The organism is Acidiphilium sp. JA12-A1 (assembly GCF_000724705.2).
Classification (GTDB): Bacteria; Pseudomonadota; Alphaproteobacteria; order Acetobacterales; family Acetobacteraceae; genus Acidiphilium; species Acidiphilium multivorum.
This window is the reverse complement of record NZ_JFHO01000042.1, coordinates 1-56253: the sequence shown is the minus strand read 5'-3', so window position 1 is coordinate 56253 and position 56253 is coordinate 1. Positions and strand designations below refer to the sequence as shown.

Below are 56253 nucleotides of genomic sequence, written 5' to 3'. Positions count from 1 at the left end.
CGCGCCACTTCGGCACGGATGGCGGCGTGCGGGTCGTCGCCGGAGACGGTCTCTGGATGATCGGCGGGGCCGGCAGACGGACGGGTCAAATGCTTCCTCCACGGTGGGCTATGCAGCGGGCTGCACCATGGACCATGGTATCCCGATCTGAAAATAGCTAAGTCTGCCGCCATTTCCATCCTAACGTCCGCCGGTGCCAACGTGATTCCTCGCCCCTCCTGCCGCTTCCGCCCTGCTCCCGGATCCCGCGCGTGAGCCCGGGGGGGATCGTGCATCCGCTGGTGGCCGGGCTCGACATGACCGGCACGCTGGTCTTCGCGATGAGCGGGGCGGCGCGCGGCGTGCAGGAGCGGATGGACGTGTTCGGCGTTCTGGTGCTCGCCTATGTCACCGCGGTTTCCGGCGGCATCCTGCGCGACGTCATGATCGGCGCGGTGCCGCCGGAATCGGTGGCGAGCTGGCACAATCTTGCCCTGGCGCTGGCCGGCGGGCTGTTCGTGTTCGCCTGTTTCGGCCTGTTCAGGCGGCTTTCGCATCCGGTGCTGTTCTTCGATGCGATCGGGCTCGGCGTGTTCGCGGTGGCCGGAACGCAAAAGGCACTGGACTACGGAATCAACTGGCCGATGGCGGCGATTCTCGGCATGGTCAGCGCGATCGGCGGCGGCATGGTGCGCGACGTGCTGACCATGCGGGTGCCGACCGTGCTGCACGCCGATATCTACGCCGTCGCCGCCCTGGCCGGCGCGCTGGTGGTGGTGGCCGGCGCTGCCCTTGGCATCGCCCAGCCGCTTGCCGCCTGGAGCGGGCTCGCGCTCTGCGTGTTTCTGCGGATGATGGCGATCTATCGGGGCTGGCGGCTGCCGGCGGCGCGCTGACGCCAGGCTCAGGATGCCGGGCGCTGCAATGTCTTGCGATAGGCTTCCGCCTCCCAGCCGAGCAGCGCGGCCTCCTCGTCGGCGCTCAGCACGCTCAACGCCGCACCTGCCGGCACGAGGCGGGCGACATCGGCGATGCAGCGGGCCATTGCCCGGGCGGAGGCCGAGGCATCGCGCCGCAGCAGCGCGCCCGCGCCGGGCACGAGCACGAGCGGTGCGCCGGATTCGACCCGCTCCGGCACGCCTGGGCCGAGGAAGATGACATGGTCGGGGTAGAGCGAGCCGGCGCGGGCGACGGCGAGACTTGCCGGGTCGGCGCCGAGCGTGGCGATCTCGGGCGGCGCGGCTTCGTAGCCGGAGCCTGCCGCGGCGCGCGCGAGGGCGGCGTCATCGGCGGGCGCGAGCGGGCGCGCCACAGCGGCGAGCCGGGCGCGCACGGTCTCGATCAACGCCACGGCACCCTCCACCGTTTCCGCACCGACGGTCAGCCCATGATTGCCGAATACATAGATGGCATGGCCGGGCCGCGCCATCACGCCATCGGCCAGCGGCTGGCCAGGGCGGACATAGGGGACGAAGCCCCAGTCGAGCCCCGCGAGCGCGCCGGCGAGCCGGGCTTCGGCATCGGCGCGCACGGCCGCCGCGATGGTCGCAACGCAATGGACGTGCAGAACCACCCGGTGCGGCATCATCGCGTGCATCGCCGTCTCGATCGAGGGGCGCAACACACCGCCGCCGATCAGGAAGCGTTTCGCATTCTCGACATCGCCACCCTCGCCATAGGCTGCGCGCAGCGCAACGAAATCGACCGGCACCATCACGTCCTGCCGAGCGGCATCCGCCAGCCACTGGCCGGAAGCCTTGATCCACATCGCCCCGCCGAGCTTGATCGAGGTGTTGCCGCCGGCGGCCTGCACCAGCAGCGGATCGGCGCCGATCCGCGCCGAGGCGGCGACGAGTTCGGCAAGCGCCGGATCGTCCCGGCCGGGCGCCGCGCTCATGCCGCCACCCAGGCGGCGAAGGCCTCGCGCTCGGCGGTGGTCATGTGCAGACCGTGCTTGGTGCGGCGATCCAGATAGTCGTCCGCATCGCGCGCCCATTCGGCGCGGCGCAGATAATCGGCCTCGCATTCGTAGAACAGCCCGCCGAAATGCCGGCCGAGGCCGGCAAGATCACCCGCAGCACCGATCACGTCGGCGGCGCGGGTGCCGTAGAGCCGCGCGTAGTGATGGGCGAGGGTTTCGGGCAGGAAGGGCTTGGCGCGCCGGAACTCCGCAAGGAACCGGTCGAAATCGGCGCCCTCCATGTCGCCGCCCGGCAGCGGTGCCGCGCCGGTCCAGGGGGCCCGCATCGCGGGGAGGAATTTCTGCAGCCGCTCCAGCGCGTGCTCGGCGAGCTTGCGATAGGTCGTGATCTTGCCACCGAACACCGACAGCAAAGGCGCCTCGCCCGGTTGCTCGTCGATATCGAAGACATAGTCGCGCGTCACCGCCGAGGGGTTCGCCGCCTTGTCGTCATATAGCGGGCGGATGCCGGAGAATTCGGCCACGATATCGTCTTCGGTGAGCGGCCGCTTCATGTAGCGGTTGACGGCGCGCAGCAGATAGGCGCGCTCCGCCGCATCGATCGCGACATCTTCGGCGGCGCCGTCATAGGGAATGTCGGTCGTGCCGATCAGGCAGAGATCGTCCTCATAGGGATTGACGAAGATCACCCGCTTGTCGTCGTTCTGCAGGAGATAGGCCTGCGGACCGTCCCAGAACTTGCGGACGACGATGTGGCTGCCCTTGACCAGGCGCACCTTCGCCGGCGTGTTCAGCCCGATCACGCCCTGCATGACTCCGGCAACCCACGGACCAGCGGCGTTGACCAGGACGCGGGACGTCACCGCTTCCGTCGCGCCATCGGCGGCGCGCAGGGTCACGTGCCAGACCCCGCCCTCGCGCCGGGCCGAGGCGGCCGCGGTGCGCGGGCGCACGGCGGCGCCGTGTTCCGCGGCATCGAGCGCGTTCAGGACGACCAGCCGCGCGTCATCGACCCAGCAATCGGAATATTCGAAGGCCCTGGCGTAGTCCGCGCGGATCGGCGCGCCCTCGGGCGCGCGGCGCAGGTCGAGAGCTCGGGTGCCGGGCAGCTTCTCGCGCCCGCCGAGATGATCGTAGAGAAACAGGCCGAGGCGGATCATCCAGGCCGGGCGCTGCTCCGGGCTGTGCGGCAGCACGAAGCGCATCGGCCAGACGATGTGCGGCGCGGCGCGCAGCAGCACCTCGCGCTCGATCAGCGCCTCGCGCACCAGGCGGAACTCGTAGTATTCGAGATAGCGCAACCCGCCATGCACGAGCTTGCCCGAGCGCGACGACGTGCCCTCGGCGAAATCGCCCTTCTCGCAGAGCAGGGTTTTCAGGCCGCGGCCGGCGGCATCGCGGGCGATGCCCGCGCCGTTGATGCCGCCGCCGATGACCAGGAGATCGTAGTCCGCATTCATGCGGCATCGGCTCCGGCGTCATCCTGCAGGCCGTAGCCGGAGAACTGGGCCAGCGTTGCGTCGATGTCGGCGGCGCTGAGGATGTGCGGCTTGCCGAGCACGAGCGCGTGGTAATACTGCCGCGAAATGGTTTCGAGCTCGACCGCGCGCCACATCGCCTTGTCGAGATTTTCGCCGAGCACGATCATGCCGTGATTGGCGAGCAGGCAGCCCATGCGTCCTTCCAGCGCCTTCAGCGCATGCACCGAAAGCTCCTTGGTGCCGAACGTGGCATAGGGCGCGCAACGCACATCGACCCCGCCAAAGGCCGCGACCATGTAGTGGCAGGCCTCGATGTCCCGCCGGGCGATGGCGAGCGTGGTCGCGAAGGTGGGGTGGCTGTGGACGATCGCGTTCACTTCAGGCCGGGCGCGCATGATGTCGAGATGGAAGCGCCATTCGGTCGAAGGTTTCAGCTTGCCCGTCCAGGCGCCGTATTCGCCCTCGATCGGCATGGCGGCGATCATGTCGGGCTCGATCAGGTGATAGGGCGTGGCGGAGGGCGAGATCAGCATCGTGTCGCCGTGGCGGACGCTGATGTTGCCGGACGTGCCCTGGTTGATGCCCAGCGCGTTCATCTGCTGGCAGGCGGAGATCAGGGCCTTGCGAAGGTCGAGGTCGCTCATGTCGGGGGAGCCTTTCAGTCTTTGTCTGTTAACGGGACGTCAGCAGGGATTGAGCGGCGGCTCGCCGGCGAGAAAGCGGCGCAGTTCCTCGGCGGCGGCCTCGGCGGCGATCGTTACGGTCTTCACCGAGGCGCCGGCGATGTGCGGCGTCAGGGTCACATTCGGCAGGTCGAGCAGGCCCCAGTCGGCCGGGACCGGTTCGATGCCGAATGTGTCGAGCGCCGCGCCCGCGAGATGGCCGCGCCGCAGCGCGTCCTCGAGCGCCGCATAGTCGAGCAGCGGGCCGCGCGCGGTGTTGACCAGATAGGCGCCTGGCTTCATGACCGCGAGGCGGGCGGCGTTCATCATCCCGGTCGTCTCCGCCGTCACCCGCGGATGCAGGGTGACGACATCCGATTCGGCCAGCAGCGTTTCCAGCGAGGCCGGCGCGACACCATCGGCAAGATCCGCCGCAGCGAGCCCGACATAGGGATCATGCACCAGGATGCGGCAGCCGAAGGGCTTGAGCAGGCGGACGACGCGGGTGCCGATCTGACCATAGCCGATGATGCCGACGGTCATTTCCGACAGCTCGCGGCCGGTGAGGTCGGCGCGGTAGAGATCGCCGCGCCAGTCGCGCCGGCGCAGCGAATCGTGCCCCGCGCCGATCAGCCGGGTCTGCGCGAGGATGGCGCCGATGGTGAATTCGGCAACGGCGCTGGCGTTGCGGCCCGGCGTGTTGACGACGCGGATCTGGCGCAACCGGGCTGCTTCCATGTCGATATTGACCGGCCCGCCGCGCGATACCGCGATAAGCCGCAGATGCGTCATCCGCTCCAGCATCTGCGCGGAAACCGGGGCGAGATGGGTGACGAGGATTTCCGCATCGCCCACGAAGGCGGCGATCTCGTCCGGATCACCCTGGTATTCCTTCAGCCCGTCCATGCCCGGCTTCGCATAGCCATGCTCCATCGGCTCATCCGGCCAGGGCAGCGTCATCGAGCGAAGCGCGAGCGCATCGCCGCAGCGCGCCGCGATGGCGCGCGCGAACATCTCGGGACGCATGAAATTGTCACCGATCACGGCGCAGTCGCGTTTCTCAGCCGCCATGGAATTTCTCTCCGAACGAAGCAAACCGGTGCCAGAAGGGCGCGTTGGCGAGCCTGGCCTCCTGATAGATGGGGAGTAGCCCCTCGTAGCGCGCCATCAGCGCCGGGTCGGGCAATTCGGGTTCGCCGAGCAACGGCGCAATCCAGGCGCGCGCGCAGGTCGCAAGGTCGGGCATGATGCCGAGCGAGACGGAGGCGATCATCGCCGCCCCCAGCGCCCCGCTGCCGTGTTCCTTGACGATTCGCACCTTGCGGCCGAGCATCGCGGCGAAGATCTGCCGCATCGCCGCCGAGCGCGACGCGCCGCCGGTCAGGCTGATGATCTCGGGCGCGCCGCCGATCGCCGCATAACAGTCCGCCGCCGCGAGGGCGAGGCCTTCATAGATGCCGCGCATCATGCCGGGCAGGTCGAGCCCGCGGCCTATGCCGGCGAGGCTCGCCCTCGCCCGCGCATCGGTGAACGGGCCGCGCTCGCCGCCGGCCGAGATGTAGGGGTGCCAGACCGCAACCGCCGGTGGGGCCGCAGGCACCGCGGCATCGAGGGCTGCGAGGAGGGCGGCGGAATCCGGCTCGTGCCCGGCCAGACGCAGGGCCTGCCCGGCAATGCCGACCAGCCAGTCGATATTCAGCGTCGCCGCCAGGGTGGATTGCAGCAGCGCCGTCTTGCCCGGCACCGGGAAGACCATGCGGTAGCCGCTCAGCGGCGCATCGGCCGGGCGTTCGAAATCATCGTCGGCGAGGCGGATGTTCATGCCCGTGCTGCCGATGATCGAGGTGCCGGAATCGGCGTCGATCCCGTAGAGACCGGCACCAAGGGCGCTGCACAGCACGTCGACATAGCCGAGCACGACCGGCGTGCCGGCCGGGATGCCGAGCCGGGCCGCGGCATCGGCGGATAGCGGGTGATGCGTCGTCACCCCATCGACGATCGGGGGCAGCTTGCCGGCCTCGGGACGCAGGCCGAATGCATCGATCACCGTGTCGGAATAGGCGCGGCTTCGCCACGAGCCGAAGGTGAAGCAGCCTTCGGAGGGATCGGTCGCGCGGGTGCCGGTAAGGCGGAAATAGAGCCAGTCCTTGCAGTGCAGGGCGGTGGCGGCGCGGGCGAGCTGTCCGGGCCGGTTCGCGCGCAGCCACAGAAGCTGGCCGGATTGCTGGCAGGCGGCGGGACCGGTGCCGGATTCGGCGAAGATCGCGCGCCCGCGGGCATCGGCGCGAATATCCTCGATGATCGCGCCCGCCCGCGCATCCAGCCAGAGCAGCGCGGGGCCGACCGGCGCGCCGGCGGCGTCGATCAGCCAGGTGCCGTCACCCTGCCCGGTGACCGCGAGGCCGACCACCTCGGCGCCTTCGAGCCTGGCGACGAGGCCGGCGATCACCGCCGCGGCGGCGTCCCAGGTCGCCTCCATGTCCTGCTCGACACCGCCACGCCCGTCCTCGACATAGTGGTTCTGCCTTGATTCGAGGGCCACCGGCCGGCCCTCGATGTCGAAGGCAACGGCCTTGAGCACCGAGGTTCCGGCATCGAGCGCGACAATCACCTGCTTTGTCATGACACGGCTCCATGCGCGAGCGCGATACCGCTCGCCTTGTCGAACACATGCAGATCGGCGGGATCGAAACCGAAGGGCACGGTGCTGCCGAGGCGCGCGCCGAAACGCTCGGGATGAATGCCGATCAGCATCCGCCCCGCCGCCTCGATCGCGACATGCGCCTGATCACCGAGCCACTGGTTCGAGACGACCTCGCCCTGGAACGCCCCGGTGCCGAGATGCAGCCGGTGGGGCCTGAGGCCCAGCACCACGTCACGGCCCGGCTCGATCCCCGGAGGCAGTGGCGCGAGAATCCGCAGCGCCACCGCGCCGGCTTCATCGAGCGCCTCGAACCCCTGCGCGGTCGCGCGGCCCGGCAGCGTGTTCATCGGCGGCTCACCGAAAAAGGTGCCGACGAAGAGATTGGCGGGCCGCTCGCGCAGATCCGCCGGCGAGCCGAACTGCTGCAACACGCCGGCTTCCATCACCGCGATCCGGTCCGCCATCGCGTTCGCCTCGCCCTGGTCGTGGGTGACGAGAACGGCGGTGTAGCCGCGCTCCTTGATGCGCGCCTTCACCCGGCCGCGCAGCACGGCGCGCAACTGCGGCTCCAGCTGGCCCATCGGCTCGTCGAGCAGGTGCAGGTCGGCGCGGCGGATCAGCGCCCGGGCAAGCGAAGCGCGTTGCTGCTGGCCGCCGGACAGCCCGTTTGGCTTGCGGCCGAGGATCGGGCCGATTTCGAGCAGGTCGGCCACCTCGCGCACTTCCTGTTCCACCGCCGCCTTGTCCCGCCGTTCGCCGCGAAGGGCAAAGCCGATATTCTCGGCGATGGTCAGCGGCGGATAGAGCGCGTAGCCCTCGAACGCCATGGCCACGCCGCGGCGGGCGGGGGGCAGCGTGTCGATCCGCCTGCCGGCCAGATTGATCGTGCCGTGGCTGACCGTTTCGAACCCGGCAACCATGCGCAGCGTCGAGGTCTTGCCGCAGCCGGATGAGCCGAGCAGCGCGATGATCTCGCCGTCCGCGATGTCGAGATTCATGGTGCGGACGGCGTGGACGGGATGGCGCGAACCCTCGCCGTAGATCTTGTCGACGTTTTCGAGAACGAGACTCATGCGCTCACCTCCTCGGCGACCGGGGATGTCGCGACCGCGAGGCCGCTCGCCGCGTCGAACAGCGTGCCCGCCCCGGGGGCGATGCCTACATGAAGTTCCGTCGCGGCGGGTGCGGCGGCCTCGCTCGCCACCAGTTCGGTGCCGTCCGCCAGGCGCAACAGGACGATCTGCCGCTCGTTCATCGGCGTCACCGCGAGCACACGGGCCGGCACGCGGCCAGGGCTGCCGACGTCGTGCAGCGTGACCGCCTCGGGGCGGACTCCGAAAACCGGCTCGGCCGGGGATGCCGCGGCAAAACCGAAAGCGAGACCCGCGACGTTCACCCGGCAGCCGCCGCCGGCAGCCACCCCGCGCGCGGGGATCAGGTTCATCGGCGGATCGCCGAACAGCCGCGCGACCGCGATCGTCGCCGGATTGTCATAGACCTCCGCCGCGGGCGCGCACTGCACGATTGTGCCATCGAGCAGCACGGCGACGCGCTCGCCCATCGCCATCGCCTCGCGGAAATCCTGCGTCACATAAACCGAAGCCGTTTCGCGCGCGGCAAGCAGGCGCGGCAGCTCGATCCGCATCTCGTAGCGCAGCTTGGCATCGACGTTGCGGAGCGGATCATCGAACAGGATCAGCCGCGGCTCGCCGACCAGCGCGCGGGCCAGCGCCGTGCGCTGTTTCTGCCCGTTGGAAAGCGCGCGCGGCGCATGGTCGAGCACATGGCCGATGCGCAGCAATTCCGCCACCGCGTCGACGCGGCGCGCGATCTCCGCCGCATCGCGTTTCTGCGCCCGCAGCGGACTCGCGATGTTCTCGCGCGCCGACATGTGCGGATAGAGCGCGAAGTTCTGGAAGGCGACGCCGATATGCCGCGCTTCCGGTGCGGCATCGGAAACATCCCGCCCCTGTAGCAGCACACGGCCGCGCGCATTCGGCTCAAGCCCGGCGATCGCGCGGAGCATCACCGTCTTGCCGACGCCGGACGGACCGAACAGAACGACCCGCTCGGACGGCGCGACATCGAGCGCGACATCGCGGAGCACCTCGTGCGTGCCGAACCGGACCGACAATCCTGAAACCGAGAGCGCGCTCATCCCTTCACCGCCCCGAGGCTCAGCCCCTCGACCAGCCAGCGCTGCGCGTAAAGCGCGATCGCGAAGGTCGGAATGATCGACAGCACGACAGCCGCCGCTATCTGACCGTATTGAATGCCCGACGCGGTGACGAAGGCGAGCGCCCCGACCGTGACCGGCTGCTTCGAGCCTGACGCCAGCACCAGCGCGAAGATGAAGTTGTTCCAGGCGAAGATGAAGGAGAGCAGGCCCGCCGCCGCGATGCCCGGCCCCGCCAGCGGGATCGCGATCTTCACGAAGCCGCGGAACCATGAATGGCCGTCCACCCGGTAGGCATTCTCGATGTCCGGACTGACATCCTCGAAATAGCCGCGCACGATCCAGAGGATCAGCGGCAGGGTGATGAGCTGGTAGATCCAGATCAGCCCGGCATAGGTATTGTCGAGGCCGATCTGCTGGAACTCGAGCGAGAGCGGCAGAAGCACGAGCAGCGGCGGCGCGAATTTCAGCGAGAGCAGCGTGAAGGCCATGTCCTCCCCGAGGCGGAACTTGAAGCGCGCGAAGGCATAGGCGGCGGGAACGCCGAGGATGAGCGCGAGCACCACCGAACAGGACGACAGCAGGAACGAGTTGAACAGGTTGTGCATGAAGGCGATGTTCAACTGGCCGACGGAGGTGCTGAGCCGGCCGGTGATCAGCGCGATGTAGTTCGAGAGCGTCGGGCTGAAGACCAGCTTCGGCGGCAGCGAGAGAATCTGCGAATTCGTCTGCAACGACATGACCGCGATCCAGAAGATCGGAAACATGAAGAACAGGACGATGAGCGTGAGAGCGGCGCCACGAAGCAGCCGCAGGGAGCGGTCATGCACCGGCATGGTTCCTTTCCCGCATCTTGTGCCATTGATTGACGAAGAGCTTGGAGAGCACGAAGGTAATGGCCCACAGCACCATCAGGATCGCAGCCGAACGGCCGACATTCGTGTTCTGGTAGAAATCGACATAGGCGCGCACCTGGAACACCATCAGCGCATTGCCAGGCCCACCCTGCGTCATGCCGTAAACGATCGAGAATTCCTGGATGGCCGACAGCAGGCGGAAGAGCGTCGCCGTGATGATGTAGGGCATCAGCATCGGCAGCGTGATCCGGAAGAAGACGAAGCGCGCGGGCACGCCATCGAGCCGGGCGGCCTCGAAAGGCTGGGTCGGCAGCGAACGCAGCCCGGCGAGCAACAGGATCATGATGAACGGGGTGTTCACCCAGATGTCGATCAGCACGACGCTGAACATGGCCGTGCTCGGGTCGGAGGCCCAGCGGAAGCCGGTGAACCCAAGTCCGTTGACGATCCAGGCATAGACCCCGAAATTCGGATTGGTCATCAACTTCCAGATCAGCGAGGCGATGACCGGCGCCACCATCAGCGGCAGCAGCAGCGCGACCGAGATGATATTGTTGATGCGTGTGCGCTCGCGCAGCAGCATCGCGATTCCGAGGCCGAGCAGAAGTTCGAGAATGACGCTGGCGCCCATGTAGATCATGGAAACCGCGATCGTGTGGAGAAAGTCGGAACTTGTGAAGAGATCTATGTAGTTGCCGATCCCCACGAAATGCCGGCCGGCCGGAAACGCCATGTTATAGGCTTCCAGGCTGTAATACGCCGCCGTGAAAAACGGGACGAGAATGCCGATGCAGACGAGCAGCGCCGGCAGGCTGAGCAGATAGGGCAGCACCGTGCCGCGCCGGGTGACGCGGGCAGGATGCGTTTGCCCATCAATGACGGTCTCGGACATCGAGCTCTGTTCCGCTGGAGGATAGGGAGTGGCGCGGCACGACGGGAGCCGTGATCATGCCGCGCCGGCGCCTTCAGATTCCGGCGCTCTTCATTTCGTGATCGATATGCGCGGCGAGCTTGTCGAGGCCCTCATCAACGCTGACCTCCTTGGCGACCATGCGCTGCAGCGCCGCCGCCCACTCGGTGGTGACATTGAAGAAGAGCGGCTGCGGGGTGAAGTAGATCTTGGCGTCGGGCAGCGATTTTTCGAATGCGCTGTAGAAGCCTGGATAATTCTTGTCGAGCCGCGCCTTGAAGGCGGGATCCTTCCAGGTGGTTTCACGCACGGGATCGACAAGCTGCTTCTTGACGCCGCCAAAGATCCCGAAATTCTTGCCGCTCGCCCACTGGATGAAATACCAGGCGGCATCCTTCTGGTGCGAGAAGCTGCTCATCGCCAGCGACCATATCCAGACATTGGAGGTGGAGTGGTCCATCTTCGGATTCGGCACGAAGGGCGCGTAACCGATATGGCCGGATTCCTTGTTGCCGGGACCGTTCTCGAAGAAGCCGATGATATTGGCATCGTAGATCATGCCGCAGCGGCCGGCACCGAGATCCTGCGCGACTTCGTACCACGTATAGGTCGCCCAGTTCTTTGGACCGCATTTCTGGATCATCTCGACCCAGAGCTTGTTCATCTCCTTGCTCTGCGCGGAATTGACGACCGATTTCATGCCCTTCGCGGAAACGTCGAAATCCTTCGCGCCGTAATTGGTGTAGGCCGAGAGATAACCAGGATGGATCGTTGCCCAGGACCGGCTGCCACGCACGGAGACACCGTAGGCACCGCCGGCATCCTTGGTGATCTTCGTGCCGATCTCGATCATGTCCGGCAGGTTCTTCGGCGGCTCCAGCTTGAGCTTGTCGAAGATACGCTTGTTGTAGCTGATGTTGTAGAGCTCGAACCCGAGCGGTATCGCCCATTGCTTGGCGTTCTTGCTGCCCAGGGCCTCACCCGGCTTGCCGGACCACGCATCGGACTTGCGGAGATTTTCGATGATGCCGTTGAAGTCGTAATTCGGCGCGGTCTTCGACGAATCCTTGAGGTATTCGTTCATGTCGACAAGCCATCGCGCCGGGCCATATTGCCAGGTCTGGTAAGCGCCGGTCATCAGCACGTCGTAACGGTTCGAATGCGAGGAGAGTGCCGCCGTCACCTTGTCGAAATACACGTCTTCCGGAAAGATGTCGTACTCCACATCGATCCCGGTCATCGCCTTGAAATGCGCGAGGTCGGCGATCATCGCGTCGGCATAGGGATGCTTATTGAGAAGCAGGCGCAGCTTCTTGCCCTTGTGAGCCTGCCAGTTGAAGTCCGCGGCCATCGCCTGCGTGACTGCCCCGCCCAGGGCGAAATTCACGGCAGCGGCACCGACGCCGAGCGCGCCCGCACGCCGCGCGAAATCGCGGCGAGAGATGTTGCCGTTCACGAAATCGGCGGCCAGATCCTTGATCTTGTCAGTCATTGGTCCTCCCATTCTCTGGTCTGGTCCTCGGAGGTGTCCGGCGACGACATGTCGTCGGCAAGCGCCGAGGCAGTTTCTTCATCGGTAATGAATGCCGTAACGATGCCGCTCTTCAGTGCGGCATCGATCGCGCGGCGCTTGGCAGTTCCACCCGCCATCGCGATCACTTCGCGGCCGCGCATCACCTCGGGATCGATGGCGATGACACGATCCTGCAATTCGGTTTCGACGCGCTGGCCCGCAGCATCGAAAAAGGTGCCGAGTAGTTCGGCCACGGCGCCATCCCGCCGCGCAGCGGCGAATTCAGCTTCGAGCACCATGCCGCTCATCCCGAGAAAGGCCGATGGCTTGACCTCGCCGATGCCTAGCAGAAACAGCCCCGCATCCGCCGCGAGACGGAACGCGTCGGCGACGCCGCGCTGACGAAACAGCACGGCGCGGTCCTCCGGCGTGTTGGCATAGAACGGAACGGGCGGCAGATAGGCGGCAGCGCCCGTCTTCTGTGCAAGGGCATGAACCACGTCGAACGGGTTGGTGCCGACGCGGCGCGGCACATCACCAAGCACTGAGACCACGGTCAGTTCGGGAAACGGCACGGCTTCGAGATGATCGACCGCCGCGGCAACCGTTCGTCCGTGGCCAACACCGAATACGGTGTGGCGGCGGGTTTCGAATACTTCGGCGAGATAGTCGGCGCCGGCACGCCCGAGTGCGGAAAAAAGCCCCTCGGGGTCGGGCGGCGTCGGCACGACCCGGCAGAAATCGAGCCCGTAGCGTTCGGTAAGCCGCCGCTCGAGCGTCACACAGGACGCAACCGCACCGCCGATCGAGATACGGACAATGCCGCTCGCCATCGCCCGCGCGATCAATCGCTGGACGCGCGTCTGCGGCATACCCAGCGCGGCACCGATTTCCGACTGGGTCATCGAGCACTCGTAGTAGAGCCACGCCACCCGTGTGGCGAGTTCCATATCGTCGTTGCCCAATCGTCGGCTGGACCGTGCCACCGCGCTTCCTCTCCTGAATAATTTTGTATCGACACGGAGAAATATTCGGTTTACAGACGTTGTCAACGGAAATCGTCGCTGCGACGCAGCAAGAAATTGTGTATACGCGTGCAATGCCGGATATATCCTGAGAAAAATGCTGAAATATTCAATGTTGAATATTCAAAATGACAATTAGGCAGAGATTCGGAGGGAACGGCAAAATGGATGAGGTGCCGGACGCGGGGCGGCTCGTGGTCGGGGTCGATCTCGGGACCTCGGGCGTGCGCGCCATCGCGATCGATGACAGCGGCACGATCGTCGCCGAGGGTCGTGCCGCGATCTCCGCCACACGTCGCCGCGATCCTGCCTCGATCTGGTCCGCCGTCACCTCCGCGCTCGACATGCTCTGCGCGGCGCTGGACCCGCGCCGCATCGCGGCCATCGCGGTCGATGGCACCTCCGGCACGATCATTCCTACCGACATGTCAGGCGCGCCGATCGGCCTGGCCACGCTGTATAATGACAAGGCCGAAGCCGCTTCCGTCGCGCGCGTCAGCGCTGCCGCACCGGAAGACAGCCCGGCGCGCGGACAATCCTCCCCCCTCGCGCGTATGCTCGACCGCGCTTCCCTTCCGGGCCTCGCCGGCTTCCTGCACGAGGCGGACTGGATCGCCCACCGTCTCGGCGCGCCCCATGGCGTTTCGGATGCCAACAACGCGCTGAAATCGGGATACGATCCGCGCGCCGGCCGCTGGCCCGGGTGGATTGCGGCCACTGGCCTCGACCTCGCGTTGCTGCCCAGCGTCGTCGAGCCAGGCACCCCGGTGGGCCATGTCGGCGCGGATATCGCCGCCCGCTTCGGCTTTTCACCTGAGGCCCGCCTGGTCGCCGGCACGACCGATGGCTGTGCATCCTTCCTCGCCACCGGCGCCGACACGGCGGGCGACGGCGTTTCCGCCCTGGGTTCGACGCTGACGGTCAAGCTGCTGTCGGAACGTCCGGTCTCCGCGCCCGCCTTCGGCGTCTACAGCCACCGCCTGCTCGGGTGCTTCCTGCCGGGCGGTGCATCGAATGCCGGCGCCGCCGTACTCGCCCGTTTCTTCACGCCCGACCAACTCGCGGCACTCTCGACGCGCATTGATCCGGCGCGGGATTCGGGACTCGACTACTATCCCCTGCCGAGCCCCGGCGAGCGCTTTCCGGTGAGCGATCCGGCGCTGCCGCCCCAGCTCGAACCGCGGCCGGACGACGATGCCCGCTTCCTCCACGGGCTGCTCGAAGGCCTCGCGCGGATCGAGGCGGAGGCCTATCGGCGTCTGGCCGAACTCGGCGCGCCGCCGGTTCGCCGGATTTTCAGCGTCGGCGGCGGGGCTGCCAATCCGGTCTGGACCGCACTGCGCGCCCGGATCATCGGAGTCGAGGTGACCGCCGCAACCCACACGGAAGCAGCCTATGGCGCGGCCCGCCTCGCGCGACACGGAGTCGCCACATGACGATCCGCGCCATCTCCGGGCTCGCCGCTCTCGCGGATGCGGCGGATGCCTTCCTGATCGACCAGTTCGGCACGATCCACGATGGCGAAACGCCCTATCCCGGCGCGATCGAAACGCTGCGGACGCTGCGCGCGGCGGGCAAGCGCGTCATCCTGCTGTCCAATTCAGGCCGCCGCGCGTCGAACAACATCCACCGTCTCGCCGCGATGGGCATCACCGCTGACTGCTTCGATGCGTCACTATGCTCCGGCGAGGTCGCCTGGCAGGTCCTGCGCGCGGCGCCGCCGGCATATCTCCGCCGCCGCTGCCGGGTACTGCTCTTCGCCCGCGATCCGGCGCTCGACATTCTGGAGGGCTTCGACATCGCGCCGGTCGAAACGGCCGAAGAAGCCGACCTGGTGATGATCGCCGGATCGGAAGCCGACCGCCATGGCTACGATGCGCTTTGGTCACGCATGGCGCCGGCGGCCGCGCGCGGGGTGCCGGCGATCTGCACCAATCCCGACCGCCTCATGCTCGCGGGCGGCCGGCTGCATCCGGGCGCCGGCGCCCTGGCGGAGGCCTACCAAGCTGCGGGAGGAACAGTGCGCTGGTTCGGCAAGCCTCATGCCGACGTCTACGACGCCGCCCTCGCTCTGTTACCCGGCGTTCCCCACGCACGCATCTTCGGCGTGGGCGACAGCCTCGAACACGACATCGCCGGCGCCGTCGCGGCGGGTTGCCGGGGGCTTCTGGTCCGCACCGGGATCATCGACGGGCTCGACGACGCGGCCCTGCGCGTCGAAATGCGACGGTTTTCGACCCTGCCGGACGCCGTCGCCCCGCGCTTCGCATTCTGAGGCTGCTCTACGTGCCGAGCCGCGCCTCCAGCGCCTCGATCCGGCCGCGCTGGGCCGCGAGTTCGCGATGCTGATGGAGCAGGAGTTCGAGCAGGGCGGCGATCAGATCGGTATTCACCGGCTCGGAATGCGGCCGGCGGCCAAGTTGCGGCGGCACGCCGCCCCGGCGCGGCGCGAAGCCACAGAGCGGGATCAGGGCCTCGTTCCGCGCGTCGTATTCGCCGGCGATCGCGGCGGCGGCATCATCCGTCAAGTCGATCAGGCACGGATCGACCGGATGGAAATCCCTCTGGTAGACGCCCGCTCTGGCAAGCAGTTCGATCAGGTCGCCGGCAAGGTGCGGCTCGTCGTGCTGGTCGCCGATCAGTTTGGTCAGCACATGCGCCGTATACCCGGGCGTCGGGTGCGCGCGGTCGCCCACCAGCATCCCCTCGATGCCGGCAACGGACGCGAAATCCGCCACGGCGTCGATGCCCGGTTCATAGGGCCGGACGATCACCTCGGCGGGTGAGGCCGCCTGCCGCCAGCGGGTGACAAGGGCGGGATAATCCAGAAGGGCGGCCGATTCGGCGCGATAGCGCTCGAAGTCGATCACCCGGCCCGGCGTCAGCTTGTCCTTCACGCACCATTGCAGATAGGCCGAGACCAGCCAGTCGAGCTGGTGGCGAAGATAGAGCACGATGCGGGCGCAGCCACCGGCAGTGGCGAAGTCCGCCGCAAAGGCGCCAACGGCGTCCCAGGCCGAAACCAGCGCCTCATTGCTCCAGATGATTTCGTTACTCAGCGTCAACATCTCGTTGCCGGCATCGAAAATCCGCCCGAGTCGTGCCGCGAAACCCGGCGGATCAACGCCGAGCAAGTGGGCGAACTCGTCCGCGCCGGCGAATCCGCTGCCGCCCATCGTCCCGGAGAGCAGCCAGTGGTCGCAGCAGAACACACCGCGGCCGCGCAGCGCCGGGGCCGCGGCACGCAGTGCGTTCTGGATCGCTGTCGTCCCCGTCTTGCCCATGCCGACATGCAGGGTCAGCGTCCGCATCAGGCGTCCCGGCGACGCGGGTGATGATCGCGCCAAAGCTTGCGTGCATACCAGGCGGCAAAGATCAGGATGGCCAGCCCGGTGAGCAGGGTGAAGCCGTGCATGAACGACTGCAGGCGCGGTGAGTTGTCCCAGGCGCGCCCAAGCCTGAGTCCGGCATAGGCGAGGCCCAGGCACCAGGGCAGCGAGCCGACGAAAGTGTAGAGCTGGAACGTCCAGAAATTCATCCGTGCGATGCCGGCCGGCAGGGCGATATAGGTGCGCACGATGGGCAGCACGCGGCTGACCAGCACCGTGACCGCGCCGAATCGCGCGAAAAACCGCTCGACCAGCACGAGTTCACCCTGATCGAGCAGGATGTACCGCCCCCAGCGCTCGACCAGCGGCCGCCCGCCCACATAGCCGACCGCCCAGGCGACCGTGGACCCGAGATTGCAGCCGATCGCCCCGGCGAGGGCGACCATCCAGAGATCGAACCGCCCGGTCGAGACCAGGTAGCCGGAAAACGGCAGGATGATCTCGGAAGGCAGTGGAATGCAGGCCGATTCCAGGGCCATCAACCCCGCGACCCCGGCATAGCCGAGGGCAGAGATGACGCTGGTGATGAAATGTGCGAGCGCGGCGATCAATCGGCGAGGCCGGCGAACAGGGCGGTGGAGAGATAGCGCTCGCCATAGGAGGGGATGATCGCGACGATCAGCTTGCCCTCGGTCTCGGGACGCCTCGCCACCTCGATCGCCGCATGCAGTGCGGCGCCGGAGGAAATGCCGACCATCAGCCCCTCCTCGCGTGCGGCGCGACGGGCCATCTCAAGCGCCTGGTCGTTGGTCACGCGCACAACCTCGTCATAGACGCTGGTATCAAGAATATCGGGCACGAAGCCGGCGCCGATCCCCTGGATCATGTGCGGCCCCTTCTCCCCGCCGGAGAGGATCGCCGAAGCGTCCGGCTCGACCGCGACACAGCGGAACGAGGGCTTGCGCTGCTTCAGCACCTGACCCGCCCCTGTGATGGTGCCGCCGGTGCCGATGCCGGCAACCAGAATGTCCGCCGTGCCATCGGTATCGCGCCAGATTTCCTCGGCGGTAGTGCGACGATGGATTTCCGGATTGGCCGGATTCTCGAACTGCTGCGGGATGAAGAAATTGGGGCCGGACGCCGCGATGGCCTTCGCCTTCGCGATTGCCCCGCCCATGCCCTCGGCACCCGGAGTCAGCACCACCTCGGCGCCGTAGCCGCGCAGCACCGCGCGGCGCTCCTTGCTCATCGTCTCCGGCATGGTGAGGATGCAGCGATAGCCCTTCGCCGCGCAGACCATGGCGAGCGCGATGCCGGTATTGCCCGAGGTCGGCTCGACAATCACGCTGTCCGCGTTCAGCAACCCGTCGCGCTCCGCCGCCTCGATCATGGCAACGCCGATGCGGTCCTTCACCGAATTGGCCGGATTGAAAAATTCGAGCTTGGCGAGGACTGTGCCGGGCAGACCGGCGGCGAGGCGGTTGATCCGCACCAGCGGGGTGTTGCCAACCAGTTCGGTGGCGTCCTTGGCGATCTTCATGTGCTGCCTCCCTCGAAACGAACGATCCCCGGTCCGCAAGCGCGGCCGGGGATCGTTGTAATGAAGAAGCGCGCGGCGCGAAAGCCGCGCGGCTCTTCGCGCGCGATCAGTTGCGGGTCTTGTCGACCAGCGCGCCCTTCTTGATCCAGGGCATCATGGCGCGCAGCTTCTCGCCGACCTCCTCGATCGGGTGCGCGGCGTTGGCGCGGCGCATCGCCTTGAAGTTGGTCTGGTTCACCTTGTTCTCGAGCATCCAGTCGCGGGTGAAGCGGCCCTTCTGGATATCGTCGAGAACGCGCTTCATCTCGGCCTTGGTCTCCGGCGTGATCATCCGCGGACCGGTGACGTATTCGCCATATTCGGCGGTGTTCGAGATCGAGTAGTTCATGTTGGCGATGCCGCCCTCATAGATGAGGTCGACGATCAGCTTCACCTCGTGAAGGCACTCGAAATAGGCCATTTCCGGGGCATAGCCGGCTTCGACCAGCGTTTCGAACCCGGCCTTGATGAGCTCGACAAGACCGCCGCAGAGCACGGTCTGCTCGCCGAACAGGTCGGTCTCGCACTCTTCCTTGAAGGTGGTCTCGATGATGCCGGCGCGGCCGCCGCCGATCGCCGAGGCGTAGGACAGCGCGATGTCGAGCGCGTTGCCGGAGGGGTTCTGCGCGACCGCGACAAGGCAGGGCACGCCGCCGCCGCGCTGGTATTCGCTGCGCACCGTGTGGCCGGGGCCTTTCGGCGCGATCATGAACACGTCGATATCCGCGCGCGGCTCGATCAGGTTGAAATGGATGTTGAGGCCGTGCGCGAAGGCGATCGCGGCGCCCGGCTTCAGGTTCGCGGCGAGGCTGTCGCGGTAGAGGTCGCCCTGGCCTTCGTCCGGCGTCAGGATCATCACCACATCGGCCCAGGCGGCGGCCTCTTCCGGCGTCATCACCCGAAGGCCGGCGGCCTCGGCCTTGGCCACCGCGGCCGAGCCCTTGCGGAGTGCTACGACAAGCTCCTTCACCCCGGATTCCTTGAGGTTCAGGGCATGGGCATGGCCCTGGCTGCCGTAACCGACCACGGCGACCTTCTTCGCCTTGATCAGATTCACATCGGCATCACTGTCGTAATAAACGCGCATTGCAAGCCTCCCTCGGGCGCTGGGTAACCGATCCGGCGGATCGAATGGGGGAAAACACGCCGCTTGGCAACCACCCCGGCGCAACATGGCTGCCGTGAAACCGGGTGCTGCCGCAATTTTCGGCGTCCTGCGTGAGCCCCGCCCGCACGAAATCGGACCGGGTCGGCGCCGCGTCAGCCGAAAAGATGCGCGATATCGTGCCAGGTGACGAAGATGATCAGGCAGACCAGGAGTGCGGCGCCGAATTGCAGCGCGATTTCCTGAACCCGGCGCGGCAGCGCGCGGCCCGCGGCGGCCTCCGCCGCATAGAACAGCAGATGGCCGCCATCGAGCACCGGGATCGGCACGAGGTTGATCAACCCGAGATTGACCGAGAGCAGCGCCATGAAACTGACGAGATCGGCGAGGCCATGCGCCACCGCCTGGCCCGAGATCTGCGCGATCCGGACCGGGCCGCCGAGCTGGTTCAGCCCCTTGTGCTGGTCAATCAGCTGCCAGAGACCGTGCAGCGTCGCCGCCGTCGCCTGCCAGGTCACGGCAACGCCGCGAACGATCGCCTGCGGCGGCGACAGCCGGCGCATTTCCACATCGGCCCCCTCGATGCCGAGCCGGCCAATTGTCTTGCCATCGATCTTCGCGGTGCCGAGGGTGAGATTCAGGCTGTGGGTCTCGCCGCTTCGCGTATAGCTCAGCGCGATCCTGCCATCTGGGTGCGCCGCGACCACCGCGCTCAGCTGATCAAAGGTGCCGATCGGCTGGCCATTCATGCTCACGACCCGGTCGCCCTTCGCAAGCCCCGCAGCGGCTGCCGGCGAGCCGGCCATCACCTTGCTGATGACGGGCAATACGGTCGGCACGCCGGCCGTGGCGAAGACGCCGCTGAACAGCACGATCGCCAGCAGGAAATTCGCCGCCGGGCCCGCCGCCACTACCGCGGCACGGGCCGAAAGCCGCTTCGAGCCGAAACTGCCGGGGTCGGCCGCACCGGCCTGTTCTGCGCCGAATTCGGCCCAGCCTTTCATCCGCACATAGCCGCCAAGCGGGATGGCGGAGATTTTCCAGACCGTGCCGTGCCGGTCCGTGCGGGAAAAGAGCGCCGGACCGAAACCCAGCGAGAACGCCTCGACCGTCACGCCGCGCCAGCGCGCGACGAGATAATGCCCGAGCTCATGAACGGTCACCAGCACGCCGAGCACGACGATGAAGCCGAGAGCGGAACGGAGGAAATCGATCATGGAACCTTCGTGTCGTCAGCCGTGGGAGTGGCCTTGGAGATATGGGATTGCGGCCACCGGGCGACAGGGGTCACGCCGCGCGCGGGTCGGACTTCGCGCGCAATTCCGCCTCCGCCATGGCGCGCGCTTCGGCATCGAGGGCAAGCACGGCCGCGAGATCGCCGATCGGGGGCGCGCCGAGGCGCTGCATGACCCGTTCGACCACCGCCGTGATGTCGAGAAAGCCGATCCGCCGGCGCAGGAACGCCTCAACCGCGATCTCATTCGCGGCGTTGAGCACCGTCGAGGCGCCATGGCCGGCTTCCAGTGCCTCGCGCGCAAGACGGAGCGCCGGGAAGCGCACCGGATCGGGGGCAAGGAAGTCGAGCCGCGCCGCGGCGGCGAGGTCGAGCCGGGGCGAGGAGGTCGCGAGGCGCGCCGGCCAGGCCAGGGTGTGGGCGATCGGGATGCGCATGTCCGGCGCGCCCATCTGGGCCAGCACCGATCCGTCGCGATAGCAGACCATGCCATGCACGATCGACTGCGGATGCACCAGCACCTCGATCTCATGCGGCGCGAGGCCGAAGATGCGCGCGGCCTCGATCACCTCCAGCCCCTTGTTGAAGAGGGTGGCGGAATCGATCGAGATCTTCGCACCCATCGACCAGACGGGATGCTTCAGCGCGGTCTCCGGCGTCGCGTCCTTCATCTCGTCGAGGCTTGCTTCCCGGAACGGGCCGCCCGAAGCGGTGAGGATGATCTTTTCCAGAGCGGCGCGGTTGCCGTCGGCGAGCGACTGGAAGATGGCGTTGTGTTCGGAATCGACCGGCAGCAGCGTCGCTCCGCCGGCGGCGATCGCGGCAAGGAACACGTCGCCGGCGGAAACCAGCGCCTCCTTGTTGGCGAGCGCGATGGCCCCACCGTTGCGGGTCGCGGCGAGGGTGGGTTCGAGGCCGGCGGTGCCGGTGATCGCGGCCATCGTCCAGTCGGCCGGCTCGGCGGCGGCGGCGATCACGGCGGCGCGGCCGGCCTCGGCGCGGATGCCGCTGCCGGCCAGCGCGTCGCGCAGGGCGGGGAAGGCGCTCTCGTCAGCAATGACGGCGATCTCGGCGTGCAGCGAGCGGGCCTGCTCGGCGAGCAGGGCGGCGTTTCGCCCGGCGATCAGCGCACGGACCCGATAGTTTTCGGGATCCGCCTGCAGCAGGTCGATGGTCTGGGTGCCGACGCTGCCGGTCGAGCCGAGGATCGTGACTGTCTTCACCGCCATAGCGGTACCCCTCCCTGGGCAAGCAATGCAAGGACGGCGGCGACCGGGGCTGCGGCGAGCACGCCATCGAGCCGGTCGAACAGGCCGCCATGGCCGGGAATCGTGCGGCCGGAATCCTTGACGCCGAGCCGCCGCTTGAGCGCGCTTTCCGCAAGATCGCCCGCCTGCGAGACGATGCTGATGATGGCACCCGGCAGGATTGCGGCAGGGGACCTTGCCACGAGCAACCCGGCCGCGACACCGATCACGAGGCCGCCAACCGCGCCGCTCACCGTCTTGCCGGGCGAGATCGCCGGGGCGAGCTTCGGCCCGCCCGCCAGCCGGCCCACCGCATAGGCCCCGATATCGGTCATCCAGACGACGACAAGCAGGAACAGCACGTCGATGAGCCCGCCCGGCCGGTCGCGCAGCCAGGCCAGCGCCGCGCCGGGAACCGCGGCGTAAACGACACCGGCGAGCAGGAAGCGCGGCCGCGCGGCGGATACGATGTGACGGCTCAAACCAGCCCATTCCCACATCAGTCCGGCGAAAAGCAACACGAGCAGCACCGCCCAGACGAGACCGCCCCATGCCAGTGCACCGAGGGCAACCGGCACGAGAACGGCGGCGGACGCCGCGCGAAGTCCGAGATCGTGAAAGCGCCGGGACCTTTCGCCGGACGTCGGGGGGGACTCCGGCACGCTCATGGCCCTTCGCCGTCCGGCGGTGCGTCAGCCGGGCCAGGCCGGGCGCCGAAGCGGCGTTCCCGACGGGCATATTCGGCAATCGCGCGGCCAAGATTGGCGGCGCCGAAATCGGGCCACAGCGCATCGTCGAACACCAGTTCGGCATAAGCGGCCTGCCAGAGCAGGAAGTTGGACAGGCGCTGTTCGCCGCTGGTGCGGATCACAAGGTCGGGGTCGGGCATGCCGGCGGTGGAGAGATGGGCAGCGAAGATGGTCTCATCGACCGTCGTGGGATCGAGCGTTCCCGCCATGGCGGCCTCGGCGATGCGCCGCGCCGCCGTCGCGATCTCGGCGCGCGCGCCGTAGGATAGGGCGATCACCAGGTTGAGCTTGCGGTTCGCCGCAGTACGGGCTTCGGCGTCGGCGAGTTCCGCCTTCAGCGAGGAACCGAAGCGGTCACGCTCGCCGATGATGTGAAGCCGCACCCCGGCCTCGGCCAGTTCACGCAGTTCGGAGCGCAGGTAGTGGCGCAGCAGGAAGGTGAGATCGGTCACCTCCTCGACCGGCCGTCGCCAGTTTTCCGAGGAAAAGGCGAACAGCGTAAGCCATTCGACGCCGTGGCCGATCGCCGCCTCGATGGTCCGGCGCACGGCTTGCACCCCCTCGCGGTGTCCGGCCGCGCGGGGCAGGCCGTGCCGCGCGGCCCAGCGCCCGTTGCCGTCCATGATGATGGCAATGTGGCGCGGTACCGGCGGCGGTGGAACCGGAGGCGGGGCGGACATCGGGCCGCTCAGACCTGCCGGATGTCCTTCTCCTTCTCGACGAGCAGCTCGTCGATCTTCTTGATCGTCGCGTCGGTCAGTTTCTGAACGCGGTCGGCCCAGTCGCGCCCCTGATCCTCACCGATCTGGTGCTTCTTCTCGAACCCCTTGATCGTCTCCATGCCATCGCGGCGCACACCGCGCACGGCGACGCGCGCACCCTCGGCATATTTGCCGGCTGCGCGGGCGAGTTCGTTGCGGCGCTCCTCGGTCAGCAACGGCAGCGGCACGCGGATGAGCTGCCCGTCCGGCTGTGGGTTGAGGCCGAGCCCGCAGTCGCGGATGGCGGCGACCGTCGCATTGACCATGCCGCGATCCCAGACCTGAACGGTGAGCATGCGGCTTTCCGGCACCGCCACGGTGGCCACCTGGTTGAGCGGCATCAGCGTGCCATAGGCCTCGACCTTCACCGGATCGAGCAGGGCGGGGTTGGCGCGGCCGGTACGCAGGCCGGAAAATTCGCGCTTCAGCGTTTCCATCGCGCCGTCCATCCGGCGTTGCAGGTCGGCGAGAAGGGTGTCGAGATCGGCGTCCATGGCGGGCTCCTAGCGCTGTTCCACGATGCGGGTGAACTTCCCCTCGCCCCGCATGACGCTGGCGAAGGCGCCCGGCGCGTGGATGTTGAAGACGATGATCGGCAGGTCGTTCTCGCGGGCGATGCTGATCGCCGCCGCATCCATCACCGAAAGGTCGCGGGCGAGAACCTCGTGATAGGTGAGTTCGGCGTAGCGTTCGGCGTCGGCCACCTTGCGCGGGTCGGCGGAATAGACGCCGTCGACCTGGGTGCCCTTGAGCAGCACATCGCACTTCATCTCGACGGCGCGCAGCGCCGCAGCGGTGTCGGTCGTGAAGAACGGGTTGCCGGTGCCGGCGGCAAAGATCACCACGCGGCCCTTTTCCATATGCCGTTCCGCGCGACGGCGGATATAGGGCTCGCAGACAGCGGACATCGGGATGGCCGACTGCACGCGGGTCGCCACCCCGCGCTTCTCGAGGGCCGACTGCATGGCGAGCGCGTTCATCACGGTGGCGAGCATGCCCATATAGTCGGCCTGGGCGCGGTCCATCCCGCCGGCGGCACCGGAAATGCCGCGGAAGATATTGCCGCCACCGATCACAAGACACACCTCGACGCGCATGGCGACGACATCGGCAATGTCCTGGGCAATGGCGGCCACGGTGTCCGTATCGAGCCCGTAGTCCCGCCTGCCCATCAGGGCCTCGCCGGAAACCTTGAGCAGGACGCGCCGGTAGCGCGTATGGTCAGTCTGGTCTTGCGCTGTCATGGGGGCGTTTCATCCGATTCCGCCGCAAGACGCAAGGCGGGGGGAAGCGGGCGGCACATTGTGCGCGGCGCCGTCGGCATGGCGGGCGAAGAGTTCGAACAGGCGGCGGGCCACCGGGCCCGGCGTGCCCTCGCCGACCGCCACGCCGTCGAGCCGGACCATCGGCTTCACGTAAGACGTCGCACTGGTCAGGAAGATCTCGCGCGCCGCGCGCAGTTCCGCCTCGGACAGGCCGCGCTCCTCGAAGCGGATGCCGGCCTCCTCCATCAGCGAAATCACCGCAGCCCGGGTGCAGCCGGGCAGGATGTGATGATCGAGGTGGCGGGTACGCAGCACCCCGTCTTCATCCACCGCCCACACGGTGGTGGATGACCCTTCCGTGACATTGCCGTCGCGGTCGATCAGGATCGCCTCATAGGCGCCGGCCTCGCGCGCCTTCTGCTTGGCAAGACAGTTGGGCAGCAGATTGACGGTCTTGATGTCGACCCGACCCCAGCGGATGTCCGGCGCGGTGATGGCGGTACCGGTCCATGTGTCGATTTCGCGCGGGAAGGCCTTGCCATGACGCGCCGTGACCACCAGTGCGGGGGCGACATCGCGCGGGAAGGCGTGGTCGCGCCGGGCGACGCCGCGGCTGACTTGCATATAGACGATGCCCTCGCGGATTCGGTTGCGACGCACGACCTCGCGCAGCACGACGAGCAGCGCGCCATCCTCCATCGGCTTCGGGATGGCGAGTTCACGCAGCGAGCGGGCGAGCCGGGCGAGGTGCAGCCCGGTATCGACGAAGCGCCCGTCATGGACGTGGATGACTTCGTAGACGCCGTCGCCGAACTGGTATCCCCGGTCCTCGACATTCACCGAGGCCTCGCGCTGGGGTACGTAGCGTCCGTTGACATAGGCGATGCGGCTCATGGTTCGGGTGCCTTCATGATGATGGGAGTGGGCCGGCTTTCGCCGATGCCGAGCAGGGCGATGCCGAACAGCGCGGCAAGCACGCCGATCACGATCACCAGCAGGCGCAGCCGGTAGGAAACGAGGCCGCTCGCCAGCTTCGTGTCGGCGGCGACCAGGCTGGCTGCGCGGGCAAGCCCGGCCCGGTCGGGCGTGAGCGTGGCGAGCGTTTTCTGCGCGGTCACGCCGAGCAGCGGGCGAGCCTCAGCGAGCGCGGATTTCATCGCCGCCGGGTCGCCCGTGGCGGCGGCGCTGGCGATTGCCCGCTCCGCCAGGACGCCGCGCATGGCGGGGATCGGCGCCGCAAAGGTCGCGAACACACCGATCAGCGTGATCATCAGGAACGCGGTCAGCATCAAGCCGATCCGCTGGGCCGAAATCCGCATCCGCTCCGCCATCGATGTCACTCCTCGCCGATTTCCGATCCATGCGGCCCGCCAACCGCCGCGTCAATCGGGGCCGATCTGCGCCCCGACGGTTGACAGATGGCGCCATGCTTCCCATAAGCCGCCCCAACATCCTGAACAGCCCGAGAACCGTGTCATGAAAGTCCGTAATTCGCTTCGCTCCGCCAAGGCCCGCGACAAGAACTGCCGCGTCGTGCGCCGTCATGGCCGCGTCTACGTGATCAACAAGAAGAACCCGCGGATGAAGGCCCGCCAGGGCTGACCTGCCCCGCCGGTTCGCCGGCGCATCGCAGCGTGACGCAACGCCCGGACCGCGAGGTTCCGGGTGATTTCGTTCCGGGCAATCCTTGACCGCGTCCGGCGGGCTTCCTCTTTCCGTTTCCGCCGCACAGTATTATCTCACAGGCGGGTGAAGGGGAGAAAGCCGTCGTGATAGCCTTGCCGCAACCGAAAGCCGATGTCCTTGACCGGCGCGATGCCGTGCATGAGGGATTGCGCGCCCTACTGCCCGCGCGCGCGGTGATCACCGACCCGTCACGTCTCAAACCGTACGAGACCGATGGGCTCTCCGCCTATCGCCAGATGCCACTCGCCGTCGTCCTGCCCGAAAGCACAGAGCAGGTCGCCACCGTGTTGCGCTTTTGCCACCAGAACGGGGTCCGCGTCGTCCCCCGCGGGGCTGGCACCTCGCTTGCCGGCGGCGCGCTGCCGCTGGCCGACGCCGTGGTGATCGGCATGATGCGGATGAACCGCATTCTCGACGTAAATTACGCCGACCGTTACGCCGTGGTGCAGGCCGGCGTCACCAATCTCGGCATCACCAAGGCCGTCGAGGCGGATGGATTCTTCTACGCCCCCGACCCCTCCAGCCAGCTCGCCTGCATGATCGGCGGCAATATCGGCATGAATTCGGGCGGCGCGCACTGCCTCAAATACGGCGTGACCGCCAACAACGTGCTCGGCATCAAGCTGGTCACCATCGAGGGTGAAATCCTCGAACTCGGCGGCGCGCATCTGGATACCGCCGGCTATGACTGGATGGGGATCGTCATCGGCAGCGAGGGCCAGCTCGGCATCGCCACCGAAATCACCGTGCGCCTGCTGCGCGCGCCGGAAGGCACAAGGGCGATGCTCGCGGCCTTCAAATCGAACGAGATCGCCGGGCGCTGCGTCGATGCGATCATCGGCTCGGGCATCATTCCCGTGGCGCTGGAATTCATGGACCGTCCGGCGATCCACGCCTGCGAGGCCTTCGCCAAGGCCGGCTATCCGCTCGATGCCGAGGCCATGCTGATCATCGAGGTCGAGGGCTCCGTCGAGGAGCAGGACGCGCTGCTCGGCCGGATCCGGGAAATCTGCGGCCGGTTCGACCCGATCAGCCTCAAGGTATCGCAGTCGGCCGAGGAATCGGCGGCGATCTGGAAAGGGCGCAAGGGTGCGTTCGGCGCGATCGGGCGGATCAGCCCGGACTATCTCTGCATGGATGGCACCATCCCCACCAGCACACTGCCCGAGGTGCTGCGCCGCATCGGCGAGATGAGCGAGCAATATGGGCTTGGCGTCGCCAACATCTTCCACGCCGGCGACGGCAACCTGCACCCGCTCATCATGTTCGACGCCAACAATCCCGAAAGCATGCACAAGGCGGAAGCGTTCGGCGCCGATATCCTCAAGCTCTGCGTCGAGGTCGGCGGCTGCCTGACCGGCGAGCATGGCGTCGGCGTCGAGAAGCGGGACCTGATGAGCGTACAGTTCACCGAAACCGAGCTCGACCAGCAGCGCCGGGTCAAGACCGCCTTCGACGCTGGCTGGCTGCTGAACACGGCGAAGGTGTTTCCGCTCAAGCCCGGCACGGACACGGCGCCGGCGCCGATGCCGCACGCGGCATGATCGCCCCCTCCGACGAAGCCGGGTTGGTCGCGGCGATCGAGGCGGCGGCGGCGTCACACACCCCGCTGACCATCGAAGGGCTCGGCTCGAAGGCCGGGTTCGCCCGCCCGGTGCAGACGGCCGAAACCCTGTCCACCCGCAACCTCACCGGCATTCCGCTGCATGCGCCGCAGGAGCTCATCGTCTCCGCGCGCGCCGGCACCACCCTGGCCGCGCTCGAGGCGAAGCTGGCGGAGGCTGGCCAGCACCTGATCGCCGAGCCGCCGCATTACGCCTTTCTCGGCGCCGAGGCGCAGACGGTCGGCGGCATCATCGCGACCAATCTGTCCGGCCCGCGGCGGATCGCCTGGGGCGCGATGCGCGACCATGTGATGGGCATCCGCGCCGTCACCGGCCGGGCGGAGGTGATCCGCTCCGGCGGGCGCGTGCTGAAAAACGTCACCGGACTCGACCTCTGCAAGCTGTTCACCGGCTCCTACGGCACGCTCGGCGTGATGAGCGAGATCACGCTGAAGGTGCTCCCCGCACCGGAAGCAACAGGCACCGTGCTGCTGGCCGGGCTAGATGCGGCAACCGCCGTCAAGGCGCTGTCGGCGGCGCTCGGCTCGCCCTTCTCGGTGACGGGAGCCGCGCATTTGCCCGAAGGCGCCGCGGCGGCGCTGGGCCATGCGCGCCCGATCACCATTGCGCGGATCGAGGATTTCACCGACTCGGTTCATTACCGGATCGGCCGCCTCGCCGAAATCTGGGGTGCGTTCGGCATGGTCGAGCAGCTCGACACCTCGGCCAGCCTGGCGCTCTGGCGCGCGGTGCGCGATGCCGCGCCGCTAGCCGTGCGCGAGGGTGATGCGGTCTGGCGCATTTCCGTGCGTCCATCCGCCGGCCCATCCATTCTCGAAGCGGCACAGGCCGCGGGACTCGATGGTTATCTCGACTGGGGCGGCGGTCTGGTGTTCCTGAGCGGGCCGGGAGATGAGGCGGCGCATGCCGCCATCGCCAACGCTGCGCGACGTGCTGGCGGTGAATGGTGGCTGTTGCGCGCCCCGGACGCGCTACGCCATAGCCCTGACGCCTTGCCGCGCGAGCCAGACGCGCTGGCCGCGATCCGCCGCCGTGTTACCGCCGCATTCGACCCGGCCGGAATTCTCAACCCCGGACGGCTTCACGCCGCCTGAGCAGGAGCAGCGGGCGCCTTGCGCTCGAGGACGAAGACACATGCAAACCAATTTCACGCCCGACCAGCTGGCCGATCCCGACATCGCGGTGGCCGACCGGATCCTGCGCTCCTGCGTGCATTGCGGCTTCTGCACCGCGACCTGCCCGACCTTCGTGACCGTCGGCGACGAGGATGACAGTCCACGTGGCCGCATCTACATGATCAAGGACATGCTGGAGACCGGCGCGCCGGCCAGCGAACCCGTCGCCTTCCATCTCGACCGCTGCCTGTCATGCCTCTCGTGCATGACGACCTGCCCCTCCGGCGTCGATTACATGCACCTGATCGATCACGCCCGCACGCGGGTCGAGGAAACCTATGACCGCCCGGCGCATGACCGTGCGCTGCGCAGCCTGCTCGCGGCAATCCTGCCCTATCCCACCCGCTTCCGCGCGGCTCTGCGCGCGGCGGCGCTCGGCCGGCTCGGCCGCAGCCTCGTGCGGGGTGAGGGCACGTTGGTGCGCCGGATGCGCGCCATGCTCGATCTTGCCCCCGCAAAGCTGCCGCCGCCAAGCTCGACGGAGCGGCCCGGCGTCTTCCCCGCACACGGAGAGCGGCGCGCGCGCGTCGCCCTGCTCGCCGGCTGCGCGCAGCAGGTGCTCGACCCCGGCATTCACGACGCGACGATCCGCCTGCTCAACCGGATGGGTGTCGAGGTCGTCGTCGCCGCCGGCGCCGGATGCTGCGGCGCCCTCACTCACCATCTCGGCCGGCACGAAGCGGCGCTCGGCTTCGCCCGCGCCAATGTCGCCGCCTGGACGCGGGAGATCGGCGCCGGCGGGCTGGATGCCGTGGTGACCGATACGTCTGGCTGCGGCACGGTGCTGAAGGATTATGGCTTCCTGCTCCGCAACACGCCGGAAGCGGCGGATGCCGCGCGTATTTCCGAACTCTCGGTCGACATCACCGAACTTCTGGTCCGGCTCGACTACCAGCCGAGCCGCACACTCGCGGCGCCGCTGACGGTGGCCTATCACGCGGCCTGCTCGCTGCAGCACGGTCAGCGGGTCACCGATGCACCGAAAACCTTGCTGCGCCGCGCCGGCTTCGCCGTCGCCGAGCCGCGCGAGCCGCATCTGTGCTGCGGTTCGGCCGGCACCTACAACATCCTCCAGCCCGAAATGTCCGAACAGTTGCGCGCGCGCAAGCTCGGGACGTTGCACGCCCTCAAGCCGGACCTCATCGCTGCCGGGAATATCGGTTGCCTCACCCAGCTTGCCGGCGACGGTCTGCCGACGATCCATACCGTGGAACTGCTGGACTGGATGGCCGGCGGCCCCCGCCCGGCCCGGCTGCCAACCGGCGGCTGATTCCGCCTGATTCATTATCTGTTAGGCTGTGGTGTGAAATAACCGCGGCATGAAAGCGGCGGGCCGGTTACAGGATCGAAGGGCAACCTTGTCTGCCGCAACCTGTACCGCGCTTGCGCTGGTCGCCGCCGCCATTACGATCCTTGCTTCGGCACGGACGATCCCTGCCGTTCTGCACGGCACGTTGTTCGATCCTGACAGTTACATGCGCCTGGTCAGAATTCGCCAGGGTTTCGCCGCGGGACATCTCGTGAACATCGTTCTGGGCGACGATTCGGGTCACCCTCTGGTCGTGGAATGGTCGCGACTTTTCGATGCAGTCATCGTCGCGCTTGCGGCCCCTCTCGCCCCGTTCATTGGCTGGACCCGCGCGCTCTTCGCGGCCGGCGTGGCCACCGGCCCGCTCTCGGCCGGGCTGCTCGCCGTTGGCCTTGCTTTCGCGGCCTCCCCACTGACCGGAGGCCGATGGATCTGGGCGCCGGCAATCATCGCGCCGCTGCTGCCTGGCATCCGCAGCTTCAACGTTGTCGGCATCGTGCATTACCACATTGCGCAGGTCGCGCTGACCGCCATCGCCATTGGCTGCACGCTGCGCGCCGGCGCGGGAGACAGGCGGATGGCCTGGGCCGCCGGTCTGTGGGGCGGGCTGGCGATCTGGATGATGCCGGAGACAATGCCATTCGTGGTGCTCGGCTTCGGCGCGCTCGGCTATCTGTGGCTGTTCCGCCGCCTTGGCTTCATCCTGGTCCGGATTGGCGCAGGATTCGCGGCAACACTATGGTTCGCGCTCTGGATCGACCCGCCGCACGGCGGCATGCTGACGCCGGAGATCGACAGGCTGTCGATCGTCTACGCCATGCTTGGGCTTGCGATCGCGACCAGTTGCGCCGGGCTCGCCTGGCTGGACCGGTATGCGCCGGAAACGCGCCGTGCCTCGCTCGGCCTCATCGGCGCCACCTGTGTTTTCGCGGTCTGGCTGGCGGCGTATCCGGAAGTGGCGCTGGGGCCCTACGGCCTGATCCCCGCAAAGGCGATGCACATCTTCTTCGGCAGCATCAACGAGGACCAGCCGACCGACACACTGGCGCTCGCCGCCAGCCGGCTCGGTCCTGCACTGCTCGGGCTGGGATACATTCTCCATCGCTTTTGGCGGTGCCGACACCTACCGGCCTTCGCGGGCATCTGGCTGATTGCCGCCGTCGGGCTGACGCTCGCGGCGGGTCTTACGGCGCGGATGATGATCTTCCAGCAATATCCGGCCGCCTTCGCGGCCGGACTGGCTCCCGTCGCGCTGCACGATATTTCCGCCCGCTTTGCCTCAACGCCGCGGCGAGCGGCGACATTGCGTCTGGGGCTGGTCTGGCTTCCGGTCGTTCTCGCCTATGTTCCGGCGCTGGCGCTGGCCGCGGGCCGAAACGCGACGCCGGGCAACCAGGAACGCTGTTCTCTTCGCGCAGCTTCCGCCTTGCTGGCCCCCGCAACCGGCCGGATCGTGCTGACAGATCCCAGCCTGGTACCGGAGTTGCTTTACCGGACACGGGTCATCGGCGTGGGTTCACTTTATCATCACGGGCTCCGCGCCTTCATGCGCGACTGGAAGGCGTGGCGCACTCCGGCGGGCGTGGCCGAGCCAGCTGCGGTACGGGCGACAGGCGCGGCGTTCGTCTTGTTCTGCCGGGCTGACGGAGCACATTCGGCTCTCGGTCACGGAGCCGCCGACGACGCCCTTTGGCCCCTGCTTACGTCGGGCCAGACGCCTTCCTGGCTGCAACCGCTCGGGCATGCCGGTGGCTATCGACTATACCGGATCCGGATTTCGGCGCGCTGACAAAAGAAAAGACCGGCACGCCTTTGCGCGTGCCGGCCCATCCCGTTCCAATGAAAGAAACCTTCAGTCGACTTCCTGCGGCGGCGCCGACTCTTCCTGGTCGCCATCCGGCTTTGGAAGCGCGGGCTTGGGTGCCTCGGCAATGTCGAAAGCCAGTTCGCCGTCACGAACCGTCACCTTCACGCCGCCGCCGGTTGCCAGCCGGCCGAACAGCAGCTCCTCGGCGAGCGGCTTCTTGATCTGCTCCTGGATCACACGGGACAGTGGCCGCGCGCCGTAAAGCGGATCGTAACCACGCTCGGCGAGGAATTCCTTTGCGGCCGAGGAAAGCTCGATCGTCACGTTACGATCCGCAAGCTGTGCCTCAAGCTGCATGACGAACTTCTCGACCACGCGGGCGACGATCTCCGGTGTGAGCCCCGAGAACGGAATGACCGCGTCGAGCCGGTTGCGGAATTCCGGGGTGAAGAGGCGCTTGATCGCCTCTTCGTCTTCTCCGAGACGCACATCACGACCGAAGCCGATCGCGGTCTTCGCCATATCGGCCGCTCCCGCATTCGTCGTCATGATCAGGATCACATTCCGGAAATCGACCGTCTTGCCATTGTGGTCGGTCAGTTTGCCGTGATCCATGACCTGCAGCAGGATGTTGAACAGGTCTGGATGTGCCTTTTCAATCTCATCGAGCAGCAGCACGCAGTGCGGATGCTGGTCGACCGAATCGGTCAGCAGGCCGCCCTGGTCGAACCCGACATAGCCCGGCGGCGCACCGATCAGGCGGGAGATCGAATGGCGTTCCATGTATTCCGACATATCGAACCGCGTCAGCTCGATCCCCAGGGTGGAGGCCAGCTGACGGGCAACCTCGGTCTTGCCGACGCCTGTGGGGCCGGAGAAGAGGTAGCAGCCGATCGGCTTCTCGGCGTCGCGCAGTCCCGCACGGGCCAGCTTGATCGCCGCGGACAACGCCTCAATCGCGGAATCCTGGCCAAACACCATCGACTTGAGATCCCGCTCAAGCGTGCGCAGCGTCTCCTTGTCGTCGGCCGAAACCGATTTGGGCGGAATCCGCGCGATCTTGGCAACGATTTCCTCGACATCGCGCAACGTGACGGTCTTGCGCCGCTTGTTCTCGGGCAGCAGCATCCGCGAGGCGCCAACCTCATCGATCACATCGATCGCCTTGTCCGGCAGTTTGCGGTCGTGGATGTATTTCGCCGAAAGCTCGACCGAGGCGCGGATCGCCTCGTCGGTGTAGCGGACCTTGTGATGCTTCTCGTAGGTCGTCTTGAGGCCGCGCAGGATCTTTACCGCATCATCGATCGAGGGCTCGTTCACGTCGATTTTCTGGAACCGGCGCACCAGTGCGCGATCTTTCTCGAAATAGGAGCGGAATTCCTTGTAGGTCGTCGAGCCAATGCAACGCAGCGCGCCGGATGAGAGGGCCGGTTTGAGCAGGTTCGAGGCATCCATGGCGCCGCCGGAGGTCGCACCGGCGCCGATAACGGTATGGATTTCGTCGATGAACAGCACCGCTCCGGGCATGGCCTCAAGCTCGGAAACGACCGCCTTGAGCCGCTCCTCGAAATCGCCACGATACCGTGTCCCGGCGAGCAGTGCCCCCATGTCGAGCGCATAGATCGTCGCCTTGGCCAGCACTTCCGGGACCTCGCCGTCGACGATGCGCTTGGCCAGGCCCTCGGCGATCGCGGTCTTGCCAACGCCGGGATCGCCGACGAAGAGCGGATTGTTCTTCGAACGACGGCAGAGAATCTGGATCGTCCGCTCGATCTCGGTTTCGCGGCCAATGAGCGGGTCGATCTTGCCGGATTGCGCCTTCTTGTTGAGATTGACGCAATAGTTCGCCAGTGCGTCCTGTCCGCGCTTCGGCTTCTGCTCGGGTTCGGCCTCCGTGCCCTCGGCGCTGCCCGAAGGGGGGCGCGGCACGGAGCGGCCGGGCGACTTCGCGATGCCATGGCTGATGAAATTGACGGCGTCCAGCCGGGTCATGTCCTGCGCCTGCAGGAAGTAAACGGCATGACTCTCACGCTCCGAGAACAGCGCGACCAACACATTGGCGCCGGTCACCTCGTCCCGACCGGACGACTGAACGTGGATCGCGGCACGCTGCACGACGCGCTGGAACCCGGCGGTCGGCTTCGGGTCGCCGCCACGGTCGGTGGCAAGTCCGGCCAGTTCCTTGTCAAGGAATTCGGTCGTCTCGCGGCGCAGGCGCTCAATGTCGACACCGCAGGCGCGCAGCACCGTCAACGCATCGGCGTCGTCAATCAGGCCCAGCAGAAGATGCTCCAGCGTCGCATATTCATGCCGGCGCTCAGCGGCGAAGCCGAGGGCCCGGTGCAGCGTCTGTTCAAGATTGCGAGACAGCATATCCGATACTCTCCAAGCCGGTCTTCCGTCGGGCAGCCCGTGCCACCCTGGTCAAGCCCGATGCGGCCCAAGCCGCGGTCCTTTCGTCAGGCCGGTTTCCAATGTCCTTCAACAGGCCTGTCGCAATACTGACATGATACGCCAAAAATCTTTCGCAATAGTGACCGGGAACAACACTTCCATGCCATCATCGCGCCCGGCGGCGGCCTGCACCGCCCTATTCCTTCTCGATCGTGCACTGCAGAGGATGCTGGCTCTGGCGGGCAAGGTCCATGACCTGCGTCACCTTGGTTTCAGCAACCTCATAGGTGAACACGCCGCACACCCCGACACCCCGCCGGTGCACATGCAGCATGATCCGCTCGGCCTCCTGGCGGCTCTTGCCGAAGAACCGCTCAAGCACATGAACGACGAATTCCATCGGCGTGTAATCATCGTTCAGCATCAACACCTTGTACAGGGACGGCTTGCGCGTTTTCGTGCGCGTCCTGGTCGCCACTCCGGTGCCCAACCCGTTTCCGGTTCCTCGACGATCTGAGCCTGACATCAGCGTATTCTCGGTCCTCACCACCATATCCTATCCATACGCCCCGGCGGTGGGAAAGAGAAAATTTTCGCCCGACCGTCGATTCGCCGTGAGAGGTCCGGTCAGAAGCGGACCGAAGCGGCGAACGAGCCGTATTCGTGGATCCCGCCGGTCTGCCCATGGAAGCGCTCGGTCTGGAACACCTGCGTGTAGGTCAGGCGCACTCCGCGCCAGATGACCGCCACCCCGGCCTCGACCGAGCCGACCACCCGGTAGGGCTGCACGGACCGGCTCGGCTGGAACAGCGTCCCCTGCAGATATTCGTCATGCGCGACCAGCTTCGCCCCGGCGCCGGCGAAGACATACCAGGCAAAGCGGCGTGCGCTGTAGGCATCGCCGCCGGACGGGCCGGGGCTGATCAGGGGCGCGCCGAAATCGGCGCCGAGCCCCTCGCCGACGCGGAAGACCACGCCCGGTTCGGCATAGATTTCGGTGGTGCCGGCCATTGCCGAAATCTGCGGCAGCGCATCGGCCTCCAACCCAGCGCCCGGGCTCGTCAATGGCAGCCGCCAGATGCGGGAGGCGAACAGATCGAAGGCCGGCTCGCTCGGCAACTGATAGGCCCAGCCATGCGTCCGTCCCTGGCCAATGATCGCATGCGTCGTGTTCTGGACGATCTCGGCCCCGGCATCGCGCCCGAACACGCCGGTGTCGAACCCCATGATCGTCCGCGTCCGGTGCGTGTCCTGGATGAGGCTGAAACTTGCCAGCAGCGAACCGGCATAGGGTTCGTCATTGACCGGCGGGTTGATCAGCGTGGTCGCCGCCGGCGTGAAGATCTTCTGGGTGAGGCTGATGCTGACGCGCTGGCGCCCCTGGCCGAGCACTGCATGCCCCCACGCCGCCAAGCCCTGCGGCACCGCCCCTGGATTCGACGTCCAGCCGAGATGAAATCCATTCACATAAAAGCGATCGGTCAGGCTTTGCGTGCTGATCGACGCGTTCTCGTCCTGCAGCGTCCAGATGCCGCTTGGGAACGTTCCCCCCGCACGGGCCGGCGCGGGAATCAGCGCAAGCATGGAGACGGACGTGGCGAGAGCGGCCAGGATTCGGTTCATCTGGAGCGTCCTGCTTGGATGATCGGACCGCAGGGGCAGCCCGAAGGATGGAAAAATGTTCGAAGGAGAAATCGTTCCCGGTGGAACGATTGCAAGTCAAGTGTTGAATGCGGGACACAGCTGCCGCCGAAAAGACATCGGGATGCGCATAAGACACATGTGAAGACTTGCGATTTTCACCGCCGGATGAGCAACCATTTCACGGTCAAATGATAACCCTCGTGATCAGGTCTCATACCGAACGAATTGGCCGGGCAGCCCTGCGGCGTATCGTGCTGGGGCTGGCCCTTCTGGTCGTGGTGCTCGCAACACCCGTATTGGCGCGCGCGGCCTCGCCTGTTGGCGACTGGTTGACCGGCGAGGGGGGCGCCGTGGTCCGCATTGCGCGCTGTCATGATGGGAAGGCTTTGTGTGGACGCATCGTCGGCATCATGCTCGATAGCGGCGCGCGTATGCCAGTTGACTGGCAAGGCCGGCCCCAATGCGGGTTCGAGCTGATCCGTCCATCCGTTCGGCGCAACGGAGAGCTCTGGCGGGGCCGCATCGTCAATCCGCGCAATGGCAACCGTTACCACGCCCAATTCCGCGTCGACCGCGCGGGCCAGCTGGCGCTGCGCGGCTATATCGGCCTGCCGATCTTTGGTGAGACGCGGCACTGGATGCGCTACGACGGACAGGTGCCGGACTCCTGCCGGATCGATCAGACCCAGATCGCCGCCGCCGGGCGGAATGGCGGCCGCGCGCGGGAGTGATTACCCCGCCGCGCGGATTTCGGCCTCGAGCCCGACCAGCGAGCCCAGCCTCGCTAGCCGCCGCTCGATCGGATCGCCGGCGAAGACCCCACTCCGCGCATCCAGAAACAGAACGAGCCGGCTGTCGTCGCGTAGCAGTCTCGTCGCCGCAAGCAGTGCTGGCGTGCCGGCCGACAGGGTGTAGGCGAGGCGCAACGCCGCCCCCAGCGTTTCGGCGCGCCGCGCCGTCGCCATGTCGAGCAGCGCCCGGGCCGGCGCCAGAAACGCGCTTTCCACCGGCGCCTCGTAACGCAGCGCGAGAGTGAGAGCGAGAAAGGCGCGGGCGTGATGGTCGAGCCCGACACCGGTCTGCCGCAGCACCCGCAGGAAGGCCTGCTCGGCGCGATATTCCGGATGTTCGTGATTGCCGATATCGGAGAACCAGCACGCCCCTTCACGCAGCCTTCGGTGCGAGGCGGATTCGTCGGGGAACAGCGTCGCTGTCCAGGCAATCAGCGCGCCGGGCAAAGCAGGGTCGCGCAGCAGCCCCACCGTGAGGTCCCGGCCGGCCGCGATCAGCGGATCCTGGGTGCGCATCGCCTCGGGCAACTGGCGCAGGAACCAGCCCTCGCGCAGGCCGTTGGCGCTGAACACCACACGGCTGGCCCCCGTCGCGCGCAGCAGGCGGCGCAGGATGATGGCGGCAAAGGGCAGATCGTCGATCCGCTTGCGCGCCACCCCCGGCATTCGTTCGATGAGCTTGCGGCTGGCATCGCCGACCACCGCGGACAGGTCGCGCGCCTCGTCCCGGCCGACCGTGTAGTGATGCACCATCGCCAGCGGATAGCCGGTCTGGGCGATATGGATGCGCGCCAGCGCACGGAAGGCCCCGCCCGACACGAACAGATCCCCCCCCTCGCCATCGCCGAGAAAGGGCACGCCCGCCAGCTCGTCGGACACGATCGCGCGGGCCCGGGCGCGATCTTCCTGGGCGCGCTCGGCCAGTCGGATCACGCCGATCGGCACCGTCGCCGCCGGGCCGATCCGCCCTTCGGACAGGCGCACGAGTTCGAGCGAACCGCCGCCGAGGTCGGCGAGAATGCCGTCCGCTCCCGGAATGCCGCACAACACGCCCTCGGCGGACAGCCTCGCCTCTTGCTCGCCACTCAGGATGATGACCTTCAGGCCGGGAATCTCGGCCTCGAGACGGGCGACAAAATCCGGCCCGTTCTCGGCATCGCGCACGGCCGAGGTCGCCAGCGCCTCGAAGGGGGCGGCCCCCATGGCGCGGGCGATGGCCCCGTAGCGACGCATCACCGTCACCGTCTCGTCCATCGCCGCCTCATCGAGGCGGCCGGTGCGGATCAGTCCGCGCGCGAGGCGCAGCACCGCCTTTTCGTTGAAGATCTGCATCGGGTTTCGGGACTCGCCCTGAAAAACCACGAGACGGACCGAATTCGACCCGAGATCGACGACGGCGCGGCGGCGCAAAGCGCCGGGCGCCGGTTCGTGAAGCATGCGCGTCATGTCGTCTGCGTAGCGCAGCCGGAGTACGGACGGTAGAGGGGGGTGTGGCCCGTGACGCAGACCGCCGCTATTCGCAACCCAGCCGCGCCGGAAGGCATTTGCCACCCCTGAGCGCCCCTTCGCGTTTGACTTGGCGGCCCGGCTCCGCACAATAGCGTGGTTGCGAAAGAAAGTGACCACGACATGATCCCTTCCCTCATGCCGAACTACAACCGGATCGACGTCGAGTTCAGCCACGGCGAAGGCGCCTGGCTGACGGCCGCCGACGGCCGACGATTCCTCGATTTCGGCGCCGGGATCGCGACCTCCTCGCTCGGCCACGGCCATCCCGGCCTGACCCGGGCGATTGCCGATCAGGCGGCGAAGGTGATCCACGTCTCGAATCTCTATCGCGTGCCGCAGGCCGAACGCCTCGCCGCCCGCCTCGTCGCGGCGAGCTTCGCCGATAGCGTCTTTTTCTGCAATTCGGGCGCCGAGGCGAACGAAGCTCTGGTCAAGGCCTTCCGCAAGACCATGGCGCGCGAGGGCAAGCCCGAGCGCTACCGCGTCATCTGCGCGCAAGGCGCGTTCCACGGCCGCACGCTGGCGATGATCAGCGCGACCGGCAACCCCAAATATCTCGAGGGCTTCGGCCCGCCGGTCGACGGTTTCGACCATGTGCCGTTCAACAATCTCAACGCACTGCGTGACGCCATAACGCCCGAGACCGCTGGTATCCTGGTCGAACCGATCCAGGGCGAAGGCGGCATCCGCCCGGCGACAATGGAATATCTGCGCGGGCTGCGTGCCGCGGCCGACGAGTTCGGCCTTCTGCTCGGCTTCGACGAGGTGCAGTGCGGCATGGGCCGTACCGGGAAGCTCTTCGCCCATGAATGGGCGGGTGTCGTGCCGGATGCGGTCAGCACCGCCAAGGGCATCGCCGGCGGGTTTCCGCTCGGCGCCCTGCTCGCGGGCGAACGGGTCGCGGCCAGCCTCGTGCCCGGCAGCCACGGCACGACCTATGGCGGCGGTCCCCTTGCCTGCGCCGCCGGCAATGCCGTGCTCGACACGGTTCTCGCCCCCGGCTTCCTCGATGCGGTCGAGCGCACCGGCCGGCGCCTGCGCGCCGGACTGGAGACACTTGCCGCCCGCCATCCAGATGTGTTTTCCGGTGTGCGCGGCCAGGGGCTGATGCAGGGGCTGGTCTGCACGGTGCCGAACGGCGAGGTGCAGAACGCCTGCTTCGCCGAAGGGCTGCTCATTGTCGCCGCCGGCGACAACGTCGTGCGCCTGGTGCCGCCGCTGATCGTGCGCGATGCCGAGGTGGACGAGGCCCTGGCCCGGCTTGACGCCGCGGCCCGGCGCTGCAAACCGGCCACCGCCCGGGACGCCGCGCAATGAGCGCGGCCATCGATACCGGCCGCCCCCCCGCGGCGCCGCGCCATTTCCTCGATCTGTCGCTGCTCGACACGCCGACGCTGCGCCACATGCTGGACACGGCGACGCGCTTCAAGCGCGCCGGCCGCGCCCTCGGCCATCCGCTCGCGGGGCGGGCGCTGGCGCTGATCTTCGAGAAGCCCTCCACCCGCACCCGCGTCAGCTTCGAGATCGGCATGCGCCGGCTCGGCGGCGAGGTGATCATGCTTTCCTCGCGTGAAATGCAGATCGGCCGCGGCGAGACGGTGGCGGACACCGCCCGCGTGCTCTCCCGCTATGTCGACGGAATCATGCTGCGCACCGACCGTGAGGAAAAGCTGCGCGAACTCGCAGCACACGCCACCGTGCCGGTGATCAATGGACTCACCGAGCGCTCCCACCCCTGCCAGGTGATGGCGGATGTGATGACCTTCGAGGAACAGCGCGGCCCGATCGCCGGCCAGCGCATCGCCTGGATCGGCGACGGCAACAACATGGCCAAGAGCTGGATCGAGGCTTCGGCCCGGTTCGGCTTCCAGCTCCGCCTCGCGTGTCCGGAAGAGCTGCTACCCGACGCCGAGGCACTCGCCTGGGCGCGCGCGCAGGGCGCCGACATCCAGCTCACCACCAGCCCGGCCGAGGCCGTTGAAGGCGCGCGCTGCGTCACCACCGACACCTGGGTCAGCATGAGTGACGAGGACGTCGAGAGCCGGCACAACATTCTCGCCCCATATCGGGTGGACGAGGCGTTGATGGCACGAGCGGCGCCGGATGCGATCTTCATGCACTGCCTGCCGGCCCATCGCGGCGAGGAGGTCAGCGCCGGCGTCATCGACGGTCCGCAATCGGTCGTGTTCGACGAGGCGGAAAACCGGCTCTTCGCCCAGCAAGGTATCCTGGCCTGGGCACTCGGCGCGGCGTGATCCGGTTCAGGCCGTCCGCAGCCGCTGCGCCGCCCGCCAGCGCGGATAGAACACGCTGATCGCGAGCCCGGCAAACACCAGCCCGGCCGCGCCCAGCTTCCAGGCCGGCATCGGTTCGCCGAGCCAGAACACTGAGGCGGCCATTCCGAACACCGGCACCAGCAACGCCATCGGGCTGACGGTTGCCGAAGGGTAGCGCGCCAGCAGGAACGCCCAGCTGCCATAGCCGAACCAGCTATTGCCGACCGATTGCCAAACCACCGCTAGCCAGCCGGCGGGCGTGGCATATGTCACCGAATGGAGGATCGCCGCCGGCCCTTCGCGCAGCAGCGCAACGAGAAGAAGCGGCGGAGCGGCGAACAGGCTCGACCAGACGACATAGGCGAGCGCGTTGCGCGCCCCGCTCTCCCGCGCAACGATATTGCCGATCGCCCAGGACGAGGCGGCCAGCAGCACCAGCAGCAGGCCGAACAGGGTTGTCCCGCCGCTCACATGCCGCATGATCACACCGATGCCCGCGACGGCGAGCAGACAGGCGACGATCTGAAAGACGCGCAGACGCTCGCCGATGCGCGCCATCGAGAGAAAGATCGTGAAGAAGACCTGTGTCTGGATCACCAGCGAGGCGAGGCCGGGGGAAATCCGCCCGTCCATCGCGAAGAACAGCAGGCCGAACTGGCCGGCGCCGATCAGCAGGCCGTAGGCGGCAAGATTGGACCACTTCACCCGCGGCCGAGGCAGAAAGAAAACACCCGGCACGGCTGCCAGGGTGAAGCGCAGTCCGGCAAGGAGAAACGGTGGAAACTGGTCGAGAGCCAGGCGAATGACGACGAAATTAGTGCCCCACACGGCCACGACGGCCAGAGCGAGCAATGCATGGCGCGGACTTAGAACTTGCGACTCGCTCACGACCGACCTTGTCTGACACGTGGCGGCACGGCCGGGCGTGCCAGGACGAAGCGGCGGAGACGGTCCGGCGTCAGCTCCAGACGGTAAAGGCGGCGATCAGCAGGATGGTGACGATCACGCAGATCGTGGTGACCGTGATGAAGCGCGAGAAGCTATTCCAGCCCGTCTGACTGGACTGTTCAAGCTGTTCCAGACCGATCGGGAACTTCTTGGGGCCTTCCGTGTCAGCCATCATACGTGCCTTGAACCTTTCTTGCCGCCGTCACCTTGCGTGACCGTTGTGTTCTCTCGCAGCCACGCCGGACATGGCCGCGCCCCCGCAACGGCGAAACACATCCTTGTGACTTCTCCGGTTGATATTGCGTCCCGCAGTCAAACGCAAGGGTTGAGTAGACTGGCCCGTGGGTCGGCGGGCACCTGTTCGCCGCAGATGAGGTTGCGCAACGCCTGCGGATAGATCCTGTGCTCCTGGACGAGCACACGGGCTGCCAGGCTCGCCTCGGTATCGCCGGGCAGCACGGGAACCGCCGCCTGCGCGAGTATCGGCCCCTCGTCCATCACTTCCGTCACGAGATGAACGGTGCAGCCATGCAGCCTCACACCGGCGGCGAGCGCGCGGGCATGGGTGTCGAGCCCCGGAAACGCCGGCAACAGCGAGGGGTGGATATTCAGCATCCGCCCGGCCCAGCGGCCGACCAGAAATGGCGTCAGCAACCGCATGTAACCGGCGAGGCAGACGAGTTCGCATCCCGCCTCGCGCAGCGCCGCATCGATCGCCGCCTCATGCGCCGCACGGTCCACGCCAAAATCCCGCGCCGGAATCGCCCTCGCCGGAATGCCGGCGCGGCGGGCCGTCTCGAGCCCCGGCGCCGCAGCCCGGTTCGACAGCACGATCGCGATCTCGGCCGGAAAGTCCGCCGCCGCCGCCGCGGCAACCAGAGCCTCCATGTTCGAGCCGCGCCCCGAAATCAGGATGCCGACGCGGCGCTTCATGCGAAGAGTGCGTCCGCCCGCTCGATCGTCACCTCCGGCGTTCCGGACGCGCTGGCGATACGGCCAAGGCGGTGTGACTCGATCCCGGTTTCCGCCAGCAGTGCCCGCGCGGCCGGTTCGTCCGCCGGACGGACCACCAGCACCATGCCGATCCCGCAGTTGAACACGCGCAACATCTCCGCCGCCGCGACATCGCCGGTCCGCGCCAACCACGAAAAGACCGGCGGCACCGGCCAAGGCTGGTCGATCACCGCCGAGGTGCCCTCGGGCAGCACCCGCGGCAGATTGCCGGGCAGCCCGCCGCCGGTGATGTGCGCGGCGGCGCGCAGCAGCCCCGCCCGCGCCAGCGCCAGCACCGGGCGGACGTAAAGCGCCGTCGGCGCCATCAGCGCGGCGCCGAGCGTCTGCCCGGGCGCGAAGGGCGCCGGGGCGTCAAGCCCAAGCCCGGCGGTTTCGATGATCCGGCGGACCAGGGAAAACCCGTTGGAATGCACGCCGGTGCTGGGCAGGCCGAGCAGGATGTCGCCAGGCGCGACACCCTCGGGCAGCAGGCGACCGCGCTCGGCGGCGCCGACCGCGAAGCCGGCAAGGTCGTAATCCCCCGCGCCATACATGCCCGGCATTTCCGCCGTCTCGCCGCCGGTCAGCGCGCAGCCGACCTGCCGGCACCCCTCGGCGATACCGGCGATGACCCGCGCCGCAATCGCGGGGTCGAGCCGCCCGGTCGCGAAATAATCGAGGAAGAACAGCGGCTCCGCCCCCTGCACGACCAGATCGTTGACGCACATGGCAACAAGGTCGATGCCGACCGTATCGTGAATCCCGGTATCGATCGCCAGCCGCAGCTTGGTGCCCACGCCGTCGGTCGTCGCGACCAGGACGGGATCGGTGAACCCCGCCGCCCGGGGGTCGAACAGCGCGCCGAAACCACCGATGCCACCGACCACGCCGGCCCGGGTCGTCGCCTTCGCCAGCGGCTTGATGGCCTCGACCAGGGCGTCGCCCGCCTCGATATCCACGCCGGCGGCACGATAGGTTTGCCTCTTGCCGTCGTCCTTGCTGGTCATGCCCGCCTCCGATGCGCTAGTCTCGGTTCATGGATGCTTCGGCCACCCTGCACAGCGGCACCAGGCCGCCCCCCGGGCCAACCCCGGCCATCGCGATGGCGCGGTTATCACCACAGCGCGACCTGCAAGGCAACTCGGACGGCCGACCCCGCCCATGAGCGACATGACCGGAACCGGCTTCCGCTGGCAGCGCTTCGGCTGGATCGCGGCAGGACTGCTGCTGCTCGTGCTGTTCCTGCGCCTGTTCTCGGCGATCCTGCTGCCCTTTGTTGCGGCGGCGGGCATCGCCTATTTCCTCGACCCTGCGGTCTCCGCCCTGCACCGGCTGGGCCTGCCCCGATCCCTGGGGGCAATCATCATGCTGCTCGCGATGATCGCCGGCGTCGGCCTCTGCGCGCTGCTGCTCTATCCGCTGATTTCGGCGCAGATCAGTCTGCTCGCCCAGCAGTTGCCGGGCATGATCGCCGGGTTGCAGAAATTTACCGCCCATCAGATCAGCCTCATCCAGGCACGATTCGGCTCCGGCTTCGTCTCGAACAAGCTCCAGTCCCTCGTCAGCAACGAGGCGGGAGCGATCGTGAATTTCGCGGGCTCGGCGGCGCGCCAGGTGCTGGGAACCGGCTTTGCGCTGTTCAACATCCTCACCCTTCTGGTGATCACGCCGATCGTCGCGTTCTACTTCCTGCGCGACTGGCCGCTGGTCATGGGACGGCTCGATTCATGGCTGCCTCGCTCATATGAAAGCGTGATCCGCAACCTCGCGCGCGAGATCAGCCGGATCCTGAATGCCTGGCTGCGTGGCCAGGCGATATGCTGCCTGTTTCTCGGCGTCTTCTACGCGGCCACGTTGACGCTCGCGGGTCTCAACCTCGGCCTCGTGGTCGGTCTCACCGCCGGGCTGCTGTCCTTCATTCCCTATGTCGGCACCATCGTCGGCGCGGTCTCCTCGATCGTGCTCGCCCTCGGCCAGTTCGGCGGCCTCGACCACGTGCTGGTCGTCGGCGGCATCTTCGTCATCGGCCAGTTGCTGAACGACTATGTGGTCGCACCGCGCTTTCTCGGCGACAGGCTCGGCCTGTCCTCCGTCTGGGTGATTTTCGCGCTGTTCGCCGGGGCGGAGACGTTCGGCTTCCTCGGCGTCCTGCTGGCCGTGCCGGTCACCGCGACGCTCGGCGTGCTCGCGCGGTTCTGGCTGCGCCACTACCTGCAGAGCCCGCTCTATCTCGACCCGCCGCGGCACAGTGCGTAGCGCCGGATACGAGCCGCGGCAGATGGCCCTGCCGTTCGACGAGCCCGAACGCTTCGCGCTGGCCGATTTCATCGAAGCGGCGTCGAATGCCGCCGCCCGCGCGGCGCTCGCCGCACCGGGCGACTGGGTGAATCGCCGCCTGGTCCTCTGGGGTGAGGCGGGCAGCGGCAAATCGCACCTCGCCTGGATCTGGGCCGCCCGAACCTGCGCGACGCGGCTTGACGCCGCCCGCCTGCGCACACCGGCAAGCCCCGGGGGGGCGCCGCTGCTCATCGAGGATATCGATGCCGCAGCAGCCCCACTCGCCCTGTTCGCAACCCTTGAACGCGCCACCCAGGCCGCCGTGCCGGTGCTGATGACCTGCCGCACACCGCCGGCGCGGCTGCCGGTCGAACCGCCGGATCTCGCCAGCCGATTGCGCGCCAGCCTGACCATCCGGATCGAGCCGGCCGAACCTGAACTGCTCGACGCCCTGCTGCACCGCCTCGCCGCCGCGCGGCAGATGAGCCTGCCGCCGGCGCTGCACCAGTTCCTGCTGACCAGGCTGCCGCGCCGCCCCGCGGTGCTGCGCGAAGCCATCGCCCGGCTCGACCGCTACGCCCTCGCCCTTGGCACCGCGCCGTCGCGCCGCCTCGCCGAACGGCTGCTCGACGAGCTCGCCGACCCGGAGGAAAACGACCTCGAACCCCCTCCGCCCGCCGAGGCGCCGCCCGCCGCGATCATGTCTCTGCTTTAGTCGGCCGGCCTTTCGTGGCAGACTGCCGGCATGGACCAGGAAACCCTGCCCCGAACAGCCACCGAGCCGATGCCGGCCGGCGATTCCGACCGCTTCATCAACCGCGAGCTATCCTGGCTGGCATTCAATTCGCGCGTCGTCGCCGCCGCCGAAAACCCCCGCTATCCGCTGCTGGAACGGCTGCGATTCATCTCGATCAGCGGCTCCAATCTCGACGAATTCTATTCCGTCCGCGTTGCCGGGCTGATCGGCCAGGCGCGCGCCGGCCTCGCCCTCCGTTCGTCGGATGGTCTGACGCCCACCCAGCAACTCGGCGAAATCAACCGCTGCGCCCGCGCCCTGATGGAGACCCAGCAGCGCGTGCTCGGCACCGTGCTCGCCGAACTGGCCGGCGCCGGCCTCACCATCATCGCGCCGCACGAGCTGAACGAGGCCGACCGCGCCTTTCTCGACCAGCATTTCATGGAGCGGGTCTTCCCCGTCCTCACCCCGCTCGCGATCGACCCCGCGCACCCGTTCCCCTTCGTCCAGAACATGGGCCTCGTGCTCGCGCTCAAGCTGATCCGCCAGGAGGATTCCGGCGTGATGCGGGCGCTCATCCCGCTGCCCGCGCAGATCCGGCGCTTCATCCGCCTGCCCGATCCGTCACCGGCGACGATCCGGTTCGTCAAGCTCGAGGATCTGGTGATCCTCTTCCTCGACCGGCTGTTCCACGGCTTCCGCCTCGCCGGCTCCGGCCTGTTCCGCGTCTGCCGCGATACCGATGTGGAGTTCGAGGAAGAGGCTGAAGATCTCGTCCAGTCCTACGAAACCGCGCTGAAGCGCCGCCGCCGGGGCGCCGCGATCGAACTCACCCTTGCCGCCGACCTGCCGGACGACCTGCGCACCCTCGTCATCGACGAGGTCGAGGCGCCCGAGGACCAGCTCTTTGTCGAACCCGGCATGCTCGGCCTCGTCGATCTGAAGGAAATGATCGTCGACGACCGTCCGGAACTGCTCTTCCCTGCCTATACGCCGCGTTTTCCCGAACGCATCCGGGACTTCGGCGGCGACTGTTTCGCCGCCATCCGCAACAAGGACATCATCGTCCACCACCCGTTCGAGAGCTTCGACGTGGTGGTCCAGTTCCTCCGCCAGGCCGCCTCCGACCCCAACGTGGTCGCGATCAAGCAGACGCTCTACCGCACCAGCCGCGACTCTCCCATCGTCGGCGCGCTGATCGAAGCCGCGGAATCGGGCAAGAGCGTCACCGCCATGGTGGAGCTGCGCGCCCGATTCGACGAGGAGGCCAATATCCGCCTCGCCCGCGCGCTCGAGGCTGCCGGCGTGCAGGTCGTCTATGGCTTTCTCGGGCTGAAGACGCACGCCAAGCTCTCGCTCGTGGTCCGGCGCGAGGGCAGCGCCATGCGCGCCTACGCGCATTTCGGCACCGGCAACTACCACCCGATCACCGCGCGCATCTATACCGACCTGTCCTTCTTCACCTGCGACCAGCAGCTGACGCGCGACGCCGCCCGCCTGTTCAACTACATGACCGGCTATGCCCGGCCCGAGCAGATGGACCAGCTCGTCTACAGCCCGATCACGACCCGCCGCGCCATCGCCGCGCTGATCGACGCCGAGATCGAGGCGGCGCGCGCCGGCCGCCCGTCGGGCATCTGGCTCAAGCTGAATTCGCTGGTCGACGAGCGGCTGATCGACCATCTCTACCGCGCCTCGGCCGCCGGCGTCCCGGTTTCCTGCGTGGTGCGCGGCATCTGCTGCCTTCGCCCCGGCGTGCCCGGCCTTTCCGAAAACATCCGCGTCAAGTCGATCATCGGCCGCTTCCTCGAGCATGCGCGGATCGCCGTCTTCGCCAACGGCGCGCGGATGCCCGACCGCGAGAACAAGGTCTTCATCTCCAGCGCGGACTGGATGGCCCGCAACATGGACTGGCGGGTGGAAACCTTCGTGCCGATCCACAACCCCACCGTCCACGCCCAGGTGCTCGACCAGATCATGGCCGTCGACCTGCGCGACGATGTCGACTCCTGGACGCTCGGACCCGATGGCGTCTGGACGAGGGTCCTGCCGGGCGATCCGCCCGTTTCGGCGCATGAATATTTCATGACCAATCCGTCCCTGTCGGGTCGCGGCTCGGCGCTGCGCGGCCCGCTCACCCAGCAGCAACGCGACCAGATCCGCTATCGCAAGACCTTCCTGACCAACGATTGATGGGTGACAACCGGCGGCACGGGATGTGGTCGCAACGCGCCGGCCACCGCCGCCAGATGGTTCCGGCAGATCTCGCCCGCCTCCCATAATTCCGCGACATAGGTCGCCACCTGCGATTGCCGTTGCACAAGCGGCACGGCCGGGGCCGGCGGGCATGCAAGCAGCGACGGCGGAATCCGCGGCTCGACGACCCGTATCCGGGTGACGACCTGCGGGGGCGGCGCCGCGCATCCCGCAAGCAGCACCACCGCCAGCATGAGACCCCGCGCGGTCATGGCTTCGCCCTCCCGCCCTGCGCCGCCGCAAGCTGCGAGAGTGCGCCGGCCAGCACCGGAGCCACCGCGCCATCCTGTGTCGGCGGCGCTGCCGCCACCGCCGTCAGAATCCGCTGCGAGAGCGCAACGCCGTGCGCATCCGCCGCCGCAGCGGTGGTCAGCGCCGTTTGCCAGGCCGTCTCATCGGCGGTCAGCCGCGCGAGTTCGGCGCGGTTCTCGGAATTCGTCGCCATCAGCCGCGCGATCGTCCCCTGCCCGCCCCGCACCTCGGCCCGCGCCGCCCGCAGCGCAGCCTCGAGGTGCCAGCCATAGAGCAGCAGGCCGGCGAGCAGCACCACACCCAGGATCCATGGCGCGAACCGGCTCAGCAGCGGAAGGATCACGGCTGGCATCGCGCATTGCCCCCGAACCGGGCCTTCAGACCCATGCCAAACGCCCCCGCGGCGATCGCGGAGCCAAGCCCCATCCCATAGGCCTCGGGCGCAAAGAGCTGGCCACGCACCACCACGGCGAAGACGCCGAGGCAGATGTAGCTGAGCACGCCCAGCACCGAGAGCAGGGCCATCCCGTCCGACCGCCCGGCGGCATCCGAGACTATCTCGTGGAGAAAGCGACGCATCAGATCCCCTCCATTGTCATCCGACGAAACGCAGCCAGTGATCGGCAACGCTGCCGATCACCGCCGAAATCACGCCGATCACCACCATGATCACCCGATGACTGCCCGACTGTTCGCCACGGAACTGCGCCAGCTCCGAGCGGAACCGCGCGAACGCGTCGACGAGTTCGTCGGACTTGTCGATGAACCGCTCCTGCGTGCCCGCCACCTGCAACTCGAAGCGGTTGCGCCAGGCCTCCAGCGCGAGGTGCCTTGCCTCGATCGCGGCAATATCGCGCCGCGCCGAGGCGATCTCCGCCTGCAACAGGCCAACCTCCGAGCGCAGGTCGCCCAGAGCGTCCCGCAGGAACGTGACCGTATCCTCTCCCATGGCGCTTACCCCGGCGTCGTCGAAAGCGGGACGCCGTAGGCGGTCGCCTGCAGCGGCATGTCGATTGCAAAAGCCGCTCCCAGATCCGCCGCCATCGACCATCCGGCCGGCGGCGCGAGGCTCGAGAGATTGTCCGTCACCGCATCGCCCCGGCCGATCTGTGTGCTGCCATAGGGATAGTAGAGCAGGCACGACGCCGCCGGGCTTACCGGCGCGCGCTGCAGCGTCACCGCCACATGCGTCGCATCGACGCGCGAGGCGGCGGTGGCCGGAATCATCGGCCCCGGGTTCGCCACCGTGCCACCGTCCATCACCGCGAACCCCGCCCCGTTTGCCGCCTGCAGGTTCACCCGCAGATCGGTGCCGGCGTCGTGCCGGATGGTCACGACCACCCGGTCTGGCGCCGCCTGATACGCATGCGTGATCGACGGTCCGCCCGCGACCGGCAGGCCGCTTGCCGGCACGGCAGCCGCCGGAATGGCGTCCGAAAGCCCCATCGCCAGCGCCGCCCGCGCCGCCGCATGGGCGCCGATCCGGCCATAACGCAGCAGGTCCGGCTGGTCCCGATGCTGCGGATCGCCACCGGAAAACAGGCCGGTTGCCGGGTCCCAGGTCGCGTTCAGCGGATTGGAATCCGCCGTCTGCGCCACGAAGATCACGGCGTTCCCGGCCGGGTCGAGCGACAGGTCGAGCACGCTCTCGCGCACCATCTGCACACCCTGATCGGTCTCGTAGGGGATGGCGCTCCAGAGCAGCAGCGGCAGCGAGGCGGCGCTTCGCCCCAGCATCTGCCGCGTCAGCGCCGCAAGCCGGCTGACACTCTCCTTGTAAAGCGTCTTGTTCGCATAGGGCATCGTGCTGTCCTGCTCGCTCCACGGCCAGAGCAGGAAGGCGATATCGGCCTCGTCCACCGCCGGGACCAATGCCTGCGAGCCGGTCAGATAGGCCGAAAGCGCCTGCCCGTCGGGCCCCAGCGCCCAGGTCGCGGGCGAAGACCCGTCGCCAGGATTGGTCAGGAACGTGCCGTTCGCCGCCCCGGGCGGGAACAGCGGCGGCGAGGAGTTGGACACCGGATGCCCCGCAATCATGGAATACCGCGCCGGGCTGACGACATTCCCCGCCGGCAGCGACGTCGCCGCCCAGGCGGCCGCGCCCAGATACCACGCCACGCCCTGCGCCAGCGCCAGCGCCCCGCCCGCCTGCACGAACCACTCGGCGTTCGACTGGCCCATCACCAGAAGGTTGACGCCCCGCCGCGCCCCCAGCACCCACCGCCCCTGTGCGGCCACCAGGGTCGTGACCTCCACGGCATCCAGCGCCCGGGTCCAGCACGCCGCCTCGTGAAACCAGCACTGCGCCGAGCCCTGCACCGTATTGTCGTGGAACAGCAGCACATTGCCCGCCGCCGACGCCGGCAACGGATTTGCGACGCCGCTCGCCACCTGCGCGCCGTCCAGCCACACATCCACGCCCGTCCCCGGCGTGTTGCGCAGGATCAGCGCATGGGTGTGCCGCCGTTCGATCGTCGCGGTGATGCCGCGGCTCGCCGCCGTGCCGGGAAACAGCGTCAGCCCGCCGCCACCCGGCCCGCCGGCCTCGATGATGGTGGTTCCCGTCGCCATCGCATGGATCAGCGGGATCGGCGCATTGTCGACCTCGATCGTGCCCTGCCGCCAGTTCGGCCGGGTCCAGACGAGATAGAGCGTCCACGCCGCCCCGCTGCCGAGGTCGAACCGCGCGAGCGACAATCCCCAGTCCGGATCGAGCGTCGGCCCGTACTGCGCGATGGCCGGGTCCGGACTGCCTGCCGCGCCGAGAAACCCGTTGACCCGCGGCACAGCCATCATCGTCGCCGGCGCGGTATCCGCCGCGATGTGAAACGGCAGGAGCGTCGCCCCGTTGCCGGACTTGTCGGCCAGCGCCGCCGCCGGCGCATTCCACGCGACGAGCGGATTGCCATTGGCATCCAGCACGGCGCCAAGCGCGCCGGCATCCCACCAGCCGGCCAGCCCGCTGACCGAGGCCGGCGTCGGGCCGGCGAAGGCGCTCCCCGCCGGCACCGAATCCGCCGTCTGGGCGCGCGCGAACAGCCGCCCCGTTCCGTTCCGCAGCGGCGCGGCCGGGCGTACCGAAATCAGGTTCATGCTCAGGTCACCGTGATCGTGAAGCCGGACACCACCGCCGCCTGCCCCGTCGCGGTCTCGACCCACACGTAATAGGCCCCCGCCGTTGCCGGAATCGTGGCGTAGACCGCCCAGAGCCCATTGTTGTCGATGATCGAGGCCGCCTGCCAACCGCTGGATGGCGGCGTGGTGCCCGAGGTCGAGAACGCCACCTGAGTCGCGATCGCCTGCGCCGGGCTGATACCGCCGTTCAGCGCCAGCGTGCCCGACCCGGCGGCGACCGAGGTGGTCGCCGGCTGGTTGACCGTATAGGTCACCGAGGGCGTCGCGGCCGTCACCGCGATCGCGCCCGAAACCGCCGTCACCGCCGTATCCGCCGTCTGTTCGGCCCAGAGATAGGCGGTTCCCCCCGCACTGCCCGCCGGCAGCGTGGCCGACCAGGTGCCGCCACTCACCGTCGCGGCAACGAAGCTTGCCGGGGGCGTGGTCGCGCTCGCCGAAAGCCCCACCTGCACCGCCGCCCCCGCCGGGGCCACGGTGCCGCTCACCGCGATATTGCCGCCAGCCGTGGCGCTGGCCGGCACGATCCCGAGCGAAACCGCCGCGGCGACCACGCTGAACGGCGCGCTTCGGCCGACCACGCCGGTCGCATTATGGTCGCGCACCGCGATCGTGTAGGTGCCCGCCGGCAGTCCCGGCATCTGGAACGAGTAGGATCCCGCGCCGATCGTCGGCGCAGCCGCGGCCGTCCAGGTCGTCCCGTCGGTCGAATAATCGAGCGCCGTGGGCGTCTCGTCGAACAGGTCACCGCTCACCGTGAACGCGGCATTCGCGAGCGGAGTACCCGGGGCGTTCACCGTGATCGTCGGCGTCGGCATCGCGATGCCATCCCACCACACCAGCGACCCGCCGGAATAGGTCAGCGCAGTCAGTTCCGCCGCGGTGCCCGGCGGCAACGCGCCGACCCCGGTGCCCGAGGTGATGCCGGTGCCCATCTTCACCGGCCCCGAGGCGAGGTTGATCACCCGGCAGGTGAAGCCGCTGCCCATATTGGTGAAATTGGCGGTCAGGGTAATCGGCTGGCTGACCACCAGAATCCGCTGGTTGTGCGTCGTCGCGTCGAGCACCGTGTTGCCGTTCAGCTCGACGACCTGCCGCCGCATGGTGGGAATCTTCTGCGCCACATAGGTCCAGATCGCCGCGAAGCTCTGGCTGGCCAGCGCGTTGCCGCCCTGCGCGACCAGCATCAGGTCGGAATCCGCCGCCGGTCCCGCCGCCGGCAGCTGGTCGATCGTCTGCCCGCCCACCAGCTTTTCATAGGACACCCAGGCATTGGCGCCATTCTGCCAGATCGCGACGAAGTCGCCCGTGCCGATGGTGCTGGCCGAATTCGTGGCTCCCGGCGCGGCGAGTCCCTGCCCCGTCGGACCCGCCGGACCCGCCGGACCCGCGGGCCCGATCACTCCGGCCGGCCCAGCCGGTCCGGTCGGCCCCGCGATCGCGCTGGCCGTCACGCTGAGCGTGCCGTTGGCGTCGATCGCAAGGCCGGCACCCGCGGAGAACAGCCCCCGCAGCTCCGTCACCGGCAGCCGTCCCGGTGCCCCTTGCGCGTTCACCACCACCTCGTCGGCGGTCGACAACGTGCCAAGCACCGGAAAGCCGAGATGATCGGTGCCGGTCGCCGAAAGCGTGCCGCCGCCAAGCGCAAGGCCGGTGCCGGGTGCCACCGCTTCGGGCGTTCCCGCCCCGGCGCTGTTGCGCCCGAGCAGGTCACCGGTCGGCAGGCTGATTTCCTGCTGCAGCCCGGCGGTCACCTGCTGCACGCTCGCGGCATAGAGCACGCCGTTCTGCGACAGCGGCAACAGGTCGGTCGGCCCCACGCTCGCGGCGGTGGGCAGTTGCGGTATCGTCGTCATGGTTCGGGAATGTCCTCTCGCGCTGCCTCAGGCGATCGCGACCCAGCCGGTCGCGTCGGTCGCGGTCTGCTTGATCCAGAAGGTTGCCCCGGCGCCGCCGTCGAGGTTGCGATAGCTCGATCCGGGCGGCGCGCTCACCACGCCGAGCGGCGAACCCCGCCCGATCAGCACCACGCACCCGGTCGGCTCGGTCGGCGATATCAGCCGCACCGCGCCACCCGCGGCGGGCCCGAGCCGCACATCGCCCGCCTGGCTGCCGAGCGTGACGCTGCCGTCCGCGGCCGGCACAAGATAGTCCGACTGGATGAACCGCGCCGCCTGCCAGGCCCCGGCATGGCCCCGCCACTCGATCGTCGCGCCGGCCGGCACGGTCAGCGGCGCGCCGGTCCAGTTCTCCTGCGCCGGCGCGCTGCCGGCAGAAGCGAAGCTCACCGGCGCCAGACAGTCGATTTCCAGCCGCCGCCCCTCCAGCACCGGCAGGCCGACCTGCACGGTCGCGGTCGCGCCGGTGCCATCCCCGGTGATGCTCACCTGGGTGCCGGGTCCGTACCCGCTGCCGCGCGCGGTGATGTAGACACCGATGACCGCGCCGTTGGCGATCCACGCGCTCGCCGCCGCGCCACTGCCCGTCCCGCTGATCGACACCGTGGCATTGGTGTAGTTCGACCCGCCATTGGTCACCTTGATGTAGGTGATCATGCCCTCGGTGCGCTGCGCCGTCGCGCTGATGATCGACTGCACCGCCCCCGTGCTCTGCGACACCGTCACGCGGTCGAGCAGATCGGGATAGACCAGCGTGTTCACCCCGTTCGCGGCCACCGGATTCACCGCGAAGGTATCGTCGAAATTCACGATGTTATTCCGCAGCACCACCGAATCCGTATAGGGAACCAGCGCGTTCAGCGGGTCGCCCGACGTGCCGGACGAGACGATGTTGTCCCGCACCACGACGAGCTGCGGCGCATCCTGCAGGACGATGCCATAGCCGCCGGCGCCGTAATTGATCCTGTTCCCGGCAATCTCGAGATTGTTGCAGGAAATGCCGAAATTCGTGCCCCGCCCGTCGGATTCGACGTTGAGCGCCATGATGCCCGTGGTGCAGTCCTGGATGAAATTGCCGCGCACCGTGCAGTTCTGGCTGCCGCCGATGCCGATGCCGATCGTCTGCCCGTCGCAGTAATTGCCGCTCAGCTCGACATGGATCGACCCGCCGGCATCGATGCCGAACCCGCCGGAATTGATGATCATGTTGTTGGCGACGCGGCAATACCCGGTGTTCACCAGCATCCCGCCGCCGGCCGGCCCGTTATCGACGAGCAGGTTCCCGGTCACCAGGATGTTCCGCCCCGAAATCGAAATGCCGTAGCCGCTGTTGGAAAAGGCGCAGTTCTGCGCGACCAGCGCGCCCAGCACGTCCGGATTGGCATTGCCATAGGTGGGCGGCTCGCGGTTCGTCTGGTTGAAATTGCCGATCACGATGCCGGTCTGGTTGTTCCAGCACGTGTTGCCGACCACCTGCACATCGCGGATCTTCAGCGTCAGCGTCGGATCCTGGTTGTCGACATAGATGCCATTGCGCGCGTTGTCGTGCGCCCGGCAGCTTGTCACCGCCACGGCATCCGTCGCCGCGACCCAGAGCCCGTCCACCGCGTTCGCGGTGAACTCGCAATCATGCACATGATGCCTGGTCACCGTCGGATCGCTCGGCGCGATCGCGAGACCCCAGCCATAGATCGATCCCTTGGCGTTGCGGAACAGCGAGCGCGTGATGTTCGAGGCCGTGCAGCCCGCCTGGATCACCACCCCCCAGGTCTGTGCGGTGATCGCGGCATTGGCGTCGAAGATGATGCCATCGGCATTGAATGTCGCAGCACTCACGCTGATCCACGCCGCCTGGCTCGATGTCCCGGCCACGCTCTGCGCGCCGCGCGTCAGCACCGTCTGCCCCGGCACGCCGATCAGCGTCGCGGCGGCGCCGCTGATGTCGCATTCGCCGTCGATCCGGTAGGTCTTCGGCCCGAACCTGACCGGACTGCCGGCGGCAAGGGCCGCGCGCAGCGCCGGCGCGTCGTCGGTCACGCCATCGCCCCTCGCGCCGAAATCCTCGATCGCGACGGCATTGGCCGCCAGCTCGGCAATCGAGCGCACCGCGCTCGCCCCGGCCGCGACCGCCTCGAACCCGCCCGCCTGCACGCCGGGCAGGGTCGAGATCCCGCTCATGAACGCGCCATAGGCGAGCGCGACATTCGCCCCGCCCTGCCCGAGCGGCACGGCGTCGCCGGCGGCGGGCGCCGCCCCTGCGGGCAATGCCGCAATTTCGAAGGGCGCCGCGGCGGCGGCCAGCGTCGTGCCGCTGAGCGAGAGATTGGCGCCGATGGTGATCGGCACCGGCGCCGCCGTTCCGGGCCCGACACCGCCGAGCAGCGTGCCCTGCGGCAGGGCAAGCTGCTGCTGCATGCCGGCCAGAAACTGCGCGCGCGTCGCCGCCACGGTCTGTCCGGCCTGGTAGAGCGGCAGTTCGTCGCTATCCGAAACCGAATTCGCCGCCGGCAATTGTCCGATGGTTGGCATGCCGCCTCCTCAGTTCGCGGTGATGGGCTGGCCGAACGGGCTGGTGATCGGCGCGCCGCCCGGTGTCGTGATCGCGCTCGCCGGCGCCGGCACCGACGCCAGCGAAACGACCGGCAGGGCGATGCTCCGCGCGAGATTCCGTCCGGCCAGCGTGGTGATGGAAACCGTGACCGTATAGATCGTGCCCGGCTGCCCGCCGGCGAGCCACAGCACGGCGCGGGTGCCATCGATCGCCGTCGAGGCGATGGTGACATCGCCCGGATTGTCCGGGCTCACCGTGGCCGAAACGGTGGCGATCGCATCGCCCGGGCTGCCCGCGAGGGCGGGTGCCACGTCGAAGGTGTAGTCAAGCGTATCGCCCGGATCCTTTTCCGGCCAGGCCAGCGGCCGCGGCGGCAGCAGCGCGATCCCGCGCGGGGTCGGAATGAACCCCTCGATCTCGATCAGCCGTGCCGAGGCGGCCTGCCAGATCCGGCTGGCCGGTGTCGTGGTTGCGCTCATCTGGATGGCTCCGCTCAGTATTCGACGATGACGATGCCAGGCGCGCCCGCCCCGCCGGGGCTGCCGACGGGCGCGGCG

The 56253-nt window shown here is 67.9% G+C and carries 54 protein-coding genes (1 of these 54 only partly in view); 14 read left to right on the top strand and 40 right to left on the bottom strand.

Translation table 11 applies throughout. The features are described from left to right. Positions 1 to 89 carry the 5' end (the start) of an acyl-CoA dehydrogenase family protein gene (locus RT91_RS08095; protein ID WP_007422637.1) on the bottom strand. 1111 nt of this gene lie to the left of the window's left edge, so 89 of the gene's 1200 nt are visible here — the first part of the coding sequence; its start codon is at positions 87 to 89; the stop codon falls past the left edge of the window. A gap of 162 nt (positions 90 to 251) precedes the next feature. Here RT91_RS08095 and RT91_RS08090 point away from each other — a divergent pair, with 162 nt between their 5' ends. Further along, positions 252 to 875: a trimeric intracellular cation channel family protein gene (locus RT91_RS08090; protein WP_007422638.1), complete on the top strand. Its 624-nt coding sequence runs from the start codon at positions 252 to 254 to the stop codon at positions 873 to 875. Positions 876 to 883: 8 nt separating this feature from the next. On the opposite strand, the gene RT91_RS08085 is transcribed toward RT91_RS08090, so the two are convergent. The 11 genes from RT91_RS08085 to RT91_RS08035 all read right to left on the bottom strand — a co-directional run bounded on the left by RT91_RS08085 (position 884) and on the right by RT91_RS08035 (position 13129). Beyond that, positions 884 to 1876: a class II aldolase/adducin family protein gene (locus tag RT91_RS08085; RefSeq protein ID WP_035186656.1), complete on the bottom strand. Its 993-nt coding sequence runs from the start codon at positions 1874 to 1876 to the stop codon at positions 884 to 886. Then, complete coding sequence (locus tag RT91_RS08080) at positions 1873 to 3360, bottom strand: glycerol-3-phosphate dehydrogenase (RefSeq protein ID WP_035186654.1); 1488 nt, start codon at positions 3358 to 3360, stop codon at positions 1873 to 1875. Before RT91_RS08080 ends, RT91_RS08085 begins: the two co-directional genes overlap by 4 nt. Further along, the gene (locus RT91_RS08075; RefSeq protein ID WP_007422608.1) at positions 3357 to 4025 is read right to left on the bottom strand and encodes a class II aldolase/adducin family protein; all 669 of its coding nucleotides are present in this window, start codon (positions 4023 to 4025) and stop codon (positions 3357 to 3359) included. Before RT91_RS08075 ends, RT91_RS08080 begins: the two co-directional genes overlap by 4 nt. Positions 4026 to 4064: 39 nt before the next feature. Further along, the gene (locus RT91_RS08070) at positions 4065 to 5114 is read right to left on the bottom strand and encodes a 2-hydroxyacid dehydrogenase (protein ID WP_007422609.1); all 1050 of its coding nucleotides are present in this window, start codon (positions 5112 to 5114) and stop codon (positions 4065 to 4067) included. Further along, positions 5104 to 6666 (bottom strand): FGGY-family carbohydrate kinase, encoded by a 1563-nt coding sequence (locus tag RT91_RS08065; RefSeq protein WP_007422610.1) that lies wholly within the window; start codon positions 6664 to 6666, stop codon positions 5104 to 5106. The genes RT91_RS08070 and RT91_RS08065 overlap by 11 nt, the downstream gene beginning before the upstream one ends. Then, positions 6663 to 7760 carry an ABC transporter ATP-binding protein gene (locus RT91_RS08060; RefSeq protein WP_007422611.1) on the bottom strand — a complete coding sequence of 366 codons (1098 nt, stop codon included), beginning with the start codon at positions 7758 to 7760 and terminating at the stop codon, positions 6663 to 6665. The genes RT91_RS08065 and RT91_RS08060 overlap by 4 nt, the downstream gene beginning before the upstream one ends. Further along, positions 7757 to 8845 carry an ABC transporter ATP-binding protein gene (locus RT91_RS08055; RefSeq protein WP_007422612.1) on the bottom strand — a complete coding sequence of 363 codons (1089 nt, stop codon included), beginning with the start codon at positions 8843 to 8845 and terminating at the stop codon, positions 7757 to 7759. The genes RT91_RS08060 and RT91_RS08055 overlap by 4 nt, the downstream gene beginning before the upstream one ends. After that, on the bottom strand, positions 8842 to 9699 hold the full coding sequence (locus RT91_RS08050) for a carbohydrate ABC transporter permease (RefSeq protein WP_012040148.1): 858 nt from the start codon (positions 9697 to 9699) through the stop codon (positions 8842 to 8844). The genes RT91_RS08055 and RT91_RS08050 overlap by 4 nt, the downstream gene beginning before the upstream one ends. Further along, on the bottom strand, positions 9686 to 10612 hold the full coding sequence (locus tag RT91_RS08045; protein ID WP_007422614.1) for a carbohydrate ABC transporter permease: 927 nt from the start codon (positions 10610 to 10612) through the stop codon (positions 9686 to 9688). The genes RT91_RS08050 and RT91_RS08045 overlap by 14 nt, the downstream gene beginning before the upstream one ends. Positions 10613 to 10685: 73 nt before the next feature. Continuing rightward, positions 10686 to 12122 (bottom strand): ABC transporter substrate-binding protein, encoded by a 1437-nt coding sequence (locus tag RT91_RS08040; RefSeq protein WP_012040147.1) that lies wholly within the window; start codon positions 12120 to 12122, stop codon positions 10686 to 10688. Beyond that, complete coding sequence (locus RT91_RS08035; RefSeq protein ID WP_012040146.1) at positions 12119 to 13129, bottom strand: sugar-binding transcriptional regulator; 1011 nt, start codon at positions 13127 to 13129, stop codon at positions 12119 to 12121. The genes RT91_RS08040 and RT91_RS08035 overlap by 4 nt, the downstream gene beginning before the upstream one ends. Before the next feature lie 203 nt (positions 13130 to 13332). Between RT91_RS08035 and RT91_RS08030 the strand changes: the two genes are divergently transcribed. Together RT91_RS08030 and RT91_RS08025 are read left to right on the top strand one after the other, a co-directional pair. Continuing rightward, on the top strand, positions 13333 to 14604 hold the full coding sequence (locus tag RT91_RS08030) for an FGGY-family carbohydrate kinase (RefSeq protein ID WP_035186652.1): 1272 nt from the start codon (positions 13333 to 13335) through the stop codon (positions 14602 to 14604). Next, positions 14601 to 15443: a TIGR01459 family HAD-type hydrolase gene (locus RT91_RS08025; protein WP_007422618.1), complete on the top strand. Its 843-nt coding sequence runs from the start codon at positions 14601 to 14603 to the stop codon at positions 15441 to 15443. The genes RT91_RS08030 and RT91_RS08025 overlap by 4 nt, the downstream gene beginning before the upstream one ends. Before the next feature lie 7 nt (positions 15444 to 15450). On the opposite strand, the gene RT91_RS08020 is transcribed toward RT91_RS08025, so the two are convergent. The 12 genes from RT91_RS08020 to RT91_RS07965 all read right to left on the bottom strand — a co-directional run bounded on the left by RT91_RS08020 (position 15451) and on the right by RT91_RS07965 (position 25768). After that, positions 15451 to 16479: a hypothetical protein gene (locus RT91_RS08020; RefSeq protein WP_035186649.1), complete on the bottom strand. Its 1029-nt coding sequence runs from the start codon at positions 16477 to 16479 to the stop codon at positions 15451 to 15453. Next, the gene (locus RT91_RS08015; RefSeq protein ID WP_035186646.1) at positions 16479 to 17108 is read right to left on the bottom strand and encodes a DedA family protein; all 630 of its coding nucleotides are present in this window, start codon (positions 17106 to 17108) and stop codon (positions 16479 to 16481) included. Before RT91_RS08015 ends, RT91_RS08020 begins: the two co-directional genes overlap by 1 nt. Further along, positions 17105 to 18037 (bottom strand): cysteine synthase A, encoded by a 933-nt coding sequence (cysK, locus tag RT91_RS08010; protein WP_013640884.1) that lies wholly within the window; start codon positions 18035 to 18037, stop codon positions 17105 to 17107. The genes RT91_RS08015 and cysK overlap by 4 nt, the downstream gene beginning before the upstream one ends. A 106-nt stretch (positions 18038 to 18143) precedes the next feature. Then, complete coding sequence (gene ilvC / locus RT91_RS08005) at positions 18144 to 19163, bottom strand: ketol-acid reductoisomerase (RefSeq protein ID WP_007422622.1); 1020 nt, start codon at positions 19161 to 19163, stop codon at positions 18144 to 18146. 173 nt (positions 19164 to 19336) lie between these two features. Continuing rightward, positions 19337 to 20398, bottom strand: coding sequence for an RIP metalloprotease RseP (gene rseP, locus RT91_RS08000; protein WP_035186643.1), 1062 nt, complete (start codon positions 20396 to 20398; stop codon positions 19337 to 19339). 70 nt (positions 20399 to 20468) lie between these two features. Next, complete coding sequence (gene dxr / locus RT91_RS07995; protein WP_012040140.1) at positions 20469 to 21644, bottom strand: 1-deoxy-D-xylulose-5-phosphate reductoisomerase; 1176 nt, start codon at positions 21642 to 21644, stop codon at positions 20469 to 20471. Further along, positions 21635 to 22330, bottom strand: coding sequence for a phosphatidate cytidylyltransferase (locus RT91_RS07990; protein WP_007421640.1), 696 nt, complete (start codon positions 22328 to 22330; stop codon positions 21635 to 21637). The genes dxr and RT91_RS07990 overlap by 10 nt, the downstream gene beginning before the upstream one ends. Next, a complete protein-coding gene (gene uppS, locus RT91_RS07985) occupies positions 22327 to 23091 on the bottom strand; it encodes a polyprenyl diphosphate synthase (protein ID WP_007421639.1) in 765 nt (254 codons plus the stop codon). Before uppS ends, RT91_RS07990 begins: the two co-directional genes overlap by 4 nt. Before the next feature lie 8 nt (positions 23092 to 23099). Beyond that, positions 23100 to 23666 carry a ribosome recycling factor gene (frr, locus tag RT91_RS07980; protein WP_007421638.1) on the bottom strand — a complete coding sequence of 189 codons (567 nt, stop codon included), beginning with the start codon at positions 23664 to 23666 and terminating at the stop codon, positions 23100 to 23102. A 9-nt stretch (positions 23667 to 23675) separates the two neighbouring features. Next, positions 23676 to 24416: a UMP kinase gene (gene pyrH / locus RT91_RS07975; RefSeq protein ID WP_007421637.1), complete on the bottom strand. Its 741-nt coding sequence runs from the start codon at positions 24414 to 24416 to the stop codon at positions 23676 to 23678. A gap of 9 nt (positions 24417 to 24425) precedes the next feature. Continuing rightward, positions 24426 to 25331 (bottom strand): D-amino-acid transaminase, encoded by a 906-nt coding sequence (locus tag RT91_RS07970; RefSeq protein WP_007421636.1) that lies wholly within the window; start codon positions 25329 to 25331, stop codon positions 24426 to 24428. Continuing rightward, the gene (locus RT91_RS07965; RefSeq protein ID WP_035186640.1) at positions 25328 to 25768 is read right to left on the bottom strand and encodes a hypothetical protein; all 441 of its coding nucleotides are present in this window, start codon (positions 25766 to 25768) and stop codon (positions 25328 to 25330) included. The genes RT91_RS07970 and RT91_RS07965 overlap by 4 nt, the downstream gene beginning before the upstream one ends. A 145-nt stretch (positions 25769 to 25913) precedes the next feature. Here RT91_RS07965 and ykgO point away from each other — a divergent pair, with 145 nt between their 5' ends. From ykgO to RT91_RS07940, 5 genes are all read left to right on the top strand, one after another. Beyond that, positions 25914 to 26039, top strand: coding sequence for a type B 50S ribosomal protein L36 (ykgO, locus tag RT91_RS07960; protein WP_007421634.1), 126 nt, complete (start codon positions 25914 to 25916; stop codon positions 26037 to 26039). A 167-nt stretch (positions 26040 to 26206) separates the two neighbouring features. After that, positions 26207 to 27667 (top strand): FAD-linked oxidase C-terminal domain-containing protein, encoded by a 1461-nt coding sequence (locus tag RT91_RS07955; protein WP_013640881.1) that lies wholly within the window; start codon positions 26207 to 26209, stop codon positions 27665 to 27667. Further along, the gene (locus RT91_RS07950; protein WP_035186639.1) at positions 27664 to 28842 is read left to right on the top strand and encodes an FAD-binding protein; all 1179 of its coding nucleotides are present in this window, start codon (positions 27664 to 27666) and stop codon (positions 28840 to 28842) included. Before RT91_RS07955 ends, RT91_RS07950 begins: the two co-directional genes overlap by 4 nt. Positions 28843 to 28882: 40 nt before the next feature. After that, positions 28883 to 30193 carry a glycolate oxidase subunit GlcF gene (gene glcF / locus RT91_RS07945; protein WP_035186636.1) on the top strand — a complete coding sequence of 437 codons (1311 nt, stop codon included), beginning with the start codon at positions 28883 to 28885 and terminating at the stop codon, positions 30191 to 30193. A gap of 88 nt (positions 30194 to 30281) precedes the next feature. Beyond that, positions 30282 to 32021 carry a hypothetical protein gene (locus tag RT91_RS07940; RefSeq protein ID WP_231844431.1) on the top strand — a complete coding sequence of 580 codons (1740 nt, stop codon included), beginning with the start codon at positions 30282 to 30284 and terminating at the stop codon, positions 32019 to 32021. A gap of 63 nt (positions 32022 to 32084) precedes the next feature. Here RT91_RS07940 and clpA read toward each other — a convergent pair whose 3' ends face one another. From clpA to RT91_RS07925, 3 genes are all read right to left on the bottom strand, one after another. Next, positions 32085 to 34412, bottom strand: coding sequence for an ATP-dependent Clp protease ATP-binding subunit ClpA (clpA, locus tag RT91_RS07935; protein WP_035186635.1), 2328 nt, complete (start codon positions 34410 to 34412; stop codon positions 32085 to 32087). Positions 34413 to 34629: 217 nt separating this feature from the next. Continuing rightward, entirely contained in the window at positions 34630 to 34986 is a 357-nt protein-coding gene (gene clpS, locus RT91_RS07930; RefSeq protein ID WP_012040133.1) for an ATP-dependent Clp protease adapter ClpS, read from the bottom strand. 74 nt (positions 34987 to 35060) lie between these two features. Beyond that, positions 35061 to 36056, bottom strand: coding sequence for a lipid A deacylase LpxR family protein (locus RT91_RS07925; RefSeq protein WP_007423193.1), 996 nt, complete (start codon positions 36054 to 36056; stop codon positions 35061 to 35063). Between the two features lie 272 nt (positions 36057 to 36328). Here RT91_RS07925 and RT91_RS07920 point away from each other — a divergent pair, with 272 nt between their 5' ends. Continuing rightward, a complete protein-coding gene (locus RT91_RS07920; protein WP_240314239.1) occupies positions 36329 to 36808 on the top strand; it encodes a DUF2147 domain-containing protein in 480 nt (159 codons plus the stop codon). On the opposite strand, the gene RT91_RS07915 is transcribed toward RT91_RS07920, so the two are convergent. Then, entirely contained in the window at positions 36809 to 38314 is a 1506-nt protein-coding gene (locus tag RT91_RS07915; RefSeq protein ID WP_013640877.1) for a Ppx/GppA family phosphatase, read from the bottom strand. A gap of 183 nt (positions 38315 to 38497) precedes the next feature. On the opposite strand from RT91_RS07915, the gene RT91_RS07910 reads away from it, so the two are divergent. Together RT91_RS07910 and argF are read left to right on the top strand one after the other, a co-directional pair. Continuing rightward, positions 38498 to 39694, top strand: a complete 1197-nt coding sequence (locus RT91_RS07910; RefSeq protein WP_035186632.1) for an aspartate aminotransferase family protein — start codon at positions 38498 to 38500, stop codon at positions 39692 to 39694. Further along, a complete protein-coding gene (gene argF / locus RT91_RS07905) occupies positions 39691 to 40632 on the top strand; it encodes an ornithine carbamoyltransferase (protein WP_007423189.1) in 942 nt (313 codons plus the stop codon). Before RT91_RS07910 ends, argF begins: the two co-directional genes overlap by 4 nt. Before the next feature lie 6 nt (positions 40633 to 40638). Here argF and RT91_RS07900 read toward each other — a convergent pair whose 3' ends face one another. The 4 genes from RT91_RS07900 to purM form a co-directional block, all read right to left on the bottom strand. Then, the gene (locus RT91_RS07900) at positions 40639 to 41541 is read right to left on the bottom strand and encodes an EamA family transporter (RefSeq protein WP_013640876.1); all 903 of its coding nucleotides are present in this window, start codon (positions 41539 to 41541) and stop codon (positions 40639 to 40641) included. A 70-nt stretch (positions 41542 to 41611) separates the two neighbouring features. Continuing rightward, complete coding sequence (locus RT91_RS21970; RefSeq protein WP_154653547.1) at positions 41612 to 41773, bottom strand: hypothetical protein; 162 nt, start codon at positions 41771 to 41773, stop codon at positions 41612 to 41614. Between the two features lie 140 nt (positions 41774 to 41913). After that, entirely contained in the window at positions 41914 to 42534 is a 621-nt protein-coding gene (gene purN, locus RT91_RS07895; RefSeq protein ID WP_035186630.1) for a phosphoribosylglycinamide formyltransferase, read from the bottom strand. After that, on the bottom strand, positions 42531 to 43601 hold the full coding sequence (gene purM, locus RT91_RS07890) for a phosphoribosylformylglycinamidine cyclo-ligase (RefSeq protein WP_007422425.1): 1071 nt from the start codon (positions 43599 to 43601) through the stop codon (positions 42531 to 42533). The genes purN and purM overlap by 4 nt, the downstream gene beginning before the upstream one ends. A gap of 154 nt (positions 43602 to 43755) precedes the next feature. Between purM and RT91_RS07885 the strand changes: the two genes are divergently transcribed. Genes RT91_RS07885 through RT91_RS07875 form a run of 3 tightly spaced genes read left to right on the top strand, consistent with a single transcriptional unit; the run spans position 43756 to position 47800 of the window. Beyond that, positions 43756 to 44850 (top strand): AI-2E family transporter, encoded by a 1095-nt coding sequence (locus tag RT91_RS07885; RefSeq protein ID WP_012040125.1) that lies wholly within the window; start codon positions 43756 to 43758, stop codon positions 44848 to 44850. Between the two features lie 22 nt (positions 44851 to 44872). Further along, entirely contained in the window at positions 44873 to 45586 is a 714-nt protein-coding gene (locus RT91_RS07880; RefSeq protein WP_007422427.1) for a DnaA ATPase domain-containing protein, read from the top strand. Between the two features lie 30 nt (positions 45587 to 45616). After that, positions 45617 to 47800: an RNA degradosome polyphosphate kinase gene (locus RT91_RS07875; protein WP_035186627.1), complete on the top strand. Its 2184-nt coding sequence runs from the start codon at positions 45617 to 45619 to the stop codon at positions 47798 to 47800. Here RT91_RS07875 and RT91_RS07870 read toward each other — a convergent pair. From RT91_RS07870 to RT91_RS07835, 8 genes are read right to left on the bottom strand one after another with little or no spacing between them, the layout of a single operon-like run. After that, positions 47770 to 48075 carry a hypothetical protein gene (locus RT91_RS07870; RefSeq protein WP_013640872.1) on the bottom strand — a complete coding sequence of 102 codons (306 nt, stop codon included), beginning with the start codon at positions 48073 to 48075 and terminating at the stop codon, positions 47770 to 47772. The two genes, RT91_RS07875 and RT91_RS07870, sit on opposite strands and share 31 nt — an antisense overlap. Beyond that, positions 48072 to 48467 carry a hypothetical protein gene (locus RT91_RS07865; RefSeq protein WP_012040121.1) on the bottom strand — a complete coding sequence of 132 codons (396 nt, stop codon included), beginning with the start codon at positions 48465 to 48467 and terminating at the stop codon, positions 48072 to 48074. Before RT91_RS07865 ends, RT91_RS07870 begins: the two co-directional genes overlap by 4 nt. Then, positions 48455 to 48694 carry a hypothetical protein gene (locus tag RT91_RS07860; protein ID WP_007422431.1) on the bottom strand — a complete coding sequence of 80 codons (240 nt, stop codon included), beginning with the start codon at positions 48692 to 48694 and terminating at the stop codon, positions 48455 to 48457. The genes RT91_RS07865 and RT91_RS07860 overlap by 13 nt, the downstream gene beginning before the upstream one ends. A gap of 16 nt (positions 48695 to 48710) precedes the next feature. Beyond that, the gene (locus tag RT91_RS07855; RefSeq protein ID WP_007422432.1) at positions 48711 to 49064 is read right to left on the bottom strand and encodes a hypothetical protein; all 354 of its coding nucleotides are present in this window, start codon (positions 49062 to 49064) and stop codon (positions 48711 to 48713) included. 5 nt (positions 49065 to 49069) lie between these two features. Then, positions 49070 to 51208: a hypothetical protein gene (locus RT91_RS07850; protein ID WP_035186624.1), complete on the bottom strand. Its 2139-nt coding sequence runs from the start codon at positions 51206 to 51208 to the stop codon at positions 49070 to 49072. Between the two features lie 2 nt (positions 51209 to 51210). Then, complete coding sequence (locus RT91_RS07845) at positions 51211 to 53103, bottom strand: hypothetical protein (RefSeq protein ID WP_035186621.1); 1893 nt, start codon at positions 53101 to 53103, stop codon at positions 51211 to 51213. Positions 53104 to 53130: 27 nt separating this feature from the next. After that, positions 53131 to 55674 carry a right-handed parallel beta-helix repeat-containing protein gene (locus tag RT91_RS07840; RefSeq protein WP_035186619.1) on the bottom strand — a complete coding sequence of 848 codons (2544 nt, stop codon included), beginning with the start codon at positions 55672 to 55674 and terminating at the stop codon, positions 53131 to 53133. Between the two features lie 9 nt (positions 55675 to 55683). Next, positions 55684 to 56175, bottom strand: a complete 492-nt coding sequence (locus RT91_RS07835; protein WP_013640866.1) for a hypothetical protein — start codon at positions 56173 to 56175, stop codon at positions 55684 to 55686. Between the last annotated feature and the right edge of the window lie 78 nt (positions 56176 to 56253).

Bases quoted from the DNA above. Each gene is read 5' to 3' on its own strand.
- RT91_RS08085 (WP_035186656.1), bottom strand. From the start codon at position 1,876: ATGAGCGCGGCGCCCGGCCGGGACGATCCGGCGCTTGCCGAACTCGTC.
- RT91_RS08080 (WP_035186654.1), bottom strand. From the start codon at position 3,360: ATGAATGCGGACTACGATCTCCTGGTCATCGGCGGCGGCATCAACGGC.
- RT91_RS08075 (WP_007422608.1), bottom strand. From the start codon at position 4,025: ATGAGCGACCTCGACCTTCGCAAGGCCCTGATCTCCGCCTGCCAGCAG.
- RT91_RS08070 (WP_007422609.1), bottom strand. From the start codon at position 5,114: ATGGCGGCTGAGAAACGCGACTGCGCCGTGATCGGTGACAATTTCATG.
- RT91_RS08065 (WP_007422610.1), bottom strand. From the start codon at position 6,666: ATGACAAAGCAGGTGATTGTCGCGCTCGATGCCGGAACCTCGGTGCTC.
- RT91_RS08060 (WP_007422611.1), bottom strand. From the start codon at position 7,760: ATGAGTCTCGTTCTCGAAAACGTCGACAAGATCTACGGCGAGGGTTCG.
- RT91_RS08055 (WP_007422612.1), bottom strand. From the start codon at position 8,845: ATGAGCGCGCTCTCGGTTTCAGGATTGTCGGTCCGGTTCGGCACGCAC.
- RT91_RS08050 (WP_012040148.1), bottom strand. From the start codon at position 9,699: ATGCCGGTGCATGACCGCTCCCTGCGGCTGCTTCGTGGCGCCGCTCTC.
- RT91_RS08045 (WP_007422614.1), bottom strand. From the start codon at position 10,612: ATGTCCGAGACCGTCATTGATGGGCAAACGCATCCTGCCCGCGTCACC.
- RT91_RS08040 (WP_012040147.1), bottom strand. From the start codon at position 12,122: ATGACTGACAAGATCAAGGATCTGGCCGCCGATTTCGTGAACGGCAAC.
- RT91_RS08030 (WP_035186652.1), top strand. From the start codon at position 13,333: ATGGATGAGGTGCCGGACGCGGGGCGGCTCGTGGTCGGGGTCGATCTC.
- RT91_RS08025 (WP_007422618.1), top strand. From the start codon at position 14,601: ATGACGATCCGCGCCATCTCCGGGCTCGCCGCTCTCGCGGATGCGGCG.
- RT91_RS08020 (WP_035186649.1), bottom strand. From the start codon at position 16,479: ATGCGGACGCTGACCCTGCATGTCGGCATGGGCAAGACGGGGACGACA.
- cysK (WP_013640884.1), bottom strand. From the start codon at position 18,037: ATGAAGATCGCCAAGGACGCCACCGAACTGGTTGGCAACACCCCGCTG.
- ilvC (WP_007422622.1), bottom strand. From the start codon at position 19,163: ATGCGCGTTTATTACGACAGTGATGCCGATGTGAATCTGATCAAGGCG.
- rseP (WP_035186643.1), bottom strand. From the start codon at position 20,398: ATGATCGATTTCCTCCGTTCCGCTCTCGGCTTCATCGTCGTGCTCGGC.
- dxr (WP_012040140.1), bottom strand. From the start codon at position 21,644: ATGGCGGTGAAGACAGTCACGATCCTCGGCTCGACCGGCAGCGTCGGC.
- RT91_RS07990 (WP_007421640.1), bottom strand. From the start codon at position 22,330: ATGAGCGTGCCGGAGTCCCCCCCGACGTCCGGCGAAAGGTCCCGGCGC.
- uppS (WP_007421639.1), bottom strand. From the start codon at position 23,091: ATGTCCGCCCCGCCTCCGGTTCCACCGCCGCCGGTACCGCGCCACATT.
- frr (WP_007421638.1), bottom strand. From the start codon at position 23,666: ATGGACGCCGATCTCGACACCCTTCTCGCCGACCTGCAACGCCGGATG.
- pyrH (WP_007421637.1), bottom strand. From the start codon at position 24,416: ATGACAGCGCAAGACCAGACTGACCATACGCGCTACCGGCGCGTCCTG.
- RT91_RS07970 (WP_007421636.1), bottom strand. From the start codon at position 25,331: ATGAGCCGCATCGCCTATGTCAACGGACGCTACGTACCCCAGCGCGAG.
- RT91_RS07965 (WP_035186640.1), bottom strand. From the start codon at position 25,768: ATGGCGGAGCGGATGCGGATTTCGGCCCAGCGGATCGGCTTGATGCTG.
- ykgO (WP_007421634.1), top strand. From the start codon at position 25,914: ATGAAAGTCCGTAATTCGCTTCGCTCCGCCAAGGCCCGCGACAAGAAC.
- RT91_RS07950 (WP_035186639.1), top strand. From the start codon at position 27,664: ATGATCGCCCCCTCCGACGAAGCCGGGTTGGTCGCGGCGATCGAGGCG.
- glcF (WP_035186636.1), top strand. From the start codon at position 28,883: ATGCAAACCAATTTCACGCCCGACCAGCTGGCCGATCCCGACATCGCG.
- clpA (WP_035186635.1), bottom strand. From the start codon at position 34,412: ATGCTGTCTCGCAATCTTGAACAGACGCTGCACCGGGCCCTCGGCTTC.
- clpS (WP_012040133.1), bottom strand. From the start codon at position 34,986: ATGGTGGTGAGGACCGAGAATACGCTGATGTCAGGCTCAGATCGTCGA.
- RT91_RS07925 (WP_007423193.1), bottom strand. From the start codon at position 36,056: ATGAACCGAATCCTGGCCGCTCTCGCCACGTCCGTCTCCATGCTTGCG.
- RT91_RS07915 (WP_013640877.1), bottom strand. From the start codon at position 38,314: ATGACGCGCATGCTTCACGAACCGGCGCCCGGCGCTTTGCGCCGCCGC.
- RT91_RS07910 (WP_035186632.1), top strand. From the start codon at position 38,498: ATGATCCCTTCCCTCATGCCGAACTACAACCGGATCGACGTCGAGTTC.
- argF (WP_007423189.1), top strand. From the start codon at position 39,691: ATGAGCGCGGCCATCGATACCGGCCGCCCCCCCGCGGCGCCGCGCCAT.
- RT91_RS21970 (WP_154653547.1), bottom strand. From the start codon at position 41,773: ATGGCTGACACGGAAGGCCCCAAGAAGTTCCCGATCGGTCTGGAACAG.
- purN (WP_035186630.1), bottom strand. From the start codon at position 42,534: ATGAAGCGCCGCGTCGGCATCCTGATTTCGGGGCGCGGCTCGAACATG.
- purM (WP_007422425.1), bottom strand. From the start codon at position 43,601: ATGACCAGCAAGGACGACGGCAAGAGGCAAACCTATCGTGCCGCCGGC.
- RT91_RS07885 (WP_012040125.1), top strand. From the start codon at position 43,756: ATGAGCGACATGACCGGAACCGGCTTCCGCTGGCAGCGCTTCGGCTGG.
- RT91_RS07880 (WP_007422427.1), top strand. From the start codon at position 44,873: ATGGCCCTGCCGTTCGACGAGCCCGAACGCTTCGCGCTGGCCGATTTC.
- RT91_RS07875 (WP_035186627.1), top strand. From the start codon at position 45,617: ATGGACCAGGAAACCCTGCCCCGAACAGCCACCGAGCCGATGCCGGCC.
- RT91_RS07870 (WP_013640872.1), bottom strand. From the start codon at position 48,075: ATGACCGCGCGGGGTCTCATGCTGGCGGTGGTGCTGCTTGCGGGATGC.
- RT91_RS07865 (WP_012040121.1), bottom strand. From the start codon at position 48,467: ATGCCAGCCGTGATCCTTCCGCTGCTGAGCCGGTTCGCGCCATGGATC.
- RT91_RS07860 (WP_007422431.1), bottom strand. From the start codon at position 48,694: ATGCGTCGCTTTCTCCACGAGATAGTCTCGGATGCCGCCGGGCGGTCG.
- RT91_RS07855 (WP_007422432.1), bottom strand. From the start codon at position 49,064: ATGGGAGAGGATACGGTCACGTTCCTGCGGGACGCTCTGGGCGACCTG.
- RT91_RS07850 (WP_035186624.1), bottom strand. From the start codon at position 51,208: ATGAACCTGATTTCGGTACGCCCGGCCGCGCCGCTGCGGAACGGAACG.
- RT91_RS07845 (WP_035186621.1), bottom strand. From the start codon at position 53,103: ATGACGACGATACCGCAACTGCCCACCGCCGCGAGCGTGGGGCCGACC.
- RT91_RS07840 (WP_035186619.1), bottom strand. From the start codon at position 55,674: ATGCCAACCATCGGACAATTGCCGGCGGCGAATTCGGTTTCGGATAGC.
- RT91_RS07835 (WP_013640866.1), bottom strand. From the start codon at position 56,175: ATGAGCGCAACCACGACACCGGCCAGCCGGATCTGGCAGGCCGCCTCG.